Annotated in this window: 41 protein-coding genes (1 of these 41 running past the window's edge); 23 read left to right on the top strand and 18 right to left on the bottom strand. The window is 67.2% G+C overall.

What is annotated here, in order from left to right; translation table 11 throughout:
- The 6 genes from ACQR0Z_RS30460 to ACQR0Z_RS30435 all read left to right on the top strand — a co-directional run.
- Nucleotides 1–252, top strand: the 3' end of a protein-coding gene (locus ACQR0Z_RS30460; protein WP_434921081.1) for an ABC transporter permease. 684 nt of this gene lie to the left of the window's left edge; 252 of the gene's 936 nt are visible here — the last part of the coding sequence; its start codon lies off the left edge, out of view; the stop codon is at nt 250–252.
- Nucleotides 249–1121 (top strand): ABC transporter permease, encoded by an 873-nt coding sequence (locus tag ACQR0Z_RS30455; protein WP_434921080.1) that lies wholly within the window; start codon nt 249–251, stop codon nt 1119–1121. Before ACQR0Z_RS30460 ends, ACQR0Z_RS30455 begins: the two co-directional genes overlap by 4 nt.
- 1 nt (nt 1122) lies before the next feature.
- Nucleotides 1123–2079, top strand: coding sequence for an ABC transporter ATP-binding protein (locus tag ACQR0Z_RS30450; protein ID WP_434921079.1), 957 nt, complete (start codon nt 1123–1125; stop codon nt 2077–2079).
- Entirely contained in the window at nt 2076–2933 is an 858-nt protein-coding gene (locus tag ACQR0Z_RS30445; RefSeq protein WP_434921078.1) for an ATP-binding cassette domain-containing protein, read from the top strand. The genes ACQR0Z_RS30450 and ACQR0Z_RS30445 overlap by 4 nt, the downstream gene beginning before the upstream one ends.
- A complete protein-coding gene (locus tag ACQR0Z_RS30440; protein ID WP_434921077.1) occupies nt 2930–3673 on the top strand; it encodes a maleate cis-trans isomerase family protein in 744 nt (247 codons plus the stop codon). Before ACQR0Z_RS30445 ends, ACQR0Z_RS30440 begins: the two co-directional genes overlap by 4 nt.
- Before the next feature lie 68 nt (nt 3674–3741).
- The gene (locus ACQR0Z_RS30435; protein ID WP_434875683.1) at nt 3742–4413 is read left to right on the top strand and encodes a GntR family transcriptional regulator; all 672 of its coding nucleotides are present in this window, start codon (nt 3742–3744) and stop codon (nt 4411–4413) included.
- Here ACQR0Z_RS30435 and ACQR0Z_RS30430 read toward each other — a convergent pair.
- Nucleotides 4380–5030, bottom strand: a complete 651-nt coding sequence (locus tag ACQR0Z_RS30430; RefSeq protein ID WP_434921076.1) for an isochorismatase family protein — start codon at nt 5028–5030, stop codon at nt 4380–4382. The genes ACQR0Z_RS30435 and ACQR0Z_RS30430 overlap by 34 nt on opposite strands.
- 122 nt (nt 5031–5152) lie before the next feature.
- Here ACQR0Z_RS30430 and ACQR0Z_RS30425 point away from each other — a divergent pair, with 122 nt between their 5' ends.
- Both ACQR0Z_RS30425 and ACQR0Z_RS30420 read left to right on the top strand, forming a co-directional pair.
- A complete protein-coding gene (locus ACQR0Z_RS30425) occupies nt 5153–6013 on the top strand; it encodes an isocitrate lyase/PEP mutase family protein (protein ID WP_434921075.1) in 861 nt (286 codons plus the stop codon).
- A 199-nt stretch (nt 6014–6212) separates the two neighbouring features.
- The gene (locus tag ACQR0Z_RS30420) at nt 6213–7889 is read left to right on the top strand and encodes a methyl-accepting chemotaxis protein (RefSeq protein ID WP_434921233.1); all 1677 of its coding nucleotides are present in this window, start codon (nt 6213–6215) and stop codon (nt 7887–7889) included.
- Between the two features lie 195 nt (nt 7890–8084).
- On the opposite strand, the gene ACQR0Z_RS30415 is transcribed toward ACQR0Z_RS30420, so the two are convergent.
- From ACQR0Z_RS30415 to ACQR0Z_RS30400, 4 genes are all read right to left on the bottom strand, one after another.
- Nucleotides 8085–8498: a DUF4174 domain-containing protein gene (locus ACQR0Z_RS30415; protein ID WP_434875686.1), complete on the bottom strand. Its 414-nt coding sequence runs from the start codon at nt 8496–8498 to the stop codon at nt 8085–8087.
- Nucleotides 8499–8878: 380 nt separating this feature from the next.
- The gene (locus ACQR0Z_RS30410; RefSeq protein ID WP_434875687.1) at nt 8879–9253 is read right to left on the bottom strand and encodes a hypothetical protein; all 375 of its coding nucleotides are present in this window, start codon (nt 9251–9253) and stop codon (nt 8879–8881) included.
- 330 nt (nt 9254–9583) lie between these two features.
- Nucleotides 9584–10081, bottom strand: coding sequence for a nucleoside deaminase (locus ACQR0Z_RS30405; RefSeq protein ID WP_434921074.1), 498 nt, complete (start codon nt 10079–10081; stop codon nt 9584–9586).
- Between the two features lie 10 nt (nt 10082–10091).
- Nucleotides 10092–10514 (bottom strand): ferritin-like domain-containing protein, encoded by a 423-nt coding sequence (locus ACQR0Z_RS30400; RefSeq protein WP_434921073.1) that lies wholly within the window; start codon nt 10512–10514, stop codon nt 10092–10094.
- A 205-nt stretch (nt 10515–10719) separates the two neighbouring features.
- Between ACQR0Z_RS30400 and ACQR0Z_RS30395 the strand changes: the two genes are divergently transcribed.
- Nucleotides 10720–11067, top strand: a complete 348-nt coding sequence (locus ACQR0Z_RS30395) for a hypothetical protein (protein ID WP_434857356.1) — start codon at nt 10720–10722, stop codon at nt 11065–11067.
- On the opposite strand, the gene ACQR0Z_RS30390 is transcribed toward ACQR0Z_RS30395, so the two are convergent.
- On the bottom strand, nt 11064–11708 hold the full coding sequence (locus tag ACQR0Z_RS30390) for a TetR/AcrR family transcriptional regulator (RefSeq protein ID WP_434921072.1): 645 nt from the start codon (nt 11706–11708) through the stop codon (nt 11064–11066). The genes ACQR0Z_RS30395 and ACQR0Z_RS30390 overlap by 4 nt on opposite strands.
- A gap of 68 nt (nt 11709–11776) precedes the next feature.
- Here ACQR0Z_RS30390 and ACQR0Z_RS30385 point away from each other — a divergent pair, with 68 nt between their 5' ends.
- Together ACQR0Z_RS30385 and ACQR0Z_RS30380 are read left to right on the top strand one after the other, a co-directional pair.
- A complete protein-coding gene (locus ACQR0Z_RS30385; RefSeq protein WP_434921071.1) occupies nt 11777–12202 on the top strand; it encodes a VOC family protein in 426 nt (141 codons plus the stop codon).
- Between the two features lie 116 nt (nt 12203–12318).
- The gene (locus tag ACQR0Z_RS30380) at nt 12319–12774 is read left to right on the top strand and encodes an RbsD/FucU family protein (protein WP_434921070.1); all 456 of its coding nucleotides are present in this window, start codon (nt 12319–12321) and stop codon (nt 12772–12774) included.
- A 12-nt stretch (nt 12775–12786) separates the two neighbouring features.
- On the opposite strand, the gene ACQR0Z_RS30375 is transcribed toward ACQR0Z_RS30380, so the two are convergent.
- The gene (locus tag ACQR0Z_RS30375; RefSeq protein WP_434857352.1) at nt 12787–13332 is read right to left on the bottom strand and encodes a GNAT family N-acetyltransferase; all 546 of its coding nucleotides are present in this window, start codon (nt 13330–13332) and stop codon (nt 12787–12789) included.
- A gap of 114 nt (nt 13333–13446) precedes the next feature.
- Entirely contained in the window at nt 13447–14652 is a 1206-nt protein-coding gene (locus tag ACQR0Z_RS30370; protein WP_434921069.1) for a M20/M25/M40 family metallo-hydrolase, read from the bottom strand.
- A 145-nt stretch (nt 14653–14797) separates the two neighbouring features.
- On the opposite strand from ACQR0Z_RS30370, the gene ACQR0Z_RS30365 reads away from it, so the two are divergent.
- Genes ACQR0Z_RS30365 through ACQR0Z_RS30355 form a run of 3 tightly spaced genes read left to right on the top strand, consistent with a single transcriptional unit; the run spans nt 14798 to nt 17443 of the window.
- The gene (locus tag ACQR0Z_RS30365; protein ID WP_434921068.1) at nt 14798–15556 is read left to right on the top strand and encodes an SDR family oxidoreductase; all 759 of its coding nucleotides are present in this window, start codon (nt 14798–14800) and stop codon (nt 15554–15556) included.
- The gene (locus tag ACQR0Z_RS30360) at nt 15553–16491 is read left to right on the top strand and encodes a sigma-70 family RNA polymerase sigma factor (protein ID WP_434921067.1); all 939 of its coding nucleotides are present in this window, start codon (nt 15553–15555) and stop codon (nt 16489–16491) included. The genes ACQR0Z_RS30365 and ACQR0Z_RS30360 overlap by 4 nt, the downstream gene beginning before the upstream one ends.
- The gene (locus ACQR0Z_RS30355) at nt 16451–17443 is read left to right on the top strand and encodes an HlyD family secretion protein (protein WP_434921066.1); all 993 of its coding nucleotides are present in this window, start codon (nt 16451–16453) and stop codon (nt 17441–17443) included. The genes ACQR0Z_RS30360 and ACQR0Z_RS30355 overlap by 41 nt, the downstream gene beginning before the upstream one ends.
- Before the next feature lie 201 nt (nt 17444–17644).
- On the opposite strand, the gene ACQR0Z_RS30350 is transcribed toward ACQR0Z_RS30355, so the two are convergent.
- Nucleotides 17645–17947: a hypothetical protein gene (locus tag ACQR0Z_RS30350; RefSeq protein WP_434875697.1), complete on the bottom strand. Its 303-nt coding sequence runs from the start codon at nt 17945–17947 to the stop codon at nt 17645–17647.
- Nucleotides 17948–18094: 147 nt separating this feature from the next.
- Between ACQR0Z_RS30350 and ACQR0Z_RS30345 the strand changes: the two genes are divergently transcribed.
- Nucleotides 18095–18370, top strand: coding sequence for a hypothetical protein (locus tag ACQR0Z_RS30345; RefSeq protein WP_434921065.1), 276 nt, complete (start codon nt 18095–18097; stop codon nt 18368–18370).
- Here ACQR0Z_RS30345 and ACQR0Z_RS30340 read toward each other — a convergent pair.
- Both ACQR0Z_RS30340 and ACQR0Z_RS30335 read right to left on the bottom strand, forming a co-directional pair.
- Nucleotides 18352–18498 (bottom strand): hypothetical protein, encoded by a 147-nt coding sequence (locus tag ACQR0Z_RS30340; RefSeq protein WP_434921064.1) that lies wholly within the window; start codon nt 18496–18498, stop codon nt 18352–18354. The genes ACQR0Z_RS30345 and ACQR0Z_RS30340 overlap by 19 nt on opposite strands.
- A gap of 23 nt (nt 18499–18521) precedes the next feature.
- Complete coding sequence (locus ACQR0Z_RS30335) at nt 18522–19154, bottom strand: TetR/AcrR family transcriptional regulator (RefSeq protein WP_434921063.1); 633 nt, start codon at nt 19152–19154, stop codon at nt 18522–18524.
- A gap of 118 nt (nt 19155–19272) precedes the next feature.
- Between ACQR0Z_RS30335 and ACQR0Z_RS30330 the strand changes: the two genes are divergently transcribed.
- From ACQR0Z_RS30330 to ACQR0Z_RS30305, 6 genes are all read left to right on the top strand, one after another.
- Nucleotides 19273–20343, top strand: a complete 1071-nt coding sequence (locus ACQR0Z_RS30330) for an NAD-dependent epimerase/dehydratase family protein (protein ID WP_434857344.1) — start codon at nt 19273–19275, stop codon at nt 20341–20343.
- A 398-nt stretch (nt 20344–20741) separates the two neighbouring features.
- On the top strand, nt 20742–22358 hold the full coding sequence (locus tag ACQR0Z_RS30325) for an NAD(P)/FAD-dependent oxidoreductase (RefSeq protein WP_434921062.1): 1617 nt from the start codon (nt 20742–20744) through the stop codon (nt 22356–22358).
- A 309-nt stretch (nt 22359–22667) separates the two neighbouring features.
- Complete coding sequence (locus ACQR0Z_RS30320; protein ID WP_434857342.1) at nt 22668–23042, top strand: hypothetical protein; 375 nt, start codon at nt 22668–22670, stop codon at nt 23040–23042.
- Nucleotides 23043–23198: 156 nt separating this feature from the next.
- Nucleotides 23199–23546, top strand: a complete 348-nt coding sequence (locus ACQR0Z_RS30315; protein ID WP_434875701.1) for a VOC family protein — start codon at nt 23199–23201, stop codon at nt 23544–23546.
- A gap of 277 nt (nt 23547–23823) precedes the next feature.
- Nucleotides 23824–24441, top strand: coding sequence for an LpxA family transferase (locus ACQR0Z_RS30310; protein ID WP_434921061.1), 618 nt, complete (start codon nt 23824–23826; stop codon nt 24439–24441).
- Between the two features lie 431 nt (nt 24442–24872).
- Nucleotides 24873–25397 carry a hypothetical protein gene (locus tag ACQR0Z_RS30305; RefSeq protein ID WP_434921060.1) on the top strand — a complete coding sequence of 175 codons (525 nt, stop codon included), beginning with the start codon at nt 24873–24875 and terminating at the stop codon, nt 25395–25397.
- 708 nt (nt 25398–26105) lie between these two features.
- Here ACQR0Z_RS30305 and recQ read toward each other — a convergent pair.
- Complete coding sequence (gene recQ, locus ACQR0Z_RS30300; protein ID WP_434921059.1) at nt 26106–27911, bottom strand: DNA helicase RecQ; 1806 nt, start codon at nt 27909–27911, stop codon at nt 26106–26108.
- 199 nt (nt 27912–28110) lie between these two features.
- Between recQ and ACQR0Z_RS30295 the strand changes: the two genes are divergently transcribed.
- On the top strand, nt 28111–28758 hold the full coding sequence (locus ACQR0Z_RS30295) for an AAA family ATPase (RefSeq protein WP_434921058.1): 648 nt from the start codon (nt 28111–28113) through the stop codon (nt 28756–28758).
- Complete coding sequence (locus ACQR0Z_RS30290; RefSeq protein WP_434921057.1) at nt 28755–29357, top strand: DUF697 domain-containing protein; 603 nt, start codon at nt 28755–28757, stop codon at nt 29355–29357. The genes ACQR0Z_RS30295 and ACQR0Z_RS30290 overlap by 4 nt, the downstream gene beginning before the upstream one ends.
- A gap of 3 nt (nt 29358–29360) precedes the next feature.
- Here ACQR0Z_RS30290 and ACQR0Z_RS30285 read toward each other — a convergent pair whose 3' ends face one another.
- The 6 genes from ACQR0Z_RS30285 to ACQR0Z_RS30260 are packed head-to-tail and all read right to left on the bottom strand — an operon-like array spanning nt 29361 to nt 57610.
- A complete protein-coding gene (locus ACQR0Z_RS30285) occupies nt 29361–30584 on the bottom strand; it encodes a trans-sulfuration enzyme family protein (protein ID WP_434921056.1) in 1224 nt (407 codons plus the stop codon).
- Complete coding sequence (locus tag ACQR0Z_RS30280) at nt 30577–36123, bottom strand: type I polyketide synthase (RefSeq protein ID WP_434921055.1); 5547 nt, start codon at nt 36121–36123, stop codon at nt 30577–30579. The genes ACQR0Z_RS30285 and ACQR0Z_RS30280 overlap by 8 nt, the downstream gene beginning before the upstream one ends.
- Before the next feature lie 13 nt (nt 36124–36136).
- The gene (locus ACQR0Z_RS30275; RefSeq protein ID WP_434921054.1) at nt 36137–37324 is read right to left on the bottom strand and encodes a cupin-like domain-containing protein; all 1188 of its coding nucleotides are present in this window, start codon (nt 37322–37324) and stop codon (nt 36137–36139) included.
- A complete protein-coding gene (locus ACQR0Z_RS30270; protein WP_434921053.1) occupies nt 37321–41295 on the bottom strand; it encodes a type I polyketide synthase in 3975 nt (1324 codons plus the stop codon). The genes ACQR0Z_RS30275 and ACQR0Z_RS30270 overlap by 4 nt, the downstream gene beginning before the upstream one ends.
- Nucleotides 41292–47678 (bottom strand): SDR family NAD(P)-dependent oxidoreductase, encoded by a 6387-nt coding sequence (locus ACQR0Z_RS30265; protein WP_434921052.1) that lies wholly within the window; start codon nt 47676–47678, stop codon nt 41292–41294. Before ACQR0Z_RS30265 ends, ACQR0Z_RS30270 begins: the two co-directional genes overlap by 4 nt.
- Entirely contained in the window at nt 47675–57610 is a 9936-nt protein-coding gene (locus tag ACQR0Z_RS30260) for an amino acid adenylation domain-containing protein (RefSeq protein WP_434921232.1), read from the bottom strand. Before ACQR0Z_RS30260 ends, ACQR0Z_RS30265 begins: the two co-directional genes overlap by 4 nt.
- Nucleotides 57611–57671 lie beyond the last annotated feature (61 nt).

Below are 57671 nucleotides of genomic sequence, written 5' to 3'. Positions count from 1 at the left end.
GTCCTGAAGAATGCCTTGCCGCCGGTCGTCACCGTCGCCGCGATGTCGTTCGGCTACATGTTCGGTTGGTCGCTGATCGTGGAGCAGGTGTTCAATATCGCCGGCATGTCGCGGGCCCTGCTGAGCGCGATCTTCCGGCGTGACTATCTGATGATCGAGAACGTCGTGCTCGTCATCACCGCGGTCTTCATCGCCGCCAATGCGCTGGCCGATCTTCTCTACACCTGGCTTGATCCGAGGTTGTCGCGATGAGCGGAGCTGGATGGCGCCTGGAGAGCCGGATCGGCCTCGCGCTCGTGCTCGCGGCGGCCGCCACCGCGCTGCTGGCGCCGTGGATCGCGCCCTATGATCCGCTCGCCGTCGATCTGAGCCGCAAGCTCGCGCCGCCGAGCGCGCTGCATTGGATGGGCACCGATCAGACCGGACGCGATATCCTCAGCCGCATCATCTGGGGCGCGCGGCCCTCGCTCACCGTCGGCCTGCTCGCGGTCGCGATCGGCCTGACCGGCGGCATTGCGCTTGGCGTCAGCGCCGGTGTCGCGAGAGGCTTCTGGGAGCAGGCGGCGATGCGCACGGTCGATGGCCTCGCCGCGATCCCGATGCTGATCTGGGCGATCGCCGTGGTCGGCATCGTCGGCGTCGGCCCCGTGCCGGTCGGGCCCTGGCTGCTGCCGAACGAGAGCAAGATCATCCTCCTGGTCGGCATCCTCTACATTCCGCCGCTCGCGCGCGTGACCTATGGCGGCGCGCTGGTGGAAGGGCAGGCGGACTATGTCCGGGCGCGGCGGATGCAGGGCGCGTCGCGGCTCTCCATCATGTTCGGCGACGTGCTGCCGAACTGCCTGTCGCCGGTGATCGTGCAGGCGACCCTTCTGATCGGTGTCGGCATCGTGGTCGAAGCCAGCCTGAGTTTCGTCGGGCTCGGCGTGGAGCCGCCGAACCCGAGCTGGGGCGGCATGCTGGCCGACGCGCGCAAATACATCTTCTCCGGCGAGTGGTGGACCTACGTCTTTCCCGGCCTTGCGATCTCGCTGAGCGTGATCGGCTTCAATCTTCTCGGTGACGCACTTCGCGAGCTGCTCGATCCGCGCAGCGCGGCCAGCCTGTCGATGGTGGCGTGAGATGGCGCTGCTGGAGCTCGACGATCTCCATATCGGCTATCCCGCTGACGGCGGGATGATCGAGCTGGTCCGCGGGTTGAGCCTGTCGCTCGACGCCGGAGAGGCGATCGGCCTGGTCGGTGAATCCGGATCCGGCAAGAGCCAGACCGCGCTCGCGATCCTGCAATTGCTGCGGCCGCCGCTCCGCATCCTCAAGGGGCGCATCCGGTTCGATGGCCAGGATCTGACCGATGCCGGCGAGGCCGCGCTGCGCCGCCTGCGTGGAGGTGCCATCTCCATGGTGTTTCAGGATGCCATGTCGGGGCTCAACCCGGCCTTCACCGTCGGCGTGCAGCTGACCAACGTGATCTCCGCGCACCGCAAGGCGAGCCGCGCCGAGGCAACGCGGATCGCGGTCGAGGCGCTCGACATGGTCGGCATCCGCAATCCCGAGGCCCGCCTGCGACAATATCCGCATCAATTCTCGGGCGGCATGCGTCAGCGGGTTCTGATCGCGATGGCCATCGCCTGCCGCCCGAAGCTGCTGATCGCCGACGAGCCGACCACGGCGCTCGACGTCACCGTGCAGGCGCAGATCGTCGATTTGCTCGGCGACCTCCGGCGCAAGCTCGGCCTTGCCGTGCTGTTCATCACCCACAATCTCGACCTGATGGCCCAGCTCTGCGACCGTGCCGTCGTGCTCTATGGCGGCATGCTGATGGAGGAGGGCAAGGTCGACGCGCTGTTTGCTGCTCCCGCGCATCCCTATACGCGTGCGCTGCTCGCCTGCGTGCCGCGGTTGTCCGATCTGCCGGGCGTCATTCATACGATCGAAGGGTCGGCGCCGGTGGCCGGACGGCTCACCACGGGATGTCCGTTCGCGCCCCGCTGCGGCGCGCGGGTCGCGCAATGCGCTGACAGGCCGCCGGTGCGGCTCGTCGCCAGCGGCCGCATCGCCTGCTGGAAGGCGGCCGCATGACCGCGCTGCTCGAACTCGTCGACATCTGCAAGACGTTCGAACTCGAGCGCCGGCTGCTGCCGCGGCTGCTGGGCGCCCGCCAGCAATTGCATGCCGTGAACAGCGTCAGCCTCAAGGTTCCGCGCGGCGGCGTGCTCGGCGTCGTCGGTGAAAGCGGCTGCGGCAAGTCGACCTTGGCGCAGATCATCATGCGGCTGGAGCGACAAAGCTCGGGCCGCATCCTGTTCGACGGCCACGACATCAGCGCCCTCGACGGCGCGGCGCTGCATCCGTTTCGTCGCCGCTTCCAGATGGTGTTCCAGGATTCGACGGCCTCGCTCAATCCGCGCAAGACGGTGCAGCGGACCTTGCAGGAAAGCCTGGCGCTCGCCGGCACGCCGAAACCGCAGCGCGCGTCCGCAGCCACGGACCTGCTCGGCATGGTCGGGCTGGATGCCGAGCTGCGCGGCCGCTATCCGCACCAGCTGTCGGGCGGTCAGCGCCAGCGCGTCGCGATCGCGCGGGCGCTCGCGATGCAGCCGGAGCTGCTGGTCGCCGATGAGCCGGTGTCGTCGCTGGACGTGTCGCTGCAGGCGCAGATCCTGCGTCTGTTGATCTCGCTGCGCCAGCGTCTCGGTCTGACGATGATCTTCATCAGCCACGATCTGGCGCTCGTGCATCATCTCTGCAGTGAGGTGGCGGTGATGCAGGCCGGCGTGATCGTGGAGCAGGGCACGCCGGCGCAGGTGCTGCGCGAGCCGCGTCACGACTACACGAAGAAGCTGCTCGCTGCGGTGCCCAGGGCATCGGCGCACGTGCAACAACGCGTCATGACACCCATTTCGTCTGCTGACTTTCAAGGAGAATCCGAATGACCGACGCGCTCGGATGGCGCAAGAAGTTCGCGGTCCTGGTGCCGTCGACCAATACGTCGGTGCAGCCTGAATTCGACGGCATGCGCCCGGTCGGCGTCACCAACCACATCAGCCGGATCCGCATCCCGAACATGGCGTTGCGCAGCAATGACGACTTCCAGCGCCTGGTCGAATTGATCGCAGCGGCGCAGATCGAAGCCGTCGACAGCGCCATGTCGATGGAGCCGGACCGTCTGGTGCTGGGCATCTCCGCCGAGTCGTTTTGGGACGGCTATGCCGCGGCCCGGCGGCTCAAGCAGGAGCTCGAGCAGCACAGCGGCATCGCGGTCACCACCGGCTCGGACGCGGTCGAGTCCGTGCTCAAGCTGATCGGGGTCAAGCGGATCGCGGTGATCACGCCGTATTTTCCGGTCGGCGACGAGAACGTCGTGCGCTTCTTCGAGGAGGCCGGCTTCTCGGTCGCGAAGATCCTCGGACTGAAATGCGAAAGTCCGGTGGCGATTGCCCATGTGAGCGAGGCGCGGCTGCGCGATGCGATCGTCGCGGTCAACGCGCCGGATGTCGAGGCCATCGTGCAGGTCGGCACCAACCTGGCGATGGCCGCGCTCGCGGCCCGCGCCGAGATCTGGCTCGGCAAGCCCGTGATCGCGATCAATACCGCCATCTACCACCACGCGCTGCGGGCGTCGGGGATCGACGACAAAATCCCGGGTTGGGGGCCTCTGCTGGAGCGCTACTAGCAGCGCGAGCGGCTATATATAGTCCGAATCGGCGCGAATGCCGCAGACAAGAGAGAGCGGGGAGGCAAATGGCAGCAGCAGTCGAGAGGGCCTATGCCGCGATCCGGGAGGGCATCCTGGGCGGCAAATATCCCGGCGGCTCACATCTGAAGGCGGAGGATCTCGCCGATGCCGTCGGCGTCAGCCGGACGCCGGTTCGTGAAGCGCTGCGCCGGCTGCACGCCGAGGGTCTGGTCGATTTCGTCGCCAACCGCGGCGCCTATGTGCTGAGCTGGGAACGCTCCGATGCCGAGGAGGTGTTCAGCCTTCGCATGGTGCTGGAAAGTTTTGGCGCAGAGCAGGCCGCCGTGCGGCGTTCGCCCGAGCAGCTCGCCCGGCTGCGCGAGCTCGCCGAGCGCATGAGCGTGGCGGCGCGCGAGCGCGGCGAGCATCATCTGGAGGTGATCGCCGAATTGAACACGGAGTTTCACCAGCTGCTGCACGACGCATCCGGCGTGAAGCGGCTGGGGCCGCTCCTGAAGACCATCATCCAGATCCCGCTGACCATGCGAACCTTCAGCCGCTACGACGATGAGGATCTCCAGCGCAGCGCGGCCCATCATTGCGAGATCGTCGCGGCAATCGAACGGCGCGACAGCGAATGGGCGGGGGCGGTGATGCGCAGCCATATCGCGGCCGCGCGTCACGTCATTCTCGGAAGCGACGCTCAGATCGTCGCGTCAGCCAGCGACGCCGCATGATGCGAGGTCAAGTGCTGGCGGAGATCCGAAAGCGGCATCAGGTCCGCATATTTCTGTCCCATGTCGAACAGATTGGCTTCATGCGGCGCGATCGCCCGGTCGCCGACACAGTCGGTCACCACGACGGTCCGCAGATTATGCGCAGAGCTGTCGACGACGGTGGCACGAACGCATCCCGAGGTCGTGCATCCCGCCACCAGCAGCGTATCGATCCTGTTCCACGTCAGCCAGGCGCTGAAGTCGGTGCCGAAAAAGGCCGATGCGTGTCGCTTCTTGACGATCAACTCGCCCGGGCGCGGCTGCAATTGCGGCACGAACTGGCTGAGCGGGCTGGTCTCGGTGAGCTTCAGCAGGCCCGGGGCTTTCCTCGCAAAGGCGCCGGCGTCGCTGCCGTCGTCGGCATAGACCACCCGCGTATGAGCGATCGGAAGTCCGCACGCCCGCGCCAATTCGAGCAGTTCGACGGTGCGCTCGATCGCAGGATCGATGTTGCCGCCGCCGAAATGATCGGGGTCGGTGAAACCGTTGATGAAGTCCACGACCACGACGGCCGGGCGATCGCCGAGGCCGACGGTCTGCGCAAATCCCTGTTTGGCGTAGATATCAAGTTCGCTCATGCATGCTCCGCGTCAGTGACGAGCTACTCTGTCACAACAAACTCGTCCTAACAACTGTCGTGCGGCACTGCCTGTGCTGCAATTCCTCTCACTCCATCGCAACGTCAAGCAACGAGGTATTCATGGCATCCCCCGCGCTCAAAACATCGATCGAAGCCCGCGAGTTCATTGTCGCGCCCGGCGTCTATGATCTCATCTCGGCCCTGATGGCGGATCGCATGGGTTTCAAGGCGCTGTATGTCACCGGCTACGGCACGGTCGCCTCCGCGCTCGGCCTTCCCGACGCCGGGCTCGCGACCTACACGGAGATGATCGATCGCATCGGCTGCATTTGCCGCATGACCAAGACGCCGGTCATCGCCGACGCAGATACGGGCTATGGCGGCCTCTTGAATGTCCGCCACACCGTGCGCGGCTATGAGGCGGCCGGCGTAACCGCGATCCAGATCGAGGACCAGGAGTTTCCCAAGAAGTGCGGCCATACGCCGAACCGGCGCGTGGTGCCGATGGCCGACATGGTTCGCAAGATCAAGGTCGCCAGTGACAGCCGCAGCAGCCGCGATTTCCTCATCGTCGCGCGCACCGACGCGCGGACATCGCTCGGCCTCGACGAGGCGCTGCGCCGTGGCGAGGCCTATGCAGAGGCGGGCGCCGACATCGTCTTCATCGAGTCACCGGAGACCGAGGCGGAGATGGTGGATATCGGCCGGCGCATCAAGACGCCGCTCGTCGCCAACATGGTCAATGGTGGGCGGACGCCGATGCTGCCGGCCAAGCGCCTTGCCGAAATCGGATTTTCGCTCGCGATCTTCCCCGCGGTCGGCTTTCTCGCGACCGCCAAGGCGCTCGAGACGGCCTATGCCGATCTCAGGGACAACGGCACCACGACCTTGTCCGACACGATGTTCTCTTTCGCGGAATTCAACAAGCTGATCGGCTTCGAGGACGTCTGGGCATTCGAACGCCGCTATGCGGAGACGTGAGATCGGCTTCGCCTGCTATCCCCTGGAAACTCATCGAGATATGTCATCACGGTATTCCGATAGTCCGTAGTACTACGAGGGAGGGTTAATGGGCGATTAACGGCGATCGGCCAGCATGGGAGGCGAGTTGCATGGTCGCAATTCTTGCCTGCCGCGGGGGCGCGGCCTGTTGGGAGCTAAAAAGGTGCTGTCCTTCCTGATGAATTTGAAGACGTCACGTAAGATTGGTGCCGCCTTCCTCTTGACGATCATCGTATCCTTGGTGGCGAACGTCGTAACGTGGCAGAACCTTGGTACGCTCGCCCAGAACAACCAATGGACGGTCCACACCTATCAGGTGATCGATACGACCAAGGCGCTCGTCTCGGCGATGGTGGATGCCGAAACCGGCGTGCGCGGCTTTCTGGTCGGCGGGACGGACAACTTTCTCGAGCCCTACCGAAATGCGGACGCGGCTTTCAAGACTGCGTTGAAGGAAGTGAGGCAACTGACGTCCGACAATGCCGCCCAGCAACATCGGCTGGAGCAGATCGAGACGGCCGCCAAAGGCTGGCGGCAGGACGTCGCTGAAAAGGAAATCGCGCTGATGCGCAATCCGCAGACGATCGCGGAGGCGCGCAATCTCGAAGCCTCCGGCGCCGGCAAGAAGTACATGGATGGACTGCGCGGCCTCGTGAAAGAGGTGATCGACGCTGAGGCGTCGCTGCTGCACACCCGCGCGGAGGCCGCTGATGCAGCTCTCGCATCCTCGAAAATGGCCATCATGGTCGGTGGAGTCGTGATGGCGGTCATCGCGCTGCTCTCGCTGCTGATCCTGAACTCGGCCGTGACGCGCGGCATCACCAGCATGACGGTGGCAATGGGGCGGCTGGCCGACCAGGATTTGAGCGTTGTCATTCCTTACGCCGATCGCCGCGACGAAGTCGGCGAGATGGCGAAGGCCGTGCAGGTTTTCAAGGACAACGCGATCCGCGTGCAGGCCCTCGAGGCGGAGCAGAAGGAGACGGAGCGCAGGCAGGTCGAGCAGCGGCGCCGCGACATGCTGGATCTGGCCAACCGTTTCGAACAGGCCGTCGGCGAGATCGTCGACACCGTGTCGTCGGCATCGACACAGCTCGAGGCCTCAGCCGGCAGTCTCAGCAAGACCGCGGAACGCTCTCAGGAGATGTCCACGTCGGTGGCCGCCGCCTCGGAAGAAGCCTCGACGAATGTTCAATCGGTGGCCTCGGCGACCGAGGAGTTGTCATCCTCCGTCACGGAGATCAGCCGTCAGGTGCAGGAGTCCGCGCGGATGGCGAACGAGGCCGTCGGGCAGGCGCGCAAGACCAACGAACAGGTCGCCGAACTCTCCAAGGCCGCGGGTCGGATCGGTGACGTGGTCGAACTCATCAACACCATCGCCGGGCAGACCAATCTTCTGGCGCTCAACGCCACCATCGAGGCGGCGCGCGCCGGCGAGGCGGGACGTGGTTTCGCGGTGGTTGCGACCGAGGTCAAGGCTCTCGCGGAGCAGACGGCCAAGGCGACCGGCGAAATCGGCCAGCAGATTGGCAGCATCCAGACGGCGACCAACGAATCCGTCGATGCGATCAGGGCCATCTCCACGACGATCGAAAAGTTGTCCGAGATTGCCTCGACCATTGCTGCGGCGGTCGAGCAGCAGGGGGCGGCGACGCAGGAAATCTCCCGCAACGTCCAGCAGGCGGCCTCCGGCACGCAACAGGTGTCGACCAACGTTGTTCAGGTCCAACGCGGGGCGTCCGAGACCGGCTCTGCCTCGAGCCAGGTCTTGTCTGCGGCGAAGTCACTGTCTCGCGACAGCGAGCGATTGAAAACCGAGATCGGCAAGTTCCTTACAACGGTCCGGGCGGCCTGACATCGGGCGCGTGCGAGCTCCGGAGCTTCATAGTCGCTCCGGAGCGGCCCTGAGATGTGATCGCGGATAGGTTTCTCGAACGATCTGCAGATCGACAAGATCTGCGGCTTCAACGGTTAGACCGCCCTCAGGGGCGGTCGTCTCGAAGAGCGAGACCGGAGCTCGGACCTGTCGTAGGCGGGGTCACGTCGCGGGTCAGCGCTCCTTCATCCTGTCGCGCCGCATCTCGTCCTGCCGCATCGGCATCGCATCGATGCGCTTGAACAATGCCTCGGCCGAAATGGGCTCGTCCGACGCGAACGCCGTGTGGCCATCCTTGCCGATGAGATACACCCTGAAGCGGCGGCCGTCGGTGCCGAGTGCGGCCCGCAATTGCCGCGACGAGGTGCTGTCGTCATCGGCTTGCAGCAGGACGATGGCGCGCTCGGACATGCCGGCTCTGGCGGCATCGTAGATCCGGCGTTGCTGCTGCGTGGCTGCGTCGTCGGATCCGGTCACCACCAGAAGGCGGTTCTTCCATCGGTAGGAGTCGAGTGGAGAGGCGTCGCTCGGGTGCGGCATGGCGATCCATCCCAGCAGGAATGCGGTCGTGAGCAGATGTAGCTGCATGGTCGGGGCCTCCTGATGGCTCTCGCCAGAACGCTGGCAGCCGCGCGGTGGATCTGTTGTCCTGCCGCCGGCATCCGCGCGGAAAAACGGCCTCCGCCGTGTGCCCTGCTGCTCCTCGTGTCGAATGCTGCCGCGACTCTCGATGCGGTCTCGATGTCCTGGCAATAGGCATGCGCGCCGAATCTGACCGCGCCGGCATCCCGGACTTCGAACGGCATCGGAATGAAGCCGCCCTGTCCGTGCCGAGGACGACGCGGCCGTCCGTGCGGGATGCCGGACTAAGCGGCGTAACATCAATGGCCGTGACGAGCCCGGCCATGACGCCGTCGGACGACGAGCGGCGCGACCACGGTCGCGCCGAGATTTCGATCGGGGGCGGCTCAGCGGCAGTTCCAGGTCGTGCCCTGCGCACACACGGCATTCGGGCTGTCGCCGCCATAGACCTGATAGGGGAATTCGCCCTTGCGGTAATAGCCATAGGCGTGAGGGTTCGGGCCGTAATAGGACGGCCCGTAGTACCCTGGGCCGCCATACACCGGACCGTCATAGTAGTCATAGGCGTCGCGGCTCGCAGCAATCGCAAGTCCGGTGCCGATGGCACCAGCCGCAAGCGCTGCGCCCACCGCAGCGCCGCCGCCGCCGTGCCAGCGCCCGTTCCGCGCCTCGGCGCTGGTCGGAGTCAAGGCGCCGATCGCGAGTGCGGTCAGCGAAGCGATGACGGCCGTGCGGCCGAGCAGAACAGTTTTGGTCGACATGTCTGGCCTCCAATGAGTATGCCGTGGTCGGCTGATGGGTCCAATGTCGGCCTCGCCGAGACGTCTCGACGACGGTCCGAACAGAGCGGTGTCAAACGCGAGATCAATTCCAGGTCTGGCCCGACCTCGTGCGGCACGGGAGGCGCGAAGACGGATCCACCGACCTAGAACTGCGACCAGCCTTTCGAGTTCCGCCGCGCACGGGGCGCATGCCGACATTGCCCGTCGCGCCAGTTTGTCGCGGCCCTCGGGCGCATGCGGCCGCGAGACGGCCGGCCATGCTCGCTGCTTGAAGATCAAGCTGTTTGGGGCGTGAAGACAATGCCGGCGTTACCGGTTGCCCTGGTCCTCGATCGGGACATCGTCCCATGGTCGATAGTACAGCTTGCTGCAGGCCTCGCGCAGAACGCCGCCTTCGATCGAGATGTCGTCGCGATAGGCGTTCGCGACGAAGTCGAGCGTGTCGACGTGCCGGGCCTCGAAGTACATCTGGTGCACGTCCTCGCGGCCGGCGCCGTAGACGATGCGGCCCACCTTGCTCCAGATCGACGCCATCGTGCACATGCCGCACGGCTGCAGCGTGGTGTAGAGCGTAGCGCCGCGCAACTCGCCATCGTCGAAGCCGCGGCCGGCGGCGCGGATGGCTTCGATCTCGGCATGCGCCGTAGCGTCGCGCTTGGCCGACACGTGATTGCGCTCGGCGGCGATGACGTCGGAGCCGAGCACGATGACGCAGCCGATCGGCGACAGCGACGGATCCGCGCCATCCTGCGTGGCGACCTTGATCGCCTCCTGCATGAAATGCTCGTCGGTTTTCAGGTTCGGCACGATCGGGCGCTCAGGTTGCGAGCTGCTTCATCTCGGCGATCTTCGCCTGCAACGTCTCGCGCTGCCGGCGCAGCGTGGCCGCGGTCTCGGCGTCACCGGCGCAGTCCTGCAGCGCGTCGTCGTATTGACCGAGAATCTGCTCCTCGCCACTGACGAAGGAGGACAGCGCATTCGTGCCGAGGCCGGTCACCGCGGCGCGGACGCGGATGACGGTCTGGTGCACCGTGGACATGAATGAGCCGGACTCGTCCGGCGTCTCGCCCATCCGCCGCAGCGCGTCGTGCAGCTCGGCGTGATCCCGCTCCTTGAGCGCGATCATCTCGGCAAACAGCGCCTTGAGCGCCGGCGTCTCGGCATCATCGGCGGCTTCCTGATAGCCGTTGCGCGCATCAACCAGGGACGTGTGCAGTGTCTTCAGGCTGTCTGCAGCCATGGTCGCCTCATCGTTTTGCTGAGTGGAAATTTCGACCACGACAATCCGGCGTCGCAGGCTTTGTTCCGGCCCGCTGCCTTCCGCCACAGGGGCGTGCGACTGGCGTTGCCGCACACGGTCACGACCGCGGATGGTTGCCCGCGCGGGGCCGGCATCGTAAGCTCGCGGCTTGCAAGGAGTGTGATCGCAGAGGACGGCGCGGGTGATGGAGGAGGACGACCGGAGCGGACAGATCGCCTTGATCGAGATGCGGATCGAGCAGCTGGCCGACATGGCCGAGCGGTGCCGAAAGATCATCCTGGCGTCGAAGGTCCTGATCTCGGTCGGCGCGGCCTTGCTGCTCGGCGCGGTGCTCGGCCTGCTCGGGTCCAACGCGGTGGCGCTGCTCGGCGCGATTGCCGCGGTGCTCGGCGGCATCGTGTCGCTCGGATCGAACGTCAGCACCTTGCGGCAGACCACGGCGGCGATGGCCGATGCCGAGGCGCTGCGATCGGACCTGATCGGCAGCATCGATCTCCGCGTGGTCGGCGAGGGCAGGCGACTCGGAGTTTAGCTCGGCCTAGAGTGAGGGCGTGGCGCCCCATCTTGCTTGCGGCGTCGTCCGTCCGTCGCCAGCCCGCGAAGGATCTGCTCGATCACGGCGAGCACATCCGCCGGCGCGACGCCCTCGCTGACATCGATGGCGGCGCGCTCGAACATGGCCGAGAGCAGCGAGGCGAGCGCATCGAGCGGCAGGCGGGGCAGGGCACCGGCAGCGATCTCCTCGCCGAGGCCGGTTTTCAGGCTGGCGTCGCCGTTGCGTGCTTCGATGGCGCGAATCTCGTCGCGGCCCAGCACGGCCGGGCCTTCGATCAGCAGCAGCCGCGTGCGGCCTTCGGCCTGCATCGCCTGCACATAGGCCTTGGCGCCGGCGAGCAGTCGCGCCTGCGCGGACAGCTCCGGCGCGTCGGCGGCCGCGATCGCCAGGGCAACATCGGCGGACTCCGCTTCGACCACGGCGCGAAAGATCGCCTGCTTGTCCGCGAAGTGATGATACAGCGCGCCCCGCGTGACCCCCGCCGCTTCGACGATCATCGGCGTGCTGGTCGCGGCATAGCCGTGTGCGACGAACAGGCGCCGCGCCGTCGCGACAAGCCGCGCCCGCATCTCGGCGGTCCGCTCGGGATTGCTGCGCCGGGTCGATTTCACTTGCATACAGTCTGCCTGTTTGTTAAAAACAAGAAACATACAGAATGTATGTTTATTTGAGGGAGAAGGGAAGCATGAAGATCACCAGCTACTACCCCGTCCTCATGGCCGACGACGTCGCCGGAACGGCCGCGTTCTATGTCCGGCACCTGGCGTTCCAGCCGCTGTTCGAGGCCGACTGGTACGTCCATCTGCAGTCGACACGTGACCCCGCCGTCAATCTCGCGATCCTCAAGGGCGACCACGCGACCATCCCCGAAGCCGCGCGGGGCCGGGCCTCGGGTGTGCTGCTCAATTTCGAAGTCGAGGATGTCGACATGGTGCATGCCGAGGCGGTCGCGGCCGGGCTGCCGATCCTGCTGCCGCTGCGCGACGAGGAGTTCGGCCAGCGGCATTTCATCACGCAGGACCCGAACGGCGTGCTGATCGATGTCATCAAGCCGATTCCGCCGAGCGCAGCCTTTGCCGCGCAATACGCGCCCCACGCGCTGCCGCAGTGACGCATGACGATTGCGGCTCGCCGCATCCATTGCGACACTCGCATCCAACACATCGAGCGCCTGCGCCAGGCCGAGGCGCAGGCGGTCGGCAGACGAAGCAACACGGGGAGAACGCCATGCTGAAGGGGATCGATCCGCTGCTCAATGCCGACGTGCTCTATGCGCTCAGGGCCATGGGGCATGGTGACCGGCTGGTGATCTGCGACACCAACTTTCCAGCGGATGCGATCGCGCGGCAGACCGTGTTCGGCGAACTGCTGCGCATCGACAATGTCAGCGCGGCGCGGGCCGTTCAGGCGGTGTTGTCGGTGCTGCCGCTCGACACCTTCATCGACGATGCCGCCCTGCGCATGGAGGTCGTCGGCCATCCCCTGGAGGTCACGCCGGTGCAGCAGGAGGTGCAGGCCGCGATCGACGCGGCCGAGGGCAGGCCGTGGCCGCTGGTCGGCGTCGAGCGCTACGCGTTTTATGAAATGGCCAGATCAGCCTATTGCGTGATCGCCACCGGCGAGCGCCGTTTCTATGGCTGCTTCATCTTCAGCAAGGGCGTGATCCCGCCGGAGGAGGTGTAAGGCAAATCCGCCTCAATGCTCCTGCCGCATGATCTTCTCGAAGCGGAAGAAGTCGCCATCGTCGGGCATGCCGTCCAGGGCAGGCCGGTGCGGCAGCGGATTGTGCGCGTTGTAGTATTCGACGATCCGAAAGCCGCATTTGTTGACATAGAAGTGGATGTTGCGCTTCTCGAAATAGGGCGTGAACGTCTGCCACACCCGGGTCTCGGGATAGCGCGCCTCGATCGCGCGCCATGCGCGCTGCCCGAGGCCGCGGCCATGTTGCCGGATCGAGATGTAGAACAGGTCGAGCGAATTGCGCTGCGAGACCGGATCGATGGTCAGGACGACGCCCCCCACACGCCGTCCGTCCAGCAGCACATGATAGGTCGCGGCGCCCGGCGCGGTGAAGGACTGTTCGATATCGTCAGCGGACGGAATCGCCTGATCCGGAAACGAGCCGAGCTCGTCCATCAGGGCAGCCGAGAACGCCTCCTGCAGTTCCCGCTTGAATGCCGGCAGATCGCGCGTGTCCGCGACTTCGAGGGTGACGCGGTCGTCTTCACGGTCGTGTTGCAAGGTCGCCTCGCTGCAGAGCTGCCCACGCGATCCGCCGCGTCCAGGCGCGGTAATGTGAACGCCGTGAAGCTTACCGCCGTCTGACGTGCCGACGTTGGCGAAGCGTCGCGTCACTCACCCCATCGTCGCCAGCCGCACCGCGAGCGCGCAGGCGCGGTCGTATTCGTCGCGGTTGATCCACTCGTCGATCGTGTGCGGTTCGTTCTGGCCGGTGCCGAAGGTGACGGTGGGGATGCCGTGGCGGACCATCCAGTTGGCATCGAGGCCGCCATTGCCGGCGCGCAACGCCGGCGTCGCGCCGATGTCGGCGACGGCGGCGGTGGCGCGCTTGACGACGGGCAGGGTGTCCTTGATCTGGAACGGCGGAAACTCCGTCACCGCCTTGAACTTGACCCGGCCGGACTTGCCGTCGCTGTTGGTGACTTGCCTGGCGGCCTTCTCGAACGCGGCCTTGTAGGCATTGCTGATCTCGCGGACGAATTTGGCATCATGGCTGCGGCACTCGCCGACGACATGGATGTAGTCGGTGACGACGTTGGTGGCGTCGCCCGCGGGGCGGCCCTCGCCGCCGGTGACCGGGCCGACATTGCTGGTCCCAAGCTTGGCGTCCTTGCCCTTGCCCTTCACCACCTTCCCGAACCAGCCGCCGGCTCTGACCTCGGCGAGCGCCAGCGACAGGATTATGGTGGCGCTGATGCCGCGCTCCGGCGCGACGCCGGCATGCGAGGCGCGGCCGAAGATCTCGACCTCCCATTTGTCGGCGCCGACCGCGGCGATCGTGATGCTGGACGCGGAGCCGCCATCGAAATTGAACGCCATCTTCGGCGCGCCGAGCGCGTCGAGATCGACATGCCGCGCGCCGTGCAGCCCGCTCTCCTCGCGCACGCAGAACAGGAGCGTGATCGGCGGATGATCGAGCTTTTGCCGGATCAGCTCGGCGGCCAGCGTCACCAGAATGCCGCAGCCGCAGCGGTTGTCGCCGCCGAGCGCGGTCTTGGCCTGGTTCACGATCTTGCGCCCCGAGATCTTCGGCTGCGCGCCGGCGCACAGCGGCACCGTGTCCATGTGGGTCATGAACATCAGCCGCGGCTGATCCTTCAGGCTGCCGCGGCCGGGCAGCTCGACGATGAGATTGCCGGTCTCGGTCGGCAGCGCGATGCGGCTATTGGCGTCGTCGAACCGCATCGCCTTGGCCGGCACCCCGGCCTGCTTCAGCGCCGCCATGATCTCGCGCCCGATCGCCTTCTCCTGTCCGGTGACCCCCGGCACGGCGAGAAAACGCATCAGGCGATCGGTGGCGGCGGCAGTGTCGACGGACATCAGGCGATTCCCATGTTTGAACGAGGGCCGGAACATCCAGCCCGGCGTCCCCTGGCGCAAGGGGACTCTTACAATCAATTCGGTCGCCTGACTCCTTTTCGATGCCTCGATCGTCTTCATGTCATCTGGACAATGGAGCATCATCATGAGCCTGAAGGACAAGTCGATCGTCGTCACCGGTGGCAGCCGCGGCCTTGGCCTCGGGATCGTGGAGGCGCTGGTCGATCACGGCGCCAAGGTGACCGTGGTTGCGCGCGGAGCCGAGGCGCTGAGCGCCGCCGCTGACCGGCTGGCCGTGGCGACGATCGCCGCCGACGTCACCGACGAGGCCGCCGCGCATCGCATCGTCGGCGACATCCGGCCGGACATCCTGATCCTGAACGCCGGAACGACCCCGCACATGGACCGGCTGGATCGGCTGAGCTGGCAGGACTTCTCGGTCGCCTGGGACACGGACGTCAGAGCGGGCTTGTACTGGATCCAGGCGGCGCTCAAACTGCCGCTCAAGCCGGGAAGCCGGGTCCTGGTCGGATCGAGCGGCGCGGCGGTGGGCGGGTCACAGATGTCGGGCGGCTACGCCGGCGCCAAGCGCATGCTCTGGTTCATGACCAAATACGCCAATGGCGTGGCGCAGGACGACAAGCTCGGCATCCGCTTCCAGGCAATCGTGCCGCGCATGATGATCCTGGGCACCGGCATCGGCGACACCGCCGCGGGCGCCTATGCGGGCGCGATGGGCATCACGCCGGAGGCGTTCGTCGCCCGCTTCGGCGCGCCGATGCCGCCGCGCGCCTATGGCGATCGCGTCATCGCCGTGCTGGAGGACAAGCGGTTTGACGAAGGCGTCGTGTTCGGTCTCAACGGCGACGACGGCGTCACGGTGATGGAAGGAGCGGCGGCTTGAGCCGCGGCCGGCCCAAATCCGAGGAGGCGCGCACCGAGCTCGTCGCGCTGGCGCAGCGGCTGCGGCCGGAGCTGCACCGCTATGCCGCGCGGCTGATGGGCTCGGTGATCGATGGCGAGGACGTCGTGCAGGACGCGCTCGCCCGCGCGTTCGCAGCCGTCGACGACATGCCTGATGTCGCGACGCCGCGCGCCTGGCTGTTCCGCATCGCGCATAATCGCGCGCTCGACCTGCTGCGCAGCCGCGCGCTGCGGGCCGCGGAGCCGATCGATGCGGCCGTCGACGTCGTCGATGCCGCCGCGCCCGATCCCGTGGAGATGATGATGCGCCGGGAAGCGATCGAAACCGCCATATCGCGCTTCACCGCGCTGCCGCTTCACCAGCGTAGCGTGCTGATCCTCAAGGACGTGCTGGACGAGCCGCTCGCGGAGATCGCAGCCCTGCTCGATCTGACGCTCGATTCGGTGAAAGCCCATCTCGCCCGCGGCCGCGCGCGGCTGCGCGAGATCAACGCCAGCGCCATCGATCCGCCGCCTGCAAGGCCGCCATCCGACGCGGTGGCGCGTTACGTCGCGATGTTCAACCGGCGTGATTGGGACGGCTTGCGTGCGTTGCTGGCCGACGACGTCAAGCTGAACCAGTCCACGCATCCCGTCCGTTCCGGCGCGGCCGATGTCGGCATGTTCTTCCAGATCTACGCCAAGGCCGACACCATCTGGCTTGCGCCCGCATGGCTCGAGGGCAGGGAGGTGATCGCGGTCTTCGAGGACCGCGGGGATCACGAGCCCAGCTACGTCATGTGGCTCGCGTGGCGCGACGGAAAGATCAGCTTCATCCGCGACTACCGCTACGTCCGCTATGTCGTCGCCGGCGCCGAACTGGTGCTTGCACCCGATGCAGGGCGCGCCGGCAGGGGCATTGTTTCGAGAACCTGAACACCGCATTTGGTCCCGGCGCCATTATCAACCGGCCCGGGAGCCGCCACATCGGCGCAACGAGCATGATGGTCACGAAAAACCCGTCGGGGCGGCAACGCAGGCGATGCCGTCGTGGGAGCGCGCGGTGGTCGAACAGCAAGGATCGGGCGGAACCCGGATGGTCAATCCGAACAAGGAGCGCTCGCCGGCGGATGCGCGGGCGACACCGCCTGCGTCCGCAGGCCGTGCGTTGCGGCCGCTCGCCGGGCTTGGCCTGATCGTGGGAATGTTCATCGCGCTGTGGTGGATGGTCGATTACGTGACCGTCGGCCAGTATCTCGTTCATACCGACGAGGCCTATGTCGGCGGGAACGAAGTCCCGGTCAGGTCGGCCGTGCCCGGCCGGGTCAGTGAACTGCTCGTGACCGATCATCAGGAGATCGCCGCCGGACAGCTTCTCGCGCGCATCGCGCCCCGCGAGGCGGACACAGCGACTGTCGCGCTGAACGACGTCATCGCTCCCGTCGCCGGCGTGGTGACGGTGGGCGGTCTCCATGTCGGCGACGTCGTCACGGCAGACCGGTCGATGATGGCGGTGGCCACGCCGGGCGAGCCCCACATCACCGCTGTCCTCGCTGTCTCCGACATCACCTATGTCGCGCTCGGACAGGCGGTCACGATCGAGGTGCCGGGCCTGCCGTCCATCCGGCTCTACGGACATGTGGCGGATGCCGAATGGATCGGTGCGGCGCCGGGGTCGCCGAACGGCGAAGACCGCGTCGCCCTGAAGATCCGCCTGAAGACGGTCCTTCCCGCCGAATTGAGGCCGGGCATGGCCGTTAGCGCCACCATTCTGACCGGCCTGACCGGGACGGAGCGGATGGTCTCGGAGATCCTGCAGGAAAAGGCCCAGCGAAGCTGCCGCTGCGCGCAGGATCTCCACCCCGCGTCCGTGCGGCAGCGCATCTGACTACAGCCATTCCGCGCAATGCGCTATCGATCCATGCGCTGCCTGATACTGCGCCCTCTCCCACCCTGGCGAAGCTTCGCTTCGCCTTGGGGGAGAGGGCGCAGTCACGACGATCGTCGTTCGGCTTCTGAACGTCGGCTGCAAGGATGGATGCGCCGAAACGACATCGTCGTCATACGTCGAGCCGTCCGCGCTGCGTGTTCAATGGTTCAGTGCCTGCACGCCATCATGCACCTGATAGACCACCTTGCCCTCTCGCCATGCGAACGGCGCGCCGGGGTTTCGGCAGGCGATGGCGGACTCTGGAATCAGTTTGTCGCACAGCATGACGATGATGGATTCCAGCGGCGCCGACGTATCGTTCTCCTCGGTCATGCGGTCGATCGAGATCTCGCCGCCCTCGACGCCGTCATCGATGTGCACGATGAAGATCTCCTCATGGCCGTGAATGCCATGCGCCGTCACCCGGAACACTTCTCCCTTGTATTCGAATTCGCGAACCATCGTTTCCGCCCTTGATGAGTTTGTTGATCGCCGCAAGCGGGGGCGGAAGCTAGGAGCGGTCGGCGCGGGGGTCAAGAAAAGTTGGTGTCGCGAATCCGACAAAATGCATCTGCCAGTGAAGTAGTTCGGAGTAGTTTGCAGCGATCGTTGCAGTGCAGCGAGGTGTTGCCCGCGCTGTGCTCATCGCTGCCAGTGGCGGGCCTCGGCGCGCAGCCAGCGCTGTTGCAGGAAGCCGCTCGCGGCGAGGACCGCGACATGACCGAGTGGCAGTTCGAGGAGATGATCGCCGACAATCCGCCGCCTTGCGCGCGTGAGCAGCGCCTGGCCGCGGGCGCGCGGCACCATCCGGTCGAAGCGGCCGAAGACGAGCCGGCCGTCGGGCGCGACGCGCTCGATCCAGTTGATCAGTTGATCGGATTGTAGCGGCCGAGCGCGCCGGCAACATCGTCGCACCGGTAGCTGCGCCGCTCGGTCCCCTGCCGGACCGCGCGCGCCGCCGGGCTCGCCCAGATCATCAGTTCGCCGCGATCGGCGGAGGCGAAGCTCCACAACGGCCGGCCGATCCTGCCCGCCTTCAATCAAGTCCAGCGCGGAAACCGGCGCAGAGCGTTCGTACGACGTTGCGAGCCATTTTCTCGCTCGGAAGATTAGCTGCGGCCGCCGCTGCGACGTGGGCGGGGTGCACGAAAACGGTGACTGCATCTCGTACGACGCCAGCCGCCGCATCAATATCGTCAACTTTGATTTCGCCACGTTTTTTCGCGTCAGCGAGAATGCGGGCGATGAGCGAAGTCATTGCTCGGGAATAGGCCGCGATGATCTCTGGCCGCTCTTCCACAATGCGACGGTACAACCCGTAAACTTCCGGGTCGGCAACGAAGCGTTCGCGCTTGCGGGCGTGCAGCGCAAGCACCATGCCCTCGATCCGCTCTGCGAATGGTCCTTTGGCGTCCGCGAAGCGACGCGCCATCTCTTCCTCATCACGCATGGCCTCGACGACGAGCGCATCGAAGAGGTCAGCTTTGGAGCGGAAGTGGCGATAAATCGTCGTGTGTGACGTACCCATGGCCCGGGCGACATCGACAACGTTGGTCTTGGCTTCGCCATGACGTCGCACCTGATCACGCGCCGCATCCAGAATCTGCGCCCGAAACGAATTTTCGTCGTCGGGAGAGGGGGGTGCGGAGGTGGAATCCTTCGATTTCATGGTCCCATCACAATAACGGTGGGTCTCCGAATACGCAAACGAACAAAATATGAAATATGTTCGTTGACTTTTGAACGAGTGATCATCAGGATCGGACCATCAGCAGAAGAGGTCCGTCATGATTGCTACCGCTTCATCGTCCCGCCCTCCGCGCCTCGCTCTTGTGACGGGTGGCTCAGGCTTCGTCGGACGTCACCTGATCGCGCGTCTTCTCAGGGAGGGTTGGCAAGTGCGTGCGCTCGCCCGCAGCGCGGACAGCGAGGCAAAGGTGAAGGGTCTCGGAGCAAGCGTCGTCCCCGGCGAACTCAACGACGAACAATCGCTGCGACGAGCGATGGACGGATGCGAGGTCGTTTTCCACGTGGCCGCGCACTTCAAGCTTTGGGGAAAGCAGAAAGTCTTCGACACGGTCAACGTCGAGGGTACGCGCTCGGTCGTCAAAGCTGCAGTTGCGACGAGCAGCGTGCGCCGCGTGGTCGCCGTGAGTGCCGCGGCCGTTGTCATGGGCGATCCCGAACCAATGTTCGATGTCGACGAGAGCTTCCCTCTGCACACGCGGGCCTTCTCGCCTTATGGATCATCGAAGGCCGAAGGTGAGTGCGCTTTGCTCGCAGCCAACGGCGTGAGGCCAGGTCTGGAGACGGTCGCACTGCGGCCACCATTCATTTGGGGCGGCGAGATGCCGACTCTTGATCACATGGTGGAGACGGTGAAGGCCGGACGATGGCAGTGGGTGTCCGGTGGCGAACAGGCCATGTCGAGCTGTCATGTCGATAATCTGTGTCATGCGCTGCTTCTCGCCGCAGACGCGGGTCGCGGCGGCCACGCCTATTTCGTCGCGGATGCCGAGCAGAGCACGTTGAAAAGCTTCATTTCGTCGTTGCTTGCCACGCGCGAGGTGACTGCACCGGACAAGGCGGTCCCGTTCAGGATTGCCTGGATGATGGCCGGGATGATGGGCGTCGCGTGGCGTAGGCTGCGCCTCAAGGGTGAACCGCCGATTACGCGGCAGATGTTACGCCTTATCGGCCAGCCGTTCACCATCAGCATCCGCAAGGCTCAAGCCGAGTTGGGCTATACGCCGCAGATCACGATGCGCGAAGGCCTGTCGGCGATGCGGAAGACCGCGCCCAAGTTCGCTGGTGCCCTTGCTCAACACGGCGAGCACCGCGCGAGCATTGCTTCGTGACGACCTTATCAGGCCGCTCGGCGGGCTTTTTCGGAAGTCCTGCCGCCCTTGTCGCGAATGCTTTAACGATCGGCATGCTTGGGGGCATTCACGATGAATCTCGCCTGCGCCCAGTGGTTGAGCATTTGGCGCGCATCGGCTGGCTCGTTGAGTCAGAGCAAGATCAGGAGTGATGGACAGCCGGTTTTATTCGATGTCGCTTCTGGGCCAACTCGTACCGCCGGTCTGCGCCCGGCGACGTCCGCTCCCGAGATGTAACCCGGAGTAAGCCGTCGGACGGCCGGAGGGCAGCTTTTGACCCAGAGCGAACATGTCGCCTTGCGGATACGGATGGCGTCATACGCCGCGCCTTTGTTGTGCTACAAGATGGCAATTCCAACCTACTCGTCGCGGTGCAAGTGATTCGCCTGACCGAAATCAAGTTACCGCTGGATCATCCGGCTGAAGCAATCAAGAAGGCGGCCGCCGCTCGGTTGCGCATACCGGTGGAGCATCTGCTCTCGTGCGCGATATTCCGGCGCGCCCATGACGCACGTAAAAAGTCCGACATCGCGCTGGTCTATTCGCTCGATGTCGAGGTGAGGGACGAAGCGGCCGTGCTGAAGCGCTTCGCAAAGGACAAGGATGTTGTTCCCGCTCCAGATATGACTTACCGGTTTGTCGCTCGCGCGCCAGAAAGCCTGCGCGTGCGGCCGCTCGTGATCGGTGCCGGGCCTTGTGGACTGTTCGCGGCGCTTGTGCTTGCCCAGATGGGCTTTCGGCCGCTCATTCTGGAGCGCGGCAAAGTGGTGCGGGAGCGCACCAAGGACACTTGGGCGCTATGGCGCCGCTCTGTGCTTGATCCAGAATCGAACGTGCAATACGGCGAGGGTGGTGCGGGAACGTTTTCCGATGGCAAGCTCTACAGCCAGGTCAAGGATCCGCGCCACCTCGGCCGCAAGGTGCTGACCGAGTTTGTCAAGGCGGACGCGCCATCTGAAATTCTCACCGAAGCTCACCCCCATATCGGGACTTTCCGCCTCGTGAAGATGGTGGAGAACATGCGGGCCACGATCGAAGGGCTTGGTGGAGAATACCGTTTCAAGAGCCGCGTTGCGGATTTCGATATCGAGACGTCCAGCAACGGTGAGCGGCGCATCCGTGGCGTCATACTGGCCGACGGTGAGCGCATCGCAGCAAGCCATGTCGTGCTCGCGATCGGCCACTCGTCGCGCGATACTTTCCAGGTTCTGGCGGATCGCGGGGTCCACGTGGAGGCGAAGCCGTTCTCGATCGGCTTCCGGATCGAGCATCCGCAATCTGTTATCGATGCGGCGCGGTTCGGCGCTCGCGCGGGGCATCCTGTTCTGGGCGCCGCGGATTACAAGCTTGTCCATCATGCCTCCAATGATCGCGCCGTTTACAGTTTCTGTATGTGTCCGGGCGGCACAGTGGTCGCAGCAACGTCCGAGCCTGGACGCGTGGTCACCAATGGCATGAGCCAGTATTCACGCGCCGAGCGCAACGCCAACGCGGGTATCGTGGTCGGGATTACCCCGCGCGATTTTCCGGGCGGGGCGCTGGCGGGGGTCGATTTCCAACGGCGCTGGGAGTCGGCGGCGTTTGTTGCGGGGGGCGGCACTTACGCGGCGCCGGGGCAGCGTGTCGGCGACTTCCTTGCCGGCGTACCGTCAACGTCGCTCGGCAGCGTTATCCCGTCCTACAAGCCAGGCGTCACACCGACTGACCTTTCTGCGTGCTTGCCCGACTATGCGATCGCGGCGATCCGCGAGGCGCTCGTTGTGTTCGGCCGCAGGATCCGCGGTTTCGATATGGGGGATGCGGTTCTTACCGGCGTGGAGACACGCACGTCTTCCCCCATTCGCATCACGCGCGACGACACGTTCCAGAGCCTCAACACCAAAGGGCTGTTTCCCGCCGGCGAGGGCGCTGGCTATGCCGGCGGAATTCTCTCCGCCGGCATCGACGGCATCAAGATCGCGGAAGCGGTGGCGAAGAGCATCGTCGTCGACTGACCTCCGGGAGAGCCGGTCCGACAACTGGCTGTCGTTATCTGCTATTGGTTCATGTCAGACAATTCCGCCAGGCGACCACAATGCATGCCGCATCGCTATTTTTCAGGCCGTAGGCCTTGGCTCGGTCTGGCATATCCGCGTCGGTTCCGCGCATGACCGGCCAGGCCGGCCATTGGTGCATTGCGGAAGTCAGGTCGCCCTTTTGACTTGACGCGGGTTGTATGTAGTTGCCAATTTTCGGACGGAACTGGTCGTTTCCCAGTGGTTGAGAAAAGAGCACGTTTGGTGCAACGAGAGTACCGTCGCCTGATGATCGATGCCGGACAAGTTCACCGCCAATACATCTTCGCCTTGGCTGGGCCGGTGATCGGCTGGATTGTTCTGTGCGCCGTGCTCGGAAAGCCAGCGTTGCTCATCATCGGTACATTGGTCGGATGGCCCTTCATCTATCTATTTGGGCTTCCCCTTGGGGTCCTCGTCTATTGCATTGATCGCGAGTTGATAGATCGGTCAATGCCGCTCTGGTTGAGGAGCCTCGGATGTCTGCTCTCGGGTGGCATTCTCTCATTCGTTCTGATTGAATTCGTTCCACTCCCGCTCAGTCTTGATCACCCGGGTGCTTTGCTCGCGAGTTTACCCGGAGCCATTGCGGGAGTTGTCTGTGCCGCTTGGGGAGACAACTGAAGCTGCAAGGTCAGCGAAGTCCGCCTCTGCTATCGAAACCGACTAGCGCCATCCTTCAGGAAATCGTTCTCGCCTTCAAAACGTACAGGTGAGAACCGGCCGCTGTGATCGATAAATGACTATCCTGAAGTCAGCATTGCAAGGAGTGGTCTGAAGATGGCCGTGACAAGAATTGTCGCTAATCTCTCCGCCCGTGACCCCACGGCGTTGGCAACATTCTATCAGCAGGTGTTCGAACTCGATCTCCCCCTCGACATGGGTTGGATCACTTTTCTAGGCAAAGGCACGAGCCAGAAGATCGAGCTGCACACTGCGTCCGAGGGCGGCGCTGGCACAGAGCTACCTGTTATTTCCATTGGAGTCACCGATCTCGCCGCGACCGAGCGCGCGGTTCGAGCAGCCGGTGCGGAAGTGGTTTATGGTCCCGTTACGGAAAGCTGGGGACTTCGTCGGTTCTTCTTTCGTGATCCGGCGGGCAACCTCGTGAACGTCGTCGATAGCTGAAGGTCACCGGAACTCTTCTCCGAGTTTCGCCGGACGTTCCAGTCGGCGCCTGGGACGCTTGCAGTTGGAGTGCGACCGGACGTAGGGTGCTGGCCGACCAGACGGCGGCTTTTGACCCAAACCGGACTCGAACCAGCCTCTTTGCGATGTAGGAAAGCTTTCGTCACCCGCGCGCTGGCTGATCTTGACGACGTGGACGAGACCGGTAAACCTGCATAAGCTGTTTTCCGACTTCGCGTTTGCCGAGGATTTCAGCCGTCACACGAGACTCCATTCCATGATCGATCCAAGCGCTTTCGTCGCCTCATGGCATTCGAGCAGCTTCGCACGGCACGGATTGGAGCCGTGGCAGATCACCACCCAGGCCTCCGAGCTCATTCGCTCAATGATATGCGATCTCGGTGCCGGCTACGCATTCGAAGGCGATAAGGCGATCCATGAATCCTCGACGATCGAGCCCGGTGCGATCATCAAGGGCCCCGCAATCATCGGTCCCGGATCGTTCGTGGCGGCAAGCGCATATCTGCGCGGCGGCATATTCCTCGGAGAGGAATGCATTGTCGGGCCGGCATGCGAGCTCAAGACGACCATCATGTTTTGCGCCTCCAAGGTGGCGCATCTAAGTTTTGTCGGCGATTCCATCATCGGCGCCGGCGTCAACATCGAGGCGGGCGCCATCGTTGCGAATTATCGTAACGAGATGGACGACAAGCGCATCAGGATCGTCTGGCAGGGAAGCGTTATCGACACCGGTGTCGACAAGTTCGGCGCGCTGATTGGAGATAACGCCCGCATTGGCGCGAACGCCGTCATTGCTCCGGGGGCGTTGATCAAACCCGGCTTTCGCCTGACGAGGCTAGGCAAGGTCGATCAGCACCCAAATCTGCTTGCCTGAGTCGGGACCATGGCGACCTGCCTATCGAACAGGCGAGCAAGTAATGGCTGGCGATCAATCTCAGAACCGCAAGACCGCTCGGGACTGAGGCTCCGTCCGCCGCCCGCGCCGCCGAGTGTTCGCTGTTGGTGATAGATCGGAACTGGCTTGGTTGAATCGCAACTTCCGAAATTGGCCCATCTCGGAGCTTCCGACCGGCAAAGGCGACGTCGGCTCGCGGGACACAACCGGAAGTGACCTGCGGCGAAAGCGATAGACGGCTTGTGGCTTAGAGCGCTCGTCGTCGGGCAGCGAACCCGAAAGCCCCACAGCTCCGGACAAATCCGCCTTCACTCTGGCGGATATATACTGACTTTTGTCAAGATCGGCGGTTGCTGCAAAGCGGCAGGTTGGTAGAGACGGCTTCTCGTCTCGCTGAAAGGCAACTGGATATGAAGCTGCTCAATTGGGGAGGGCTTACGGTCATTGCATGCAGCGCATTTGTGGCGTGGACGGCGATCAGGGTGCTCAACGCGCCGTCAACCGAAGAGGCAATGCAGCGCTCTCTCACTGCATTGAACAGGCCGGAACTTGCCATCGTGTATTCACTCCACCGCGATGCATGCTCGATCGACAAGATCAGCCCTTGGAGATGGAGGGCGGAATGCGTGGGCGTGCCGCAGCATTTTTACCGAGACACCATACATTGCGAGTCACGCATATCGGAATTGCCAAAATGCCGTCCGGCGGCCGCAACAGAGGATGAGGACTGCAGGTCGTTCTTTTGGGACATTGACCTCGATGCTAAACCTGTCGATTCCATCACTCATAGAAGCAGTCACTACGCATCTTTGAGTTCGGAATGTAACCCTAAGGGCACCTTCGCCTCCGAACGGGAGGAGATGGCTCGCCGCGGCATTCGCCCGGTCAGAGTGGAAATCAACGGTGGCATGATGAGGAGGCTCGACGAGCCCTGATTACGATGGGGCGCGCTCGATATCCCCCTGGTCGCGGAGCACAGCATGTCCGCTCTTCGGTGCTGTACTCTTGAGCGATCTAAGTCAATTCTTGATCGCGAGGGGTCATGAGCTTTCGGCCAGGCTGATGTGATCCCGTCTGCACGACGGGCAACTTCCGCATGTCACCCCTGCACAAACTGCCCGTCGTGCCAGTTTGTCGCTAACTCATCCCTTGTGTCGTCGGGCAAATCAGCTGCACATTTCCGCGCATCCCGGCTCGCTGAAGAGGGACGTTTCGCGATCGTCATGAAGCGTCGAGCCGGAGATGCGATGGGCGCATTGGTCCGCAGCGTGAACCTGGTTTGCGCCGACGAACGGAGCGATGCGACGGCGAAATGGTGTGGTCCTGGTCTCCCGACGCTGAGACCAAGCCGGTGGTGATGATGATCCGCTGGCGACGGGGGCAAGACAGCCGGTCCCCGGGGAGAGCGCCTATAACCCGCAAAACCGTCGCGCGGGGAAGGCCGGATATTGGGCTGAACCTGTGGTTCTGCCGCGTGCTTATTTGCTGCACGCGGACCGCGGGTATCGGTCGATACCCGGTCTTCCCTGCGCCTCTTCTTCAACGAAGAGGTCGACTGATGCAAAACTCGGGCGCGACGCGCCGCGGGATCGCGATCTCACATGTGTTGTTCGATAAGTGGAAAGACGCCCGTGCCCGCCGCGCTAGCGACCGGCATCATGCGCGTTGATGACGGCGACGAAGGCGTCGCCATAGCGCGCGAGCTTGACGGTGCCGGCGCCCGGAATCGCCGCGAGCTCTGCCGTGGTGCGCGGATGGCGCGCGGCCATCTCGGCCAGGGTCTTGTCGTGGAAGATGACGTAGGGCGGCACGTTCTGTTCTCTCGCAAGCTCCATGCGCTTGGTGCGCAGCTTGTCGAACAGCTCGCGGTCGATGTCGGGGAACGCCGCCGCGGTCTCGCGCTCCCTGGCCTTGCGGTCGCGCCTCGTCTTCTTCAGCACGCGCAGGCTGAGCTGCGGCTTGTCGCGCAGGAACTGGCGGCCCTCGGGCGAGATCGACAGGCCGCCATGGCCGGCGATGTCGACGCTGATCAGCCCGTGCGCGACGAGCTGGCGGACGATCGAGCGCCAGGCGTTGCGGTCGTGCTCGGTGCCGATGCCGAAGGTCGAGAGCTTGTCATGGCCGAGCCGCTCGATGCGCTCGTCGCGCTCGCCGAGCAGCACGGCGATCACATGCATCTGGCCGAAGCGCTCGCCAGTGCGGTGGATGCACGACAGCAGCTTCTGCGCGGCGATGGTGCCGTCGAAGGTCTGCGGCGGGTCCAGGCAGATGTCGCAATTGCCGCACGGCTCGCAGTCGTCGCCGAAGTAACGCAGCAACACCTGGCGGCGGCATTGGCAGGTCTCGGCGAAGCCGAGCAGGGCGTCGAGCTTGCGGCGCTCGGTGCGCTTGCGCGCATCGGGCGCGTCGGATTCGTCGATGAAGCGGCGGCGCAGCGCGATGTCCTCGGCGCCGTACAGCATCAGGGTCTCCGACGGCAGGCCGTCGCGTCCGGCGCGGCCGGTCTCCTGATAGTAGGCCTCGATGCTGGAGGGCAGGTCGGCATGGACGACGAAGCGCACGTCGGGCTTGTCGATGCCCATGCCGAAGGCGATGGTGGCGACCATGATCAGGCCCTGTTCGAGCTGGAAGCGGCGCTGGTTCTTCTCGCGCGCCTTCATCTCCATGCCGGCGTGGTAGGGCAGCGCCGGAAAGCCGTGTTCGCTGAGCGAGGCCGCGACCTCCTCGGTCTTGCGCTTCGACAGGCAATAGACGATGCCGCTCTCGCCCTCGCGCGATTTCAGGAAGGCCAGCATCTGCTGCATGCTGTTGACCTTCTCCGCCGCGCCGTAGCGGATATTCGGCCGGTCGAAGCCGGCGATGAAGCTGTTGTTCTCGCCGATGTGCAGATGCTCGACGATCTCGGCTCGCGTCGGGGCATCCGCCGTCGCCGTCAGCGCCATGCGCGGGATCTTGGGGAACAGCTCGGCGAGGCAGTCGAGCGCGCGGTATTCCGGCCGGAAGTCGTGGCCCCATTGCGAGACGCAATGCGCCTCGTCGATCGCGATCAGCGACAGCTGCGCGGATTTGAGGCGCTCGATGTTTTCCGGCTTGAGCAGGGTTTCGGGCGCCATGTAGAGCAGGTCGAGCTCGCCGCGATCGATGTCCTGCCACAGCAGGTCCTTCTCGGCGCCCCACAGCCGCGAGTTCAGCGCGGCGGCCTTGATGCCGGCCTGGCGCAGCGCCGTGACCTGGTCCTCCATCAGCGCAATCAAGGGCGAGATCACGAGGCCGAGGCCGGGACGCGCCAGCGCCGGGATCTGGTAGCACAGCGACTTGCCGCCGCCGGTCGGCATCAGCACGAAGGCGTTGTGGCCGGCGATCACGTGGTCGACGATGTCGCGCTGCCGCCCGCGAAAACTGTCATAGCCGAACACGGTCTTGAGGATCGAGAGCGGATCGGCAGTCATGACAACGCACTTCTTCGGCGGACGATGGGACTGGATAAGTCCCGTCGCAGCCCGCCGACGTCAAGCGAAAGCTGCCCGCGGCGGTTGATTTCGGCGGGAAACAGCCGCGCGTTGGACAAGCCGACGAATTGTGGCAGAATCGGCGTGCATCGCATTATGCTCCTATCTCGATACGAGCATGGGCTCGGGGTGGGCTGACATGACCAACCGGATCATCACGCTGGCCACGCTGAAAGGTGGGAGCGGCAAGAGCACGGTCGCGACCTGTCTCGCGGTGCATTGGCACCTCAGCGGGCGCAGGGTCGTCCTCGTCGACGCCGATCCGCAGCGCTCGGTGGTGCGGATCGCCCAGCGGCAGCGCGGATTGGCGGGCTTGCGGATCGTGGAGGACGCCACGGAAGGCGTCTGGCGCACCGCCAAGGAGCTCGCCAAATCGGCGCTGGTGATCATCGATACGCCGGGGTTCCGCACGCCGTCGACGCTCGGCGCGCTCGCCGCCGCCGATCTCGTGATCGTGCCGGTGAAGCCGTCGCCGCTGGATGTCGACGCCATGCTCGATACGCTGGCGATCCTGGTCAACGGCATCAAGGGCTGGCGGCCGCTGTTCCGCTGCCTGCTGACCCAGACCACGCGCGAGTCGGTCATCGCCAAGCACATCCGCGCGGAGATCATGAAGGCGGGCTTCCCGCTGCTCGACAGCGAGATGCAGAACCGCGTCGCCTATCCGGAAGCGGCCTTGTATGGAGCGACGCCCGATCTCGTCGACGAGGGCGGCCGCGCCGCGCAGGACATCGCCGCGATCGCGAGCGAGATCGATCGCCTGTTCCTGCATGAGGCCGCGGCATGAGCCGCAAGCTGCCGAAGGCGGTCGGCCGGACGATGGGAGAGATGCGCGGCACGGGTGCGCCCGGCGCCGGCGATGCCAAGATCGATGCCAAGATCGGTGACAAGATCGAGGACGGCAAGGCCGCAAAGGACAAGGCTGCGTCGCGTGAGGCGGAGTCCGATCCGGTCGATGAGGTGGTCGCGCCGGCGCTGGCGCCCGCGTCGATGGCCGCCGTGCCGCCGCATCGCGACCGCGCGCAGCTGATCGTGGAGCGCTACGCCGCCTATGCGGCCGCCGGCGGGCTGATCCCGATCCCGTTCGCGGGACCCGTCGGCGTCGGGCTGATCGTGCTCCACATGCTGAAGAAGCTCGCCGAGGAGTATGGCGTGCCGTTCCAATACGACCAGGCCCGGCCGATCGTCGCCAGCCTGATGGCTGCGGCCACGCCGGTGGTCGCGGGAGGACTGACGACGGCGGCGCTCAGCCGCGTGGTGCCCGGCGCCAACCTCTACGGCGTCGCGGTGTTCTCATTGACGGCGATGACGACCACGCGCGTGCTCGGCGGCATCTTTCTCGATCATTTCGAGCAGGGCGGCAGCCTTGTCGATCTCGCCGCGTGAGCGCTATGCGCTCCGGTCGAGCGCGTGCGACCAGTCGGCGATGAGGTCGGCGGCCTCTTCGAGGCCGGTCGAGATGCGGACCCAGAACTCGTCCGCCGGCTGCCGCGCGAACAGCCGCGGCGGCGGCTCTAGGATCGGCAGGACCAGGCTCTCGGCGCCGCCCCAGCCGAAGCCGAGCCGGCTGAGCACGAGGCGGTTGATGGCGGCGATCACGTCGTCGCGGGCCTCGGTCGTGAAGGCGACGGTCAACAGCCCGGCGGCGCCTCTGCAGTCGCGGCGCCATAGCTCGTGGCCGGGCGCACCCGGCAGCGCCGGGCACAGCACGCGGCGCACGTCGGCGCGGCCCGAAAACCAGCGGCCGAGCTCGATCGTGGTTCGCAGCTGCCGCTCGCCGCGCAGCGGCAGGCTGCGCAGCCCGCGCAGCGCGAGATACGATTCCAGCGCGCCGGGCACGTGGCCGAGCTGCACCGCGATATCCTTGAGCCGCGCGGCATGGCGATGGGACGTGACGAGCGCGCCGAGCATCAGGTCGGCATGGCCCGCCGCCTGCTTGCCGAGCGACACCACGACGACGTCGACGCCATGGTCGAACGGCCGGAAGGCGCCGAACGCGCCCCAGCTGTTGTCGAGGATGGTGACGACGCCCCGCGCCCGCGCCGCAGCCGCGATGGCCGGGACGTCCTGCATCTCCAGCGACAGCGAGCCCGGCGACTCCATGTAGACCGCGCAGCTGTCCGGGCGGAGCAGCCGGGCGATATCGGCCCCGATCGCCGGATCGTAGAATTCGATCTCGACGCCGAGGCCGCGCAGCACGGTCTCGCAGAACCGGCGGGTGCTGGAGGCGACGGTGTCGACGACCAGGAGATGCTGGCCGGACCGGGCAAAGGCGAGCAGGGCGGTCGTGACCGCAGCGCTGCCGCTGGAAACCAGGATGGCGCGCTCGCCGAGCTCGAGCTGGGCCACCGCCGTTTCGATCCGGCTGACCGCGGGCGTGCCCATGCCGCCATAGAAGAACACGTCGAACGGATTGGCCTCGGCCTCGTGCAGGCTCTCGACATTGTCGAAGAACACCGTCGAGGCGGGCTGGATGGCGGGCTGCGGCGTCTGCCGTTCGCTGGTTGCCTGCACGACGCGGGTGGTCAGATGGAGCGGCGTTTCGCAGGGCCGGTCCGGAGCGCCCGCCGCAATTCGCGACAGGCTCAGTCTGATAGCGTTGTTGTCAGTCACGGCCGGTGCCCTCCGGAGCGAGCATGTCGATCAGCGCGTCGAGTTCGTCTTCCGACAGGCCGTCGAGGGCGTCCTCGGACGGCGCCGGCATGTCAGTGGCCGCGGGAGGCTCGGCTGAGGGCGCGTCGGCCCGCAATGTTTCGAGATGGGCCGCGATCAGCCGCGGTGTCGGATGATCGAAAATGACGGTGGCTGGCAGGCGGATGCCCGTTCGGGCCTGCAGGCGGTTGCGCAGGTCGAGGCCGCTCAGCGAATCCAGGCCCAGTTCGGCGAGCCGCCGGTCGGGATCGATGCCGTCGCCGGAGTCACGTCCAAGCGATCTGGCGAGATCGGCCAACACCCCCGCGAGCAGCGTCTCGTCCGCATGGCTGGGCTCAGCGGCATCGATCCGGGACTGCCGTCGATCGCGGCCGCCGCGCAGCTCGTCGAACGCGGGAGCTGTTCCGCGCCGCTCCAGCAAGCGGTCGAGATCGAGCGGCACGACGCCGACTTGCGCGGGATTGGCCTCGAGGATGCGAAACAGCGCGTCGAGCCCCTGTGCCGTCCGGATCGCGCCGATGCCGAGGCGCTGCAGATTGGCTTGGTGGTCCAGACCGGCCACGACACCCGTCTCGGACCAGGCTCCCCAATTGATGCTGATCGCCGCCAGTCCCCGCGCGCGCCGATGCGCGGCAAGAGCGTCGAGCCAGGCATTGGCCGCGGCATGGCTGGCCTGTCCCGCCGAGCCGAGCAGCGACGCGGCCGACGAGAACAGCACGAAGCAGGCGAGATCGGTCTGTGGAAACAGACGATGCAGCACCAGCGCGCCCGTCACCTTTGGATCGAACGCGCGGGCCAGCCGCTCCGCGGACTGCTCGCTCAGCAAGGCATCGTCGAGCACGCCGGCGGCATGAAAGACGCTGCGGATGGGGACGTCGCGGGGCAGCTTCGAGAGGGCGGCGCGCATGTCCGCTTCGTTGGCGACATCAGCGGACAGCGCGTGGATCTCCACGCCCGCGGCACTCCATTGCGCGAGACGCTTGCGGATGGTTTCGTCGGGCCCACGCCGCCCGACCAGCGCGAGCTTGCGCGCGCCCTTTGCGACCAGCGCCTCGGCAAGCGCCAATCCAAGACCGCCATAGCCGCCGGTGATCAGCTGGATGCCGTCGAGGGCGAGAGCAGGCGGCGGATCGTCGGCCCGCTCCGGCGCGGCCGGTGCGATCCGTGCCACCAGACGGCGGCCGTTGCGGACAGCCTGCAGCGTTTCAGCCTCGCTGCTCTCGAGCACCGCGAGGAGATCGGCAGTAGTCGTGCCGGCGTCGATATCGATCAGGCGGGCGGAGAGATTTGGTAGCTCGAGTGCGGCCACTTTCATCAGGCCCGGCAGAGCCGATGCGGCGAGGCCGTCGACGGGATCGCCCGGCGTCGTGGCGATTGCGCCTTGCGTCAGGATGCTCACGCGCGCCGGCGAGGACAGCGATGCTGCGACCTGCAGTGTCGCGAGGCCGCGAGCGGTGGTGTTGAGAACCGCCGTGCGCATCGCCTCGACGGCGACGCCGGTTGTGCCGGCCGCATCCAGTGCCGTGCAATCGACGATGTGAAGGCGGCCCTTCGCTGCGTTTACGCGGCGGGAAAGCTCGGATCGGCGCGTCAGGCTGCACGGCGCACCGGTGTCAGACAGCAACTGCGCCAGCCGCGCGGCCTCTCCGCCCTCATCGGCGATGAGCAGCCATTCACTGTCGATGTTGCGGCCAGCACGCGCGAGGATGGCAGTCTGGCCGAACGGCTCTGCGCCAAGCAGCGGCGAGATTTCGCCGAAGCCGTGCCGCGCGAGCATTCGCGTCCAGCCGGGGATGTCGAGCAGGGCGTGCCCCGTCTTGCGCCGGTCGTCGTCGAAGCGCCACCAGCCCTCTGTCATGCCGAAGGTCAGATCGAGCCAGCGTTGCGGCGTCACCGCCTCGACCAGCACCAGCAATCCGCCCGGTGCCAGCAACTGACGTGCGTGGGCGAGCGTGGCCGCGAGGTCACGCGTCGCATGCAGGACGTTGGCGGCGACGACGATGTCGAAGCTTTCCTGGGTCACGCCCTGGCTGGCCGGATCGGCCTCGATGTCGAGCCGCTGTGTCTCGATGCGGTCGCCGAAGCGCTCGCGCGCTTGGGTGAGAAATGTTGTGCCGACGTCAGTGAAGACGTAGCGCGTCGTGTCACCCGGCAGGGCGTCGAGCACGGCGGCCGTGGTCGCGCCTGTGCCAGCGCCGATCTCGATCGCGTGGATCGGGCCGGGGCCGGCTCGCTCCACCCAGTACGTCAGCGCCTGCTTCACCAGCGTGTTCAAGCAACGTGTCGGCAACGGCTCCGAATACAGTTCGGCGAGCAGGCGCGGATCGCCGGCGGGCGAGAGCAGTTCGAGCGGATTGAGCTTGCCGGTGAGCACCTCGGGCAGCCGAGGGCCGCAGCGCGACAACAGGCGCCACTCGGCGGCGATCGAATGGTCGCGCAGATCGGCGGGTGGAACCGGCGGCAGTGGCCGCTCGAGCCGGTCGGCGTAGCCGGTCGATGTCGCGGTCACGAGGCCGGCTTGCGCCAGCATCGAGAGCATGCGCGCGAACAGGGCACGCTGGTGCTGCGCAATGCCGAAACGCGACGCGATCGTCTCGAGGGAGCCGTCGAGTCCGAGATGACGGCGCCAGCCGAGGGCATGCAGCGCATGGGCCGCGTAGCACAGGCTGACGTCATCTAGCACGCGCTGGCCTTCGCGATAGGCGGCATAGGGCTGCGCCGCGGAGAGCCGCGCGCCTTCTTCTCCGGTCCTTGCCGCGAGTTCGCGAATGCCGGGCCGATGCAGCCGTCGTTCGCGCCACTGCTCGGCGATGAACCAGGCATCGGGCGCGGCATCGGCGGACGTGAGCCAGTCGGGCAACATCGCGCGCGCTTCGAAGCCTTCGATTGCGAGCCGCGTGGTGCCGTCGTCCGACAGCAGGCGCAGATCCGTTGTCACGCTCTCGGCGTCACGGTGTGTCAGCCGCATGTGCCACCAGCCGCTCGCCAACTCCGGACGTTCAGTCCAGCGCACGCTGGCGCAGCGCACCGGCACGATCGGCGCGCGATAGGCGTCGCCGAGCGCCGCGAGCAGCAGTTGGAAGCCGGCATCGATCAGCCCGGGATGCAGCGGTCCGGCTTCGTCTGCGATGACGCCTTCGGGCGGCGCGCAGTGCGCCAGGGCCTCGTCAGGACCGCGCCAGACCTGCTGCAGCCACCGGAAGCGAGGACCAAGCGCGATCCCGAACCGTCGTGCGTGTTCATAAAGCGCGGTGACGTCGACGACCTCACGACACGAGCCGCGGAGCGCCGCGAGCGCGCTCGTCGGCAGCGCTGTCTCCGGTCGATCGAGTTCGGCCGTCAGGCAGCGGCGCCATGTGGACGAGCCCATGGCGCGGCTCATCAGTGTCAGCTGACCGCGATCCTGGTCGCCGTCGTGGATGGCGATCTCGCCTTCTACTTCGGCGCCGCGCCCGAGCGTGAGCGGCTGCGGCAACCTGACATCGCGCAGGCCACCGGCCTCGCAGCGCGCGGCCGCATCGCAGGCCACCGCGATCCAGACGGCGCCGGCGACGACGAGCGTGCCCTGCACCTCGTGATCGGCGAGCAGCGGCTGCAGCGGCGCACCGAGCCGGAACTGAAACAGCGTCGCATCGAGCGCCGCCGAGCGCATGGGCGCGCCGAACAGAGAACGCGGCGTGCCGCTTGCGAGATCGAACCAATAGCGCTGTCGCTGGAACGCCGTCGTCGCGACCTCACGCTTGCGCCAGGTCTTCGCAGGCCAGAGCAGCGTCCAATCGACGGGGCGGCCGGCAAGATACGCGGCAGCGGCGGCGCGACGGTCGCTGGTCTGCTCGGGATCGCCGCTCGCATGCCGCACGACGGCAGATCTGAGCTCCGGAGCGGCTTCATCCCGCGCGAACGCGCGCAGACGCGACGCAAATTCGCGTGGCGTGGCAGCCGTCACCGCGAGGCGATGCGCGAATGCACCGCGGCAGGTCGCGGCTGTCGCACAATAGTTGCGGAGTTCGCCCGCTGGCAGCGCCTCCATCAGATCGGCGTGACGGTCCGCCTGAGCGCGCAATGCCGCGGCAGATTTGGCGGAGATCACCAGCAGCTCTTCGCCGCGCGGCGCACTTGCCTCCGGCGCATCAGCCGGCACGGGCGTCTCGATCACGAGATGCGCATTGGTGCCGGAGAAGCCGAACGCGCTGACGGCGGCGACGCGCCGGCCGGCCGGCAGCGGTGCCGGCTCGCGCGGAACGGCGAGCTGATAATGGTGCCAATCGATGTTCGGGTTGGGCACCTCGAAATGCAGATGCGGTGGCACCACGCCATGCTGCAGACTGAGCAGGGTCTTGATCAGGCCGGCGACGCCAGCTGCGGCTTCGAGGTGTCCGAAGTTGGTTTTCAGCGAGCCGACCAGCAACGGGGTGGCGCGTTCGGTGGCATAGACGCGGCCGATGGCGCGCAGCTCGATCGGATCGCCGAGCGGCGTGCCGGTGCCGTGCGCCTCGACATAGGCGACATCGGAAGCGGCGAGGCCGGCGCGGCCGAGCGCCTCGCGCATGACGGCTTCCTGCGCCGCGCCGCTTGGCACGGTCAGACCACCGCTGGCGCCGTCCTGGTTGACGGCGCTGCCCCTGATGATCCCGAGGATGGTGTCGCCGTCGGCTTCGGCGTCGGCAAGACGCTTCAGCACCACGACGCCGCACCCTTCGCCGCGCACATAGCCGTCGGCGCCGGCATCGAAGGTGCGGCAGCGGCCGCGCGGCGACAGCATCTGCGCCTTCGAGAAGGCGATGCTCGGGATCGGACTGAGGATCAGTCCGACGCCGCCCGCCAGAGCGAGGTTGCACTCGTTCTGCTGCAGGCTGCGGCAGGCCTGGTGGATCGCGACCAGCGACGAGGAGCACGCGGTATCGATGGTCATGCTCGGACCGGTGAGGCCGAGCACGTAGGACAGTCTGCCGGCGGCGACGCTGAGCACCGTGCCGCTGACATGATAAGGACCGACGCGATCGCCGTCCTCGGCCTGCAGTGTCGCGTAGTCGAACGTGCCGAGGCCCATGAACACGCCCGCCGGGCTGCCATAGAGCGCGGTCGGATCCTGGTTGGCGCGCTCCAGCGCCTCCCAGCTGACTTCGAGCAGCATGCGCTGCTGCGGATCCATCGCATGGGCTTCGCGCGGCGCGATGTTGAAGAAGTCGGCATCGAAGCGATCGACGCCGTCGCAGAACGCGCCGTGGCGCGCGGTCATGTGCCCCGGCGCGGCGGGATCCGGGTCGACGAGACGATCATTGTCCCAGCGATCCCGAGGCGTCTCCGTCACGGCGTCGTGCCCGCGCGCGAGACTGTCCCACAATTCTGCCGGCGTCTCGGCGCCGGGCAGGCGGCAGGCCATGCCGACGATCGCGACCGGCGCCGGTGTCTTGAGCCGCGCGATCTCCGCCTCAAGGCGGCGGATCGTCAGCAGCGCCTGCTTGATCAAGGACGGGTCTTTGGGCTCGGGAGTGCTCATGGCGCTTGCTGTGTCAGGCCTGATAGGCCAGGCGTCGGCCGAAGCGGCGCACCGCCTCGTTGAACGCCTCGCGCTTCTGCCAGATGCGCTGCCGCCAGGCGGGGCCGGCGGGCGGGCGGCGATAGAACGCGCATAGCGCACCATCGAGAAAATCCTCGGCGGTGATCACCGGCTCCGCCGGTGGGTGCTCGCCGGGCAGCAGCGTGCTGCGATAGCATTCGCCGGCGAGAGCGCGCATCTGCCGGTACTTCTCGCGCGCGCTCGCTGCCGGTTCGTTGGCTGCAGCCCGCAGCCGTCGTGCCGCCGCCTTGCAGGCATCCGCGCGGCGCGGGTCCAGCGTGCCGGCCACGATGTTCTGGATGTGGCAATCGCGGTGCACGCTGCCGATCAGAGCGACTGCGTCGGGATCAGTCACGCCGCCGAAGCGGAAGCTCACTGACATCGCGGCATCGACATAGCCGACATGATGCCACCAGAACGCCGGCATCAGGATCGTCTGTCCCGTCTCGACCACGATTTCGACGCCGCCGGCATAGGCGATCAGCGCCGCGCGCTCGGCATCGTTCATCGCGTTCACCGCAATAGTCGAGAAGATGTCGATGGGAAACAGCTTGAAGCCGGACTCCGGGGGAAACAGCACAATGCGCTTGCGGCCGAACACCTGGTGCAGCAGGACGTCACGGCCGTCCCAGTCGGTGTGGAGATCCGACGCATTGCCGGCATTGGCGACGAACATCAGGGAATGCGCCTCGCTCGCACCGCGCTGCGCCAGCGGATTGCCGTAGCCGCCATGCACTTTCTCGATGCCGACCGCGCTGAGATCACAGCTCTCCAGGATTCGTTGCGGCGTCGGCTGCTCGCTGGTGAGCGCGCGCGTCATGGGCTCGCGCGCGATCAGGTCGAGATAGTCGCGCAGCAGGCCAGGCTTCTTGTTGATGGCGATCGGCGCGCTGCTGCCCTGCACGAAGTTGCGGATGTTGGACAGGTGGGCATCGATGTAGTTGACGCCGATCATGACTTGAAGATCGCCCAGGGCGTCGCGCACCTTCTGGGCATCGGTCAGCTCGCCGAGCAGACGTCCCTTGAACAGCCCGTTGATGACCGCTGGCTGGCGGCGCGCCAGCAGCTCGTCGCGGCGCGCCGGAAGATCCGCGGCATCATAGGTGGCGATGACCGGCTGGCCGGGATGAGGTGATGTCATTGCAGTCGCTCCAATTCCTGACGCAGCAGCCGCTCGGCCTCTTCCTCGGAGAGGTCGTCGATCTCGGTCGTGCTGACGGTCTGAGTGATGCCAGTGGCGGGCGGCGTAGCGGGATCAGCAAACAGGCCGGTGAGATGATCGAGCAGGGCCTCGATGGTCGGGTAGTCGAACAAAAGGGTCGTGTGCAGCTGATGGCCCAGCCGCTCGCCGAGATCTTCGCGTAGTTCGAGCGCCGCCAATGAATCCAGGCCGAGATCGAACAATCGCGTCCTCGGCGTGATCGTGTCGACGTCGGCAAGACCGAGAACCTGTCCGAGCAGCTCGCGCAGGTGGCGTTCGATCGCAGCACGGCTCCGATCGGTTGGCGGCGCGGCTGCAGCCGTCGCCGCGGCCGGATATGGTGTCCTGGCAGGCGCTCTGATGGATACGGGCGTGGTCTCGCCGGTCAGCATGCGGCGGCTCGCGGTGCGGAAGACGAAGCCGTTTGCGACGAGGAGCGGAGCCCGGCCGACCGTCAGTTGCACGCTGGCCGCCGGAGAGTTTCCCGTCGCGGTCGTGCCGTCGTCGCGCCATGCGGTGCAAGACAATTGTCCTTCGATGGGCTGCGGCCAGAGCCGAAGCTGATCGATGCGGAAGGGCAGATGAGCCAGGTCGTCGTCGCGCCGGTCCCAGAACCGGCTGAGCAGCTGGAACGCGCTGTCGAGCAGCCCGGGGTGAATAGCGGCATCGGCAACATCGACCAGGGGAGCCGGACGCCGAAGCTCGGCGGTCAGCTCGCGACCATTGCAGCGGATCGCATCGGCCCATTGAAACGACCGCCCGAGATCGAATCCCTGCGCGATGAGATCGTCATAGAACTCGCTTCCATCGAGCGCTTCGGCGTTCAATGCCGAGCGGCCACGCTCGACCGGAAGGCTTGCGGCAGCGGCGTGCTGCTCGGCGCGGCCGGTGACATGGGTCGTCCAGCCGTCATCGTCAAACGAATCGGAATCGGCGCGACGGCTCATCAGGCGGATGCGGTGCATGCCGGGGCCGGCGGGCGTCAGCACGAGCTGCATCACGATGCCCTGCGGCGGCAGATGCGCCGCCTGAACCAGCGTCACGTCGCGCAGCGTCAGAGGACCGGCAGTGGAGAGCGTTCGCAAGGCGGTGAAGATCATCGCGAGATGCCACGCGGCGGGGACGATGACCTCGCCGAACACGCGGTGCTCGATCAGAAACGGATCGCGCCCGGCGATCTCGGTTTCGAACCGCAGCTCGCCCTGCGCCTGCGGCAACGCGAGCCTGCGGCCGATCACGTGACTGCGGCTTGGTGCCGGCGATGCCGCTTCGGCGGATGACGGCAGGCGGATCGGGCGGCGGTTGAACGGCGTGGTGGGCAGCCGTACGCGTGGTGCCGCGGGTTGGCTGGCGGCGAGATCGGCCGGCAGCCCGTCGACGGCGAGCGCGGCCAGCGCGTGGCGCATCTGCCTGGTATCGGCGATCCCCGGCGCCACGCTCGGCAGCCACAGAATGTCAGCATCAGGCAGGGTCTGACGTCCCAGTCCGATCAGGACCGGTTGCGGGCCGATCTCGATGACGGCGGTGACGTCGCGCTCAGTGAGCTGCCGGATGCTCTCCTCGAAGCGCACCTGCTCGCGCGTATGCCGGCACCAGCGATCGGGATCGGAGATCTCGTCAGCACTGACGACACCGCCGGTGAGATTGCCGATCAGCTCGATGCTCGGCGGCGCGAAGCGGACCTCCGATACGGCGTCTCGAAGCGCGGGCAGGATCGGCTCCATCGCCCGGGAATGGAAGGCGTGGGAGACGTCGAGGCGCTGTGCTGCGATGCCATCGCGTCCGCAGCGCGCGACGACATCGTCGATCGCCCGTGACGGCCCCGCGATGGTGACGCTACGCGGCGCGTTCGTCGCGGTGATCTCGACCTCGCCGCCATAGCGTTGCACGAGCGGCGCGATCCGCGCCGCATCCGCCCGCACCGCCGCCATCGCGCCGCCCTCGGGCAGAGACTGCATCAGCGCTGCGCGACGGCAGACCAGCCGCAGCCCGTCATCGGGGCCGAAGGCGCCGGCGACACAGGCGGCGGTGTATTCGCCGAGACTGTGGCCGAGCACGATGTCCGGCACCACGCCCCATGCGCGCCATTGCTCGGCCAAGGCAAGACCGAAGGCGAACAGCGCCGGCTGCGCCCAGCCGGTGCGGCGGAGCTGTGCGGGTTCGATGTCGCCGAGCAGAAGATCGCGCAGCGGCACGTCGAACTCGCGCGTAGCCACCGCGATCGAGCGTTCGATGCTGTCGCGGAACACCGGCTCGGAGCCGTGCAGCGCGCGCGCCATCGCCGGACGCTGCGCGCCCTGGCCGGTGAAGAGGAAGGCCACGGCGCCATCGCGCCGGCGTGTCGACTCTCCCTGCAGCACCGCGGGATGCGTGGCGCCGGACGCGATCGCCGCAAGCGCAGCGCGTGCCTCGTCGCCTCGATCCGCGATGACGGCCAGGCGGTGCCGCAGCGGCGTCCTTTGCCGAAGCGCGCTCGAACAGATCGCGGCAAACTCGGTGTCGCTGGCGTGCTGCAGCTGCTCGCGCATCGCGTGGGCGAGTGCCGTCAGGGCGTGCGGGCTCTGCGCCGACATTAGCAGCGTGGACGGATGCGCCAACGACCCGTTGTCGGCCGGCGGCTTGCGATCGGCGCGCTCGACGATCACATGCGCATTGGTGCCGCTCATGCCGAACGAGCTGATGCCGGCGAAGCGCAGCTCCTGCTGCGGATGATCGAGACGCGACGGCAGCGTGAACGGCAGCGCACCCCAGGGAATATCGGGGTTTGGCGTGCCGACGCCCGGCTGCGGCGGCACCTGTTGATGGTCCAGGATCAGCAGCGTCTTCAGCACGCCGGCCAGTCCGGCCGCGGCTTCGAGATGGCCGATGCTGCTCTTGACCGATCCAAGCGGGAGCTTGGAGATGCGTTGCTGAGTGTCGAAGACGGCGGCCAGAGACTCCAGCTCGATCGGATCGCCGAGCCGCGTGCCGGTGCCGTGGGCTTCGACATAGCCGACCGCCTCGGACGGGACGTCGGCCGCGGCGAGCGCGTCGCGAATGACCTGTTCCTGCGCGATCGCATTGGGCACGGTGAGGCCGCTCGCCGGTCCGTCGTGATTGACGGCCGTGCCGCGCACCAGCCCGAGCACGTCATCGTCGCCCGCATCCTCCAGCCGGCGCAGGACCAGCACGACGCAGCCTTCGCCGCGGCCGAAGCCGTCGGCATCGGCTGAAAACACCTTGCTGCGTCCGTCCGGCGCGAGCACGCCGGTGCGCGACAGGAACAACGTGACCTGCGGCGTGAGATGCAGATGCACGCCGGCGACCAGCGCGAGGTCGCATTCGCGGTTCTCCAGGCTTTGGCAGGCGAGATGCAGCGCCACCAGCGACGAGGAGCAGGCGGTGTCGAGCGACAGGCTCGGTCCGTTCAGTCCGAGCTCGTGTGAGAGCCGTCCCGACGCGAAGCAGAGCAGGGCGCCCGTGCCGGAATAGGGACCGATGCGCGCAGGGTCTGCGCCATACAGTTCGCGGGGCGCGTATTGCGGCTGGCCGATGCCGACGAACACGCCGGTGCGGCTGCCGCGCAGCGAGCCGACGGGAACACCGGCATTCTCGACGGCCTCCCACGCGACCTCCAGCAGCAGGCGTTGCTGCGGATCGAGCGACGCGGCCTCCCGCGGGTTGATGTTGAAGAACTCCGGATCGAAGCCGTCGACATCGTCGAGAAAGGCGCCGCGCCGGACATAGGTGCGGCCAGCCGCGCGGCGGTCAGTGTCGAAGAGGGCTTCATTGTCCCAGCGGCCCGGAGGCAACTCGCCGATCGCATCGCGGCCGGTGCTGAGCAGGTCCCAATAGGCATCGATATCGGCGATGCCGCCCGGCAGGCGGCAGCCGGCGCCGATGATGGCGATGGGCGCGCGTCGTCTCGTCATGCGCGCGCCCCGGTGCGTCCTGACGGCTGTTCGAACAGCGCGGCGTCGAGGAAGGTCGCGAGCTGTTCGACCGAGCCGTGCCTGAACAAGGTGGTCTGCTCGATGCGATGTCCGAGCGACGCACGGATGCGGTTGCGCAGGTCGAGCGTGGCGAGCGAGTCCATGCCGAGGGCGAAGAAGCCGCGGGTGCGGTCGATGTCGGCAGCGCCGGCAAAGCCGAGCACGGCGGCGACCAGGCCGGCGAGATGATCAGCCAGCGCCGCGCGACGGCGGCGGGCCGGCAGGCGCGCCAGCTCGCTGCGCAGCTGATTGTCCGTTGCAGGCTCCGAGCGGACCACGCGCAGCGGCATAGCTCCCGCGGCCGTCGTTGCCTTTGGCGCGACGAGCGCATCGATCAGGGCCGGCGGAGTGCTGGCGCAGGCCCGGGTGAACAGCGTCCAGTCGGCGTCCAGGACGGCGGCTTGAGGAAGGTCCGTTCGGATGAGCTGACCGAGCACAGCGAGACAGGCCTCGGCCGGCATCTCGCGCAGGCCTTGTCGGGTCCATTCCCGCTGTGTCGCCCGCTCGCCGGCGCCCACCATGCCGGCGCCGGACCAAGGGCCCCAATTGATGCTGAGCGCCGGCAGTCCCGCCGCGCGCCTGACATGCGCGAGTGCATCCAGCCCGGCATTGGCGGCGACATAGCCCGCGAGACCCGGTGCGCCGAACAGCCCGAAGGCCGACGAGAACAGCACGAAATGATCGAGCGGCAGATGGCGGGTGGCCTCGTGCAGATGCCAGGCGCCGTCGAGCTTGGCCGCTAGCACGTCTTTGACGCGATCCCAGGTCTGTGTCTCGATCAGACCGTCATCATGGCTTCCCGCGGTGTGGAAGACACCGCCAAGCGGCGGCATCACGCCGCGGCATCCATCGAGCAGCGCGGCGACGTCGCTGCGCTGGCCAAGATCCGTCGAGCGCAGCATCACCGTGACGTTTCGCCCGCGCAGCTCATCGGCAAGGGCGCGTGCCGCGGTCTCGGCCGAGCGACTCGCGATGACGATATGGGTGGCGCCGTGGGCGGCGAGCCAGCGCGCCAACGCGGCGCCGAGGGCGCCGCCGCCGGCGATGAGCTGGGTCTTGCCGGCGAACTGGTGCGGCCGCTTCGGTGCCGTCGCCTGAGACAGCCGCAGCCTCGGCACGCGGGCGGAGCCGTCGCGCCAGGCCATGCGCCATTCGGCTGAGGCGCTGTCGAAGAAATCGGCGATCAGCCAGTCGGCGAAGGCGGCATCGCGCAGGGCTGACGTGTCGATATCGATCAGTCGGGCGCCGAGCCAGGTCTGCTCGCGGCCGAGCACCAAGGGAAGTCCCTGCAGCGCGGCGATCGCCGCGTCGGTCGGCTCATCCGCGAGCGTCGCCATCGCGCCGCGGCTGAGTGCGAACAGCCGCCTGGGCGGATGTGCGAGCTGCGTCAGTTGCTGTAACGAGGCGAGCACGCGCGGCGCCAAAGTTGCCAGTCTCTCTGTCGGCGCCGTGCTCGCATCGGATGACGTGGACAACGCACGCAAATCGACCACCGCGTCGATGCCTTCATCGAGCTGGCTGATCCCGTCGGCATCATCGGCAACGATATGGCTGACAATGCCGCGGCTGCCGAGCAGCGCGGCGAGCGATTGCGCCTGTTCGCCCTGGTCAGCGAGTAGCAGCCAAGGACGTGCGGTCGAAGCAGCCGCGCGGAGCGGGAGCTTGCGGTGCGGCGCGTCGATCCAGTCGATCACGTGGATGGTTCGCGCCTCTGGCCGAGGCGCGGCCGCGGCGCGGACGAAAGTCATGCCGCTGATGCGGGCAATGGTTGCGCCGTCGGCGGCGTAACACATCAGATCCAACACCGCGGCACGTCCGCCTGGTGCGACGTTGCGCAGCTTCGCGTGCGACCACGCGAGCCCCGCGATGTCGCCGAGCAGATCGATGCGTTCGCAGCCGGCCGGGATCCCGCAAGGGATGGTCTCGGGCAGCGCGGCTTGTGCCACCAGCAGCGCCCCGTCCAGCCGGATGGCGTTCGCAAGCGCTGACGGAACGTCGCCCGAACCGATATGTCCGATGGCTTCACCGGGGCCGCCGCGGAGGGACGTGAGACACGTCATCCCGACACCAGGTTCGCAGCCCTCGGCCCGCAAGCGTGCGATGAGTTGATCGATGGTCATGCCTGCCGTCAGCGCATGCTGAAGCGCGTTTGGCTCGGTGATCGCGGCGTCATCTCTTTCAGCTACGAGATCACTCAGTTCGGCTTCGGCATGAACCGTCCAACTCGCGTCGGCGCCGCGGCTTGCGATCCGCGCACGGCGCGTTCCCGGCTCGTGCGGCAGCAGCAGCGTCTGCACGTCGACGGCATGATCGGGAAGCGGCAGCGGCTGGCGGAATGCGATCGACGACAGCCGCAGCGGCGCGAGGCTGATCGGGCAGGCCCCGCCGGGACCGCTGCCATGCGCCTCGATCATCATCGCCAGCATCGCCGCCGCGGATAACGTCGGTGTCTCGCCGAGACGATGCGTCTCAAGCGCCGGCCACCGGCCGCCGCCGAGCGTGGTGGCGTGCACCGTTCCGTCTAGCGCCAGCGGGATCATCGGCCCGATCAGGCTCGACGGCGCGGCCGCTGGTGCGTCGAGCCGCAAGGCGGGCTGCGAGTCCGCGGCCGGAGCCGCGTCGATCCAGTAGCGCTTGCGTTCGAACGGCGTGGTCGGCAGTGCGATGCGTCGCGACGGACGACATTCGAGCGTGCGCCAATTGATGCCGGCACCGCGCACGAACAAGTCGCCGGCTGCGCGCGACAAGGTCTGCCATGCGGGCTCCGTCGGCACCAGGCTCGGCAACAGCGCGACGGTGCTATCGGTCAGGCAGTCGCGAGCGACGCCGGTGAGCACCGGGCGTGGTCCGATCTCGAGGAAGACATTGGCGCCGAGCGCGGCGGCCGTCGCGATGCCCTGACGGAAGCGGACGGGCTGGCGCACATGGCGCACCCAATAGAAGGGGTCGGTCAGTTCGTCGTCGATCAGTTCTCCGGTGACGTTGGAGACGACGCGGATGCGGGGCGGCCGCGGATGGAGCTTGCGGCAGGTCTCGCCGAACGGCGCCAGCATGCTCTCCATCAGCGGCGAATGACCCGCGCGCGAGACATGCAGCCGGTGAACCTCGATGCCCTCGCGCGCGAAATCGGCGAGCGCGGCGTCAACCGCATCGGGAGCGCCCGAGATGACGCAGTTCTGCGGGCTGTTATAGGCGGCGATCACGATGGTCCGCCCGGCGATGCGGCGCTCGACAAAGGCGGCGTCGGCGAACACGACGGCCATGGCGCCGTCCGGCGTCGCCTGCATCAGCCGGCCGCGCATTGCGACGAGTTCGACGGCCTCAGGGAGATCGAGCACGCCGGCGATGCAGGCCGCGGTGACCTCGCCGAGGCTGTGACCCATCACCACCGACGGCGTGATGCCGGCATCGATCCACAGTCGCGCCAGCGCGTATTGAAACGAAAACAGCGCCGGCTGGGCATAGCTCATCTGCTCGATGACGACCGGCTGGCCAGCCGCCGGGTTCATGATCTCCAGCAGCGGCCTGTCGAGGAATGGCGCGAACAGCTCGGCGCATTCGTTCAAGGCGGCTGCGAAGCCGGGGTGGCTGCGGGCGAGCTCCTCGGCCATGCCCGGATATTGCGAGCCTTGGCCCGTGAACAGGAAGGCGACGACAGGCGGCGTGGTGGCGGTGCCGCTGATCACGTCCGCGTAGGGCCCGCCGGCGAGATGACTGCTCAGCTCGCGCCGCCAGGCGGCAGGCCCCGCGCCGACGATGGCAAGGCGATGCGGTTGCGCGCTGCGGCCCGTCGCGGCTGTGGCCGCGATGTCGTCGGGAGCCTGCGTGTCGCCGCTCGTTGCGAAGTAATCGAGATAGCGCTGCCCGAGCGCCCGAAGCGCCGCAGGCGAGCGCGCCGAGAGCACGAGCAGATGCTGCTGCCGCGGATCGTCGGGGCGCTCGTCCAGGTCCGGCGCTTCCGCGAGCACGACGTGCGCATTGGTGCCGGAGAAGCCGAACGAGCTGATGCCGGCGCGGCGGCGCTGTCCGTCGCGCCGCTCCCAGGGCTGCAACTGCGTCGGAAGCCGCGCCGGGATCGCCGCGAGATCGAGCAGCGGGTTGATGGCGCCGAGATGCAGCTGCGGCGGGATCGCACTGTTGCGGAGCGCAAGCACGGTCTTCATCAAGCCGGCGAGGCCGGCCGCCGCTTCGGTGTGTCCGATATTGCTCTTCACCGAGCCGATCAGCAGCGGCTGCGCGCGGCCGCCATGCACGGCAGCCAGCGCGTTGAACTCGATGGGATCGCCGAGCGGCGTGCCCGTGCCATGCGCCTCGACATAGTCGATGTCCCCGGCGGCAACGCCGGCATCATCGAGCGCGCGGCGGATGACGGCCTGTTGCGCCAGCCCGTTCGGCGCGGTGAGGCCGTTGCTCGGACCGTCATTGTTGACCGCGCTGCCTTCGATCACGGCCAGCACCGGATCGCCATCGGCAAGCGCGTCGTCCAGGCGCTTCAGTGCGATCACCGCGCAGCCTTCGCTGCGCACGTAGCCATTGGCCTCGGCCGAGAACGGCTTGCAGTGCCCGTCAGGCGCCAGCATGCCGGCTTGCGAGAAGGCGATGCTGAGCTCGGGGCTGAGGATCAGGTTGACGGCGCCGGCCAGGGCCATCCGGCAGTCGCCGGCGCGCAGCGCCTTGGCGGCGAGATGCACGGCGACGAGGCCGGCCGAGCAGGCGGTGTCCACCGAGAGCGCCGCGCCCTGCAGGCCGAGCGTGTACGCGATCCGGCCCGACGCGATCGATCCGGAATTGCCCGTGCCATAATGACCGTCGAGCCGCCCGGCGCCGCCGGCGATCCGCTCATAGTCGTGACCGAACAGGCCGACGACGACCTGGGTGTCGGAGCCGGCGAGACCGGCCGGATCGATGCCGGCGCGTTCGAGCGCCTCCCAACTGCATTCGAGCAGCAGGCGCTGCTGCGGATCCATCGCCGCCGCCTCGCGTGGCGACAGGCCGAAGAAGCCGGGATCGAACTGGTCGACATCCGCGACGAAGCCGCCGCGCCGCGTCGTGATGCGTCCGGGACCGCCGGCGGGATCGTACAGCGCATCGGCATTCCAGCGCGACGCCGGCACGTCGGTGATCCCGTCGCGTCCTTCACTGAGCAGCGCCCAGAATTCGTCGGGCGTGGTGACGTTGCCGGGAAAGCGGCAGGCCATGCCGATGATGGCAACTGGTGTCGACGTCGTCTGCCCGTGAGGGACGGTTGACGTCGCGGCGGTGCGATGCGGCGCGGCCTTCGGCTTTGGCGATGACGAAGGCGGCGCGATCAAGCCTTCGACGATCTTCTCCGGCGTGGGATGACGGAAGAAGAAGGTAGCGTCGATCGAGGTGCCGAGCGCCCGGTTCAGCCCGGCTCGCAGGCTGTGGAGGTCCAGCGAGTCCAGCCCCATCGCATGCAGCGTGCGTCCTGGCGCAAAGCCCGCGGCGCGAGATGGTCCGAGCACATCGCGCAGCGTGGCCGCGACGATCTCCGGCACGTCGCGCGCGTTGATATCAAGCTTGACGGCGCTGTCGCCGGTGATCGCATCCAGCCGGCCGGCGTCATATGCGATCAGCACGCCGGCCTCGGCACCTGCCATGTAGCCGGGGAATGCTCCTGGCAGCACATCGAGGATGCGGGCGCCGCGCGCGACATGGAAGCGCAGGATGGCATCGACCGGCAGTCCACTCGCATCGCTGCGGGCGACATAGGCGGCGACGTCGTTCTCGCCCGATGCTGAGAAATCGCGGCAGAGCGTCACGCCGACGATGGTCGTGATGCCGGCGGCGCGGGCCAGCCGCAGCGCCAATTGCACCAGCGCTTCGCCGATGCCCGTCTGGGCGTGGGCGGGATCGACGCAGACGCCGAGCAGTTGCGCCACCATCCCATCCGGCGCGTGCAGCGTTTCGAACTGATGAGCCGGCAGGCTGCGCAGCGCCTGCGCGCCCGTGATGCGCTGTCCGTAGATCGCGCCAATGATCCGCTCCCCGCGTAGCACCACGATCTGATCGTCAGGCGCATTCTGGATGCGGCTCAGCAGCCGCTCGGGCGGGCTGCGCAGCGGCGCGGGCCAACAGACCGAGTCCAGCGCGGCGAGACCTTCCAGATCGGTTGGGAGGGCGGCGCGAACCAGGATTTCGGCCTGATCGTCGCCGGTGTCGATGGCAAACCAGATCGGCACGCCGTCGCTGCTCTGCAATGGTGCCGGAATGCGCTGCTCGGTCACGGCGCGCTGCAGACGCTGGATGAGCGCCGCCTCCAGCGTGACATGCGACGGGGAGGGCGAAAGCTGGGCGGTCATGACTGATCCACGCTTTGCGCGACGCGCGCCGCAAACGGTCCGCGCATCAGCCCGTCATGATCGCATTCGAGTTCGATCAGCTCGAACGCGCCGGCGATCAGTGCACGCCATCCGGGTGGCGCAGCCGGATTGCCGCGCTGACGGGCGTGGAAGAACGTGGCATCGCCGATGTACGGCGCGAGCTGATAGCCGGCGAGCAGCCGGCCGCAGCGGACATAGGACTGCACGATCTCCTCGACCTGGGCGGCTGTGATGTCAGGTGGAAACTCGCCGCTGCGGCTCAGCATGTCGGCCGCCTTGGTGTAGTCGAGCGCCGTCCCGTCGCTGTTCTGGCCTGCGAGGTCGGCGACGATCTCGGCCGTGCTCACCTCCCACCCGCCTTCGGGCTTGACCGGCGCGTCGAGCAGCAGAAGCGATGCCACGGTCTCTCCCGCCGCGACGAGCTGGCGGGCGATCTCGAACGCGACCACGCCGCCATAGGACCAGCCGAGCAGATGATACGGGCCGTGCGGCTGAACCCGGCGGATCTCCTGCAGATAGCAGCGGGACTGATCGACCAGGCTCGCCGGTGCAGCGCCGTCTCGCCCTGTGACATCCTGCAGGCCATAGACCGGCCGTGCGATCGACAGGCGCGAGACGATCTCGAGATAGCAGAACACCGTGCCCGTGGCCGGGTGGATGCAGAACAGCGGCGGCGCTTCGCCCGCTGCGCGCAGCGTCACCAGGGCCTTCGCGGGCTGCGGTGGCGCGGTGCTGCGCAGGTGCCGCGCCATGCCCTCGATGGTCGGATCCGCCGCGATGTCGGCGGCGCGAAGCTTGAGGCCGAACTCGCTGCGGCAACGCGCGATCAGTTGAATGAGGATCAGCGAGTCCCCGCCGATCTCGAACAGGCTGGTGGTCACGCCGATCGGCGCCGTGCGCAGCAGCTCCTGCCAGATCGACTGCAGCGTGAATTCGATGGCGTCACGCGGCGCGATGATCCGGGTGTCGGTCTCTGATCCCCCGATGGCAGCCAGCGCCTGCCGGTCGATCTTTCCGGCCGGGTTGAGCGGCAGGCGGTCGAGCCGGATGAACTGGGCCGGCACCATGTAAGCCGGCAGATGTTCGGCGAGGTGGCGGCGCAGTTCGGTCGGCGTTGCGTCGGCGCCGTTCTTCGCCGACCACCAGCACACCAGGCGCTGGTCGCCGCTGGTGTTGTCGAGGCCGATGGCGGCGGCGTCGACCGCCTCGTGCCGGCGCAGAACCTCCTCGATCTCGCCCGGCTCGATGCGGAAGCCGCGCAGCTTGATCTGGGCGTCGGCGCGGCCGAGGAAGTCGAGGTTGCCGTCGGGCAGCCAGCGCACGCGATCTCCGGTGCGATACAGCCTGTCGCCCGGCGCACCCCAGGGATCGGCGATGAAGCGTTCCGCCGTCAGGCCTGGACGGCCGAGATAGCCGCGCGCCAGGCCGCGACCGGCCACATAGAGTTCGCCGGCCACACCGATCGGCACGGGATCTAGCCTGTCATCGAGAACGTGGCAGCGCAGCCCGAGGATGGGACGGCCGATCGGCGGCGGACGGTCGCCGCTCAGCGGCGCGCTGATCGAGGCGCACACTGTGGTTTCGGTCGGACCATAGCCGTTGACGAAGGTCCGGCCGGGCGCCCACGACCGGGCGGTCTCAGCCGGGCAGGCTTCGCCGGCAACGACCAGCACGCGGCAGCCGTCGAGATCGCTTGGAGCCATCACGCTCAGCGCACTGTGCGGCAGCGTGGCGTGGCTGACGGCATGACGCCGGACGAGGCTTGCGAGCGCATCTCCGGGCAGCAGATCCTCGGATGAACCGACGACGAGGGCGGCGCCGCTGCCGAGCGCCATGCAGATCTCCCACACCGAGGCGTCGAAATTCGGCGAGGCGAATTGCAGCACACGGTCGTCCGGTCCCGCACCGAACACGGCGCGCTGCGCACGAACCAGGTTGGCGGCGCCGCGATGCGCGACCATCACGCCCTTCGGCCGTCCGGTCGAGCCGGACGTGTAGATCACATAAGCGAGGTCGTCGGGCCCGATCGCCGGCCGCGGATGGCGCGGCGCGCCGTCGGGCCCCGCCGCAAGATCGTCCATGCTGATGCGCCGGACGGAGGGCGGCAGCCATGCTGCCGCGCTGTCGGTCAGCACACGCTGCAGCTTGCTGTCAGCAACGATGAACGCCAGGCGGTCGCGCGGGTAGGCGGGATCGAGCGGCACATAAGCGAGCCCGGCCTTCAGCGCTGCCAGCGCCGCGATGACGAAGCGGGCGCGGTCGGTGCAGGCGATGCCGACGAACTCGCCGGAGCGCGCCCCGTCATCGTGCATCCGGCCGGCCAGACGGTCGGCCGCCTCGTGCAGCTGCCGATAAGTCACGCGGCCGAAATCGCCGATCAAAGCGGGCGCGTCGGCGTGCTCGCGCGCCGTCTGCTCCAGCAGGTCCGCCAGCGTCTCGTCGGCAACCGCAGTCGGCGCCGCGGTCGCGTTCCAGGTGGCGATCTGCTGCAGGTCCTTCGCGTCGGCGCCGAGCAGGCGCTGCAGCGGCGCGTCGCGGTCGGCTGTCACGAGGCGATCGATGATGTCCACAAGGCCGTCGGCCAGCCGCGCCATATCGTCAGCGGCGAACCGCCCGGCATCGTAGCTGAAGGCGAGTTCGTAGACGTCTCCCGGCATGACCGCCACGGCCAGCGGATAATGCGTATGCTGGTCCACCGGCAGCACGTGGATGGAGAGATCGTCGACCGTCCCGTCGATCGCGGCGGCGGGCAGGTTCTCGAACACCATCAAGGTTTCGAACAGCTCGCGATCCGGCCGTCCGGTCCAGCGGATGATGTCGGCAAGGCCCGCATCCGCATGGCCCATGCGCTCGGCGTGTCCGGCCTGGATCTGCGCCAGCCACTCGGCCGTACGGGCCTCCGCCGCCAGTCTGATCCGTGCAGGCACGGTATTGATCAGCAGCCCCGCCATGCGCGCGATGCCCTCGATCTCCGGTGGCCGCAGCGCAATGGTCGTGCCGAACACGACGTCGGCGGATGAGGTCAGGCGCGAGAGCATGACGGCCCAGGCGGCCTGCAGCAGCGTGTTGGCGCTGACCCGGTCCTGACGCGCCGCGCGTCGCAGCGCCGCTGTCCGGTCCCGGTCGATCGTTCGCTTCAGCGTGCGCTGGCCACGGCCCTGCGGCGGCGTCGGCAGCGACAGGCGCGCCATGGGCGCTGTGTCCGCCAGATGCTGGTGCCAGAACCGCGCGCTCTGCTCGCGGTCCTGTTGCGCGAGCCAACGAACGAAGTCGCTGAACGGCGCGCGGGGCGGCAGGATGTCGGTGCGGCCCGCCGTGAGCGCCGCGCGCGCGGCGAACAGGTCTTCCAAGACGAGCGACAGCGACCAGCCGTCGAGCAGCACGTGATGATTGCTCAGCACCAAAGCGTGACGGTCCGCTGCCAGCCGGAGCAGCACGACGCGCAGCAGATTGCCGCCGTCGAACCGGAACGGTGTCTGCAGATCATCGGCGAGCACATGACGCAGCGCCTGCTCGGGCTCGTCATGTGCGCTGAGATCACGCGTCTCCCAGGGAGCATCAACCTGATTCCGGATCAGCATCACGTAGCGGCCGTGACGCTCGCTGATAACAGTGCGCAGAACCTCGTGTCGGTCGACGACGGATGTCCAGGCGTCGTGCAGGACCGTTGCATCGAGGTGGCCCTCGATGATCAGCACGGTTTGCATCCGATAGGCATCGGGCGCGTCGTCATCGAGGCTGTAACGCAGCAGGCCGAGTTGCAGCGGCGTGAGCTCGACCTCGTCCTCTGCAGGCTGCCGCCGCGTGCCGCTCGCCGAGCTTGTCGCCGCGGGCACAGTGTGCTCCTGCACGAAGGCGGCGAGGCGCGCGACCGTCGGCTGCCGGAAGATGTCGCGGGCGCTGAACACGAGGCCGGCCTGGCGCGCGCGCATCACCACCTGGATCGCCAGGATGGAATCGCCGCCGAGCGCGAAGAAGTCGTCGTCGATCCCGAGCGGGTCCTGATCGAGGACCGACGCCCAGATGTCCGCCAGTAGCCGCTCGACGACCGTGCCGGGCGACCGGCGCGCGACGTCGGTCACGTCGGCGTCAGTCCAAGGCAGGGCCGCGCGATCGATCTTGCCGCTGCGGCTGCGCGGCAGCGCGGGGAGATCGATGATGCGTGAGGGCACCATGTAGTCCGGCAGGAGCTTGATGAGATGACTGCGCATCTCATCCAGCGTCGCAAGACGATCTTTTTGTCGCGGCACCACATACGCAACGAGCTGGGCGTGGCCGCGCGTCTCACGCACCATGACGCAGGCATCGGCGATGTCCGGATGGCGCTGCAGCGCGTGCTCGATCTCGCCGGGCTCGATGCGCAGGCCGCGGAGCTTGATCTGGTGGTCGACGCGGCCGAAGCATTCGAGCACGCCGTCCTCGCGCCAGCGGCCGCGGTCGCCGGTGCGGTACAGCCGCGCGCCCGGCGCGCCCAGGGGATCGGCGATGAAGCGTTCGGCCGTCAGGCCGGCGCGGTTGCAATAGCCGCGCGCCAGCCCGACGCCGCCGATGTAGATCTCGCCTTCGACGCCGACCGGCACCTCGGCGAGCCAGTCGTCGAGCACGCGGATGACGGTGTTGGCGATCGGCCTGCCGATCGGCGGGCGTCCGCTGTCCGCGCCCGAGAGCCGCATCATGGTCGAATAGATCGTTGTCTCGGTCGGGCCGTAGTAGTTGTGGACGCTGGCGACGCCGCAGGCGGTCAGACGCTGCAAGGTCGGGTCGGTCAGGGCTTCGCCCGCACTGAGGACCTTGAGGCCGGCGAAGGCGCTGGTTACGGACGCCGTCAGCAGGTTCAGGACGGTCGGCGTCGCCTGCAGGGCCGTGACGCCAGCCGCGCCGATGAGCGCCGCAAGCCGGTCCGGCGCCGTCGCCTCATCCTCGGCGGCCAGCACGACGCAGCCACCGGTGACGAGCGGCAGCAGCAGCTCGACGATCGAGATGTCGAAAGACGCCGTCGTGGTGGCGGCGAAGCGGTCGCTGGGCTGCAGCTGCAGTTCGGATTGAACGGCTGCGAGCAGATTTTGCAGGCCGCGACAGGTGACGGTGACGCCCTTCGGCCGCCCTGTGGTGCCGGAGGTGTACAGCAGATACGCCGCCCGCAGCGGATGCGGCTGCCGCAAGGGCGGCGCCGCATCCATCGTGCCGGGATCGATCGCGAGGACCGGCACGGGCGTGGGCAGAGCCACGGACGTGTCAGCAACGATTGCAAGCGCGGGATTGGCATCGTCCAGCATGTAGCTGACGCGCTCGCGCGGCAAGGACGGATCGATCGGCAGATAGGCCGCCCCGGCTCGCAGCACGGCAAGGATCGCCACCAGCAGCTCGGGCGAGCGCGGCAGATGGAGTGCGACGAGATCGTCGGCGCCGATGCCGCGCGCGGCCAACTGCCCGGCGACCGCGCCCGACATCGCCTCCAGCCTGGCATAGTCGATCGTTTCGCCTCGCCAGATCAGCGCAGGCGCGGTCGGCGTCGCCTGAGCGTAGCGCAAGAAGCTCTCGAGCAGATGGCCTGCCGGCTCGGGCGTCGCCGTGGCGTTCCACGCCGTCAGGCGCGGATCGGGGCGCAGATGCGCCGTCATAACGCGGCCGAGCCGTGCATCGCCGTCGTCGGCCATGGCGTTGAGCAGGCCGCGCAGCTCCGCGATCAACGCAGCCGCCGGCGTGCCGCCGAACAAATCGGGGCGGGCGTGCAGCCGCAGCGTCAGACGAGCACCGGGCAGTACGGCCAGGCTGAGCGGATAATGGTTGGCGTCGCGGCCCTGCACCCGCGTGATGCGCAGCGCGCCGCTGTCACCGATGGCCGCGGCTGAGACCGGATAGTTCTCGAAGGCGAGCAGCGTGTCGAACAGCGTATCGGTGCCGAGCTGCTGCTGAATCTCGCCGAGGCTGAGATGCTGGTGGGCGAGCAGTGAGGCCTGACGGTTCTGCAGATCGGCGAGGAACGTCCTGATCGTGGTCGCCGGCGAGAGTTTCACCCGCAGCGGCAGCGTATTGGCGAGCAGGCCAACGATATGGTCGGAGCCATCGAGCGCGGCGTCGCGGCCGGCCACGGTGATGCCGAACACGACATCGTCGCGCCGCGTGCGCGCCCCGAGCCAGAGCGCCCAGGCGCCCTGGACGAGGGTTGCGAGCGTGACCCCGAGCGCGCGCGCCGTGGCCACCAGGCGCCGCGTTTCGTTATCCCCGAGCGTGACGTCGGTCTGCGTTGCGTCCGCATGGCCGGGGAGCTGCGGCGCGACCAGTAACGGGCCGCCCCAATCCTCGAATGCATCGCGCCACGCGGTGAGCGCCGCGCCGCGGTCCTGCCGGTCGAGCCAATCGAGATAGCGGCTGTACGGCACCGCCGGCGGCAGTGCGGTGTTGCCGTGATAGAGCTGCATCAGATCGCGCAGCACGATCGGCATCGACCAGCCGTCGATGAGAATGTGATGCAACGTCAGGATCAGCACATGGCTCGTTGCGGCGCTGATCAGGCTGCCGCGCAGCAGCGGCGGCGCTGCGAGATCGAACCGTTGGGTCAGATCGTCCTGGCGAACCCGGTCGACGATGGTGGCGACATCCTCACCCGCATCGACCATCCGCTCACGCCAGGGCAGCTCGACGGAAGGCGCGATGCGTTGCACGAAGCCGTGCGAGCCATCGGCATGGAAGGCCGCGCGCAGATTGTCATGCCGGGCCAGCAGCGCGGCGACGGCGCCGCGCAGCCGATCACGATCAAGCTCGCCTTCGAACGCGACCTCGAGCTGGACGACATAGACATCCGTCCGGCCGGGATCAGCGAGGTGCTCATACAGCAGCCCGCGCTGCAGCGGCGCTAGCCGGACCTGCCGGATCGGCACAGTCCTCGCCGCATCGCTGCGCGGCAGCGGTGTCGCCGGCGTGAGCTCGGCGAAGCGTTCGAGCAGGGCGAACCAGCGCGTCGCGAGATGGCGGGCGAAACCATCGTCGACCACGCTTCGGTCGCTCGACCAGGTGGCGCTGAGCCGCGCGTCGGCGCCCTGGCCGATCGCGACCGTATTCAGCTCGACCGCGTGCGCGGGACGCAGATCCGACTGTTCGACGAGATCCGCGGGCAGGGCGGTCGGAATGATGCTCCAATCCGCGACATGGTCGGTCGCGAAACGGCCGAGATAGTTGAAGCCGACCTTCGGCGCGGGCAGGCGGGCGAGAGTTTGCGCGCTGTCCTCGTTCAAATAGCGCAGCAGGCCGAAGCCGAGCCCGTCATCGGGCACATCGGCGAGGCCCGCCTGCACCGCGCGCAGTGCGCCGAGCAGACCTTCGCCGTCGGCGTCAGCCGCGGGGAGATCGAAGCGGACGGGATAGAGGCTCGTGAACCAGCCGACGGTGCGCGACAGATCGATCGCCGGGTCGAACTCGTTGCGGCCGTGCCCTTCGAGGTCGATCACGACGGTCTGCGGTCTCATCGCATCGTGGTCGGACAACGCCAGCACGAAGGCTGCGAGCAGGATATCCAGCACGCGCGCGCCAAGCCGGCGCGGCGCGTCGCTCATGATGCGTGCGGTCACCGATGCCGGCAAGGTCAAGGTCAGATGCTGCATGCCGCCGGAGACCGGCTGTGCCGGCGGCGTCAGCTGCGGCGGAGCTGCGCTGGCGGCCAGCGTCCGCTGCCAGTGCGGCAGTTCGGCCAGCACCGAGGGATGCCGTGATCGCGCGTGAAGCCACCGCGACCATTGTCCGAAACTGGTCCCAAGGGCGGGCAGCTGAGCCGGCTGACCGGCGGCCGCTGCCTTCCATGACGCAGCGAGTTCCTCGATCAGGATGCGCCAGGACACGCCATCGACCGCGAGGTGATGCAATACGAGCAATAGCGCATCATGGTCGGTTCCGGCCGCCGTGAAATGCACCGCCTGCAGCATTACGCCTGCGGTCGGCTCGAGGCGCGCCTCGGCCGCGCCGATCTCCTGGCTGATGCGCTGTGCGCGCTGCTCCGCGGTCAGCGTGCTGATATCGATCTGGCGCAGGCAGCGGCGCGTCAGCGCCGGGTCAACCGGCGCGATCTGCAGCGACGCCGCGCCGTCGATCGGGTCGAAGGCGAGTCTGGAGCGAAGCATGGCATGACGCGCGATCGCGGCGTCAATCAGTTTGATCAGTTGCGGCGAGGTGAGGCCGCGCGGCAGCCGCACCGTCATGCTCTGGCTGAAGCGGGCGAGATCGGTGCCGCGGTCGAGCAGCCAGCGCATGATTGGCGTCAGCGGAACGGTGCCGCCATCCGCCTCATCATCAGTGTCGACCTGCTTCGGGGCGGTGATGGTCGCGAGCTTCGCGATCGTGCCCTGCTGGAACACGTCGCGCGGTGTGAGCACGAGGCCGGCTCGCCGTGCGCGCGTCACCATCTGGATGCTGGTGATGCTGTCGCCGCCGAGCTCGAAGAAGTTGTCGTCGATCCCGATCTTGTCCGTGCCGAGCAGCTCGGCCCAGATCGCGGCGAGCGCCTGCTCGGTCGCCGAGCGCGGCGCGCGATAGCTCGCCTCCGCGGCGGCGGCGAGATCGGGCTCGGGCAGGGCCTTGCGGTCGAGCTTGCCGTTCGGCGTGAGCGGCAGCGCGTCCAGCGCGACGAACAGCGCCGGCACCATGTAGTCCGGCAGCAGCGCTGCGAGATGACTGCGCAGCTCGGCCGTCGCCGGCGCAACTCCGTCGCGGCCCACGACGTAAGCGACCAGACGCTGTCCTTGCCCATGCTCCTGCGCAACGACCGCGACGGCAGACACACCGTCATGACGGCGCAGCGCGCTCTCGATCTCGCCAGGCTCGATGCGGAAGCCGCGAATCTTGACTTGGTGGTCGGCCCGACCGAGGAATTCGAGCGTGCCGTCGGCGTGCCGCCGCGCGCGATCGCCGGTGCGATAGAGGCGCGTGCCCGGCGGTCCGAACGGATCGGCGATGAAGCGCTCCGCCGTCAGGCCGGGCCGGTTGAGATAGCCGCGCGCAACGCCTGCGCCCGCGACATACACCTCGCCCTCCACGCCGATCGCGACTTCGTTGAGCTGTGGATCGAGCAGATGGATGCGTGCATTGTCGATCGGTGCGCCCATCGGCGGCGCTGCGTCGCCCGACAGGGGGGCGCTGATCGTGGCGCAGACCGAGACCTCGGTCGGGCCGTAGGCGTTGAGCATGCGTCGGCCGGGTGACCACAGCGCGACGAGTTCGCCAGGACAGGCTTCGCCGGCGACGACGAGCACGCGGCATCCGGCAAGATCGGCCGGCTCCATCACGCGCAGCGCGGTCGGCGGCAGCGTTGCATGGGTGACGCCGCATGATCTCACGAGCGCTGAGAGCGATGCGCCCGGGCGGAGCGTGTCGGCATCGCCGGTCACGATCGCCGCGCCCATGGCGAGCGCCGTCGCGATCTCCGACACCGATGCGTCGAAGCTCGGCGAGGCAAACTGCAGCACACGGTCGCCGGCCTTGATGTCGAACGCTGCGGTCTGCGCGTGGACGAGATTGACGAGCCCGCGCTGCGGGATGGCGACGCCCTTGGGCCGGCCGGTCGAGCCGGAGGTGAAGATGACGTAGGCGAGATCGTCGGGCCGCGGACGCCGCTGCGGCAAGGCGGGCGGCTGTTGCAGCAGTGTGGGATCATCGAGCCGGAGCTGCGTGAGATCAGCCGGAAGGGCCGCGGTGCTGCCGTCGGTCAGCACCAGTTGCAGCCTCGCATCCTCCGCCATCACACGCAGCCGCTCGGCCGGGTAGGCCGGATCGAGCGGCACATAGGCGTGGCCGGCCTTGAGCACGGCAAGGATCGCGACGATCAGTTCCGGCCCGCGGCCGAGCGCGATGCCGATCAGCGCGTTGAGCGTGGTGACGCGCGCTGCGAGATGTCCGGCGAGGTGACCGGCGCGGCGATGCAGCTCGGCATAGCTGATCTCGCCGCCGTCATGGACGATCGCCGGCTGCTCGGCATGGTCACGC

Source organism: Bradyrhizobium sp. HKCCYLS3077 (genome assembly GCF_051167555.1).
Taxonomy (GTDB): domain Bacteria; phylum Pseudomonadota; class Alphaproteobacteria; order Rhizobiales; family Xanthobacteraceae; genus Bradyrhizobium.
Note: the sequence above shows the minus strand (reverse complement) of the source record. Positions and strands in the feature narration are given on the sequence as shown.

Coding starts and splice junctions, on each gene's coding strand:
- ACQR0Z_RS30450 (WP_434921079.1), top strand. CDS start 1,123: ATGGCGCTGCTGGAGCTCGACGATCTCCATATCGGCTATCCCGCTGAC.
- ACQR0Z_RS30320 (WP_434857342.1), top strand. CDS start 22,668: ATGATCGATGCCGGACAAGTTCACCGCCAATACATCTTCGCCTTGGCT.
- ACQR0Z_RS30395 (WP_434857356.1), top strand. CDS start 10,720: ATGGAGGAGGACGACCGGAGCGGACAGATCGCCTTGATCGAGATGCGG.
- ACQR0Z_RS30400 (WP_434921073.1), bottom strand. CDS start 10,514: ATGGCTGCAGACAGCCTGAAGACACTGCACACGTCCCTGGTTGATGCG.
- ACQR0Z_RS30365 (WP_434921068.1), top strand. CDS start 14,798: ATGAGCCTGAAGGACAAGTCGATCGTCGTCACCGGTGGCAGCCGCGGC.
- ACQR0Z_RS30295 (WP_434921058.1), top strand. CDS start 28,111: ATGACCAACCGGATCATCACGCTGGCCACGCTGAAAGGTGGGAGCGGC.
- ACQR0Z_RS30290 (WP_434921057.1), top strand. CDS start 28,755: ATGAGCCGCAAGCTGCCGAAGGCGGTCGGCCGGACGATGGGAGAGATG.
- ACQR0Z_RS30420 (WP_434921233.1), top strand. CDS start 6,213: ATGAATTTGAAGACGTCACGTAAGATTGGTGCCGCCTTCCTCTTGACG.
- ACQR0Z_RS30410 (WP_434875687.1), bottom strand. CDS start 9,253: ATGTCGACCAAAACTGTTCTGCTCGGCCGCACGGCCGTCATCGCTTCG.
- ACQR0Z_RS30280 (WP_434921055.1), bottom strand. CDS start 36,123: ATGAGCACTCCCGAGCCCAAAGACCCGTCCTTGATCAAGCAGGCGCTG.
- ACQR0Z_RS30425 (WP_434921075.1), top strand. CDS start 5,153: ATGGCATCCCCCGCGCTCAAAACATCGATCGAAGCCCGCGAGTTCATT.
- ACQR0Z_RS30415 (WP_434875686.1), bottom strand. CDS start 8,498: ATGCAGCTACATCTGCTCACGACCGCATTCCTGCTGGGATGGATCGCC.
- ACQR0Z_RS30275 (WP_434921054.1), bottom strand. CDS start 37,324: ATGACATCACCTCATCCCGGCCAGCCGGTCATCGCCACCTATGATGCC.
- ACQR0Z_RS30315 (WP_434875701.1), top strand. CDS start 23,199: ATGGCCGTGACAAGAATTGTCGCTAATCTCTCCGCCCGTGACCCCACG.
- ACQR0Z_RS30380 (WP_434921070.1), top strand. CDS start 12,319: ATGCTGAAGGGGATCGATCCGCTGCTCAATGCCGACGTGCTCTATGCG.
- ACQR0Z_RS30385 (WP_434921071.1), top strand. CDS start 11,777: ATGAAGATCACCAGCTACTACCCCGTCCTCATGGCCGACGACGTCGCC.
- ACQR0Z_RS30310 (WP_434921061.1), top strand. CDS start 23,824: ATGATCGATCCAAGCGCTTTCGTCGCCTCATGGCATTCGAGCAGCTTC.
- ACQR0Z_RS30330 (WP_434857344.1), top strand. CDS start 19,273: ATGATTGCTACCGCTTCATCGTCCCGCCCTCCGCGCCTCGCTCTTGTG.
- ACQR0Z_RS30455 (WP_434921080.1), top strand. CDS start 249: ATGAGCGGAGCTGGATGGCGCCTGGAGAGCCGGATCGGCCTCGCGCTC.
- ACQR0Z_RS30305 (WP_434921060.1), top strand. CDS start 24,873: ATGAAGCTGCTCAATTGGGGAGGGCTTACGGTCATTGCATGCAGCGCA.
- ACQR0Z_RS30435 (WP_434875683.1), top strand. CDS start 3,742: ATGGCAGCAGCAGTCGAGAGGGCCTATGCCGCGATCCGGGAGGGCATC.
- ACQR0Z_RS30370 (WP_434921069.1), bottom strand. CDS start 14,652: ATGTCCGTCGACACTGCCGCCGCCACCGATCGCCTGATGCGTTTTCTC.
- ACQR0Z_RS30445 (WP_434921078.1), top strand. CDS start 2,076: ATGACCGCGCTGCTCGAACTCGTCGACATCTGCAAGACGTTCGAACTC.
- recQ (WP_434921059.1), bottom strand. CDS start 27,911: ATGACTGCCGATCCGCTCTCGATCCTCAAGACCGTGTTCGGCTATGAC.
- ACQR0Z_RS30270 (WP_434921053.1), bottom strand. CDS start 41,295: ATGACGAGACGACGCGCGCCCATCGCCATCATCGGCGCCGGCTGCCGC.
- ACQR0Z_RS30440 (WP_434921077.1), top strand. CDS start 2,930: ATGACCGACGCGCTCGGATGGCGCAAGAAGTTCGCGGTCCTGGTGCCG.
- ACQR0Z_RS30335 (WP_434921063.1), bottom strand. CDS start 19,154: ATGAAATCGAAGGATTCCACCTCCGCACCCCCCTCTCCCGACGACGAA.
- ACQR0Z_RS30350 (WP_434875697.1), bottom strand. CDS start 17,947: ATGGTTCGCGAATTCGAATACAAGGGAGAAGTGTTCCGGGTGACGGCG.
- ACQR0Z_RS30390 (WP_434921072.1), bottom strand. CDS start 11,708: ATGCAAGTGAAATCGACCCGGCGCAGCAATCCCGAGCGGACCGCCGAG.
- ACQR0Z_RS30430 (WP_434921076.1), bottom strand. CDS start 5,030: ATGAGCGAACTTGATATCTACGCCAAACAGGGATTTGCGCAGACCGTC.
- ACQR0Z_RS30355 (WP_434921066.1), top strand. CDS start 16,451: ATGCAGGGCGCGCCGGCAGGGGCATTGTTTCGAGAACCTGAACACCGC.
- ACQR0Z_RS30265 (WP_434921052.1), bottom strand. CDS start 47,678: ATGACCGCCCAGCTTTCGCCCTCCCCGTCGCATGTCACGCTGGAGGCG.